General features: G+C 67.3%; 48 protein-coding genes and 3 pseudogenes. 10 read left to right on the top strand and 41 right to left on the bottom strand.

Annotated features, from left to right (window positions below; all coding sequences use genetic code 11):
* The 4 genes and pseudogenes from A5648_RS14595 to A5648_RS14580 form a co-directional block, all read right to left on the bottom strand.
* Window positions 1–877: pseudogene (locus A5648_RS14595) on the bottom strand (hypothetical protein); the annotation flags it as partial.
* Between the two features lie 314 nt (window positions 878–1,191).
* Window positions 1,192–2,760 carry a succinic semialdehyde dehydrogenase gene (locus A5648_RS14590; protein ID WP_065025241.1) on the bottom strand — a complete coding sequence of 523 codons (1,569 nt, stop codon included), beginning with the start codon at window positions 2,758–2,760 and terminating at the stop codon, window positions 1,192–1,194.
* Window positions 2,761–2,769: 9 nt separating this feature from the next.
* Window positions 2,770–4,032 (bottom strand): cytochrome P450, encoded by a 1,263-nt coding sequence (locus A5648_RS14585; protein WP_065025240.1) that lies wholly within the window; start codon window positions 4,030–4,032, stop codon window positions 2,770–2,772.
* Complete coding sequence (locus A5648_RS14580) at window positions 4,029–5,510, bottom strand: aldehyde dehydrogenase (RefSeq protein ID WP_065025239.1); 1,482 nt, start codon at window positions 5,508–5,510, stop codon at window positions 4,029–4,031. The genes A5648_RS14585 and A5648_RS14580 overlap by 4 nt, the downstream gene beginning before the upstream one ends.
* Window positions 5,511–5,603: 93 nt before the next feature.
* On the opposite strand from A5648_RS14580, the gene A5648_RS14575 reads away from it, so the two are divergent.
* On the top strand, window positions 5,604–6,155 hold the full coding sequence (locus tag A5648_RS14575; RefSeq protein ID WP_065025238.1) for a TetR/AcrR family transcriptional regulator: 552 nt from the start codon (window positions 5,604–5,606) through the stop codon (window positions 6,153–6,155).
* A gap of 83 nt (window positions 6,156–6,238) precedes the next feature.
* On the opposite strand, the gene A5648_RS14570 is transcribed toward A5648_RS14575, so the two are convergent.
* From A5648_RS14570 to A5648_RS14550, 5 genes are read right to left on the bottom strand one after another with little or no spacing between them, the layout of a single operon-like run.
* Window positions 6,239–6,859: a TetR/AcrR family transcriptional regulator gene (locus tag A5648_RS14570; protein ID WP_065025245.1), complete on the bottom strand. Its 621-nt coding sequence runs from the start codon at window positions 6,857–6,859 to the stop codon at window positions 6,239–6,241.
* 51 nt (window positions 6,860–6,910) lie between these two features.
* Complete coding sequence (locus A5648_RS14565) at window positions 6,911–7,366, bottom strand: SRPBCC family protein (protein WP_065025237.1); 456 nt, start codon at window positions 7,364–7,366, stop codon at window positions 6,911–6,913.
* The gene (locus tag A5648_RS14560) at window positions 7,363–7,905 is read right to left on the bottom strand and encodes an SDR family NAD(P)-dependent oxidoreductase (RefSeq protein ID WP_065025236.1); all 543 of its coding nucleotides are present in this window, start codon (window positions 7,903–7,905) and stop codon (window positions 7,363–7,365) included. The genes A5648_RS14565 and A5648_RS14560 overlap by 4 nt, the downstream gene beginning before the upstream one ends.
* Window positions 7,906–7,912: 7 nt before the next feature.
* Entirely contained in the window at window positions 7,913–8,299 is a 387-nt protein-coding gene (locus tag A5648_RS14555; RefSeq protein ID WP_165607350.1) for a Zn-ribbon domain-containing OB-fold protein, read from the bottom strand.
* 20 nt (window positions 8,300–8,319) lie between these two features.
* Complete coding sequence (locus tag A5648_RS14550; RefSeq protein ID WP_065025235.1) at window positions 8,320–9,483, bottom strand: thiolase family protein; 1,164 nt, start codon at window positions 9,481–9,483, stop codon at window positions 8,320–8,322.
* A 208-nt stretch (window positions 9,484–9,691) separates the two neighbouring features.
* Here A5648_RS14550 and A5648_RS14545 point away from each other — a divergent pair.
* A pseudogene (locus A5648_RS14545) lies at window positions 9,692–9,961 on the top strand (IS30 family transposase); the annotation flags it as partial.
* Window positions 9,962–10,030: 69 nt separating this feature from the next.
* Here the strand turns inward: A5648_RS14545 and A5648_RS14540 are convergent.
* Window positions 10,031–10,963 (bottom strand): alpha/beta hydrolase, encoded by a 933-nt coding sequence (locus tag A5648_RS14540; RefSeq protein ID WP_065025233.1) that lies wholly within the window; start codon window positions 10,961–10,963, stop codon window positions 10,031–10,033.
* A gap of 79 nt (window positions 10,964–11,042) precedes the next feature.
* On the opposite strand from A5648_RS14540, the gene A5648_RS14535 reads away from it, so the two are divergent.
* Window positions 11,043–11,423, top strand: a complete 381-nt coding sequence (locus A5648_RS14535) for a MerR family transcriptional regulator (RefSeq protein ID WP_065025232.1) — start codon at window positions 11,043–11,045, stop codon at window positions 11,421–11,423.
* A gap of 35 nt (window positions 11,424–11,458) precedes the next feature.
* Here the strand turns inward: A5648_RS14535 and A5648_RS14530 are convergent, their stop codons facing one another.
* From A5648_RS14530 to A5648_RS14515, 4 genes are all read right to left on the bottom strand, one after another.
* The gene (locus tag A5648_RS14530) at window positions 11,459–12,877 is read right to left on the bottom strand and encodes a TIGR00366 family protein (protein ID WP_065025231.1); all 1,419 of its coding nucleotides are present in this window, start codon (window positions 12,875–12,877) and stop codon (window positions 11,459–11,461) included.
* Between the two features lie 25 nt (window positions 12,878–12,902).
* A complete protein-coding gene (locus tag A5648_RS14525) occupies window positions 12,903–13,490 on the bottom strand; it encodes a TetR/AcrR family transcriptional regulator (protein WP_065025230.1) in 588 nt (195 codons plus the stop codon).
* A complete protein-coding gene (locus A5648_RS14520) occupies window positions 13,487–15,313 on the bottom strand; it encodes a flavin-containing monooxygenase (protein ID WP_065025229.1) in 1,827 nt (608 codons plus the stop codon). Before A5648_RS14520 ends, A5648_RS14525 begins: the two co-directional genes overlap by 4 nt.
* A gap of 116 nt (window positions 15,314–15,429) precedes the next feature.
* Window positions 15,430–16,347 (bottom strand): alpha/beta hydrolase, encoded by a 918-nt coding sequence (locus A5648_RS14515; RefSeq protein WP_065025228.1) that lies wholly within the window; start codon window positions 16,345–16,347, stop codon window positions 15,430–15,432.
* Window positions 16,348–16,426: 79 nt separating this feature from the next.
* Between A5648_RS14515 and A5648_RS14510 the strand changes: the two genes are divergently transcribed.
* Together A5648_RS14510 and A5648_RS14505 are read left to right on the top strand one after the other, a co-directional pair.
* On the top strand, window positions 16,427–16,810 hold the full coding sequence (locus A5648_RS14510; RefSeq protein ID WP_065025227.1) for a MerR family transcriptional regulator: 384 nt from the start codon (window positions 16,427–16,429) through the stop codon (window positions 16,808–16,810).
* Between the two features lie 48 nt (window positions 16,811–16,858).
* Complete coding sequence (locus A5648_RS14505; RefSeq protein ID WP_065025226.1) at window positions 16,859–17,365, top strand: STM3941 family protein; 507 nt, start codon at window positions 16,859–16,861, stop codon at window positions 17,363–17,365.
* On the opposite strand, the gene A5648_RS14500 is transcribed toward A5648_RS14505, so the two are convergent.
* Window positions 17,362–18,339 carry an NADPH:quinone oxidoreductase family protein gene (locus tag A5648_RS14500; RefSeq protein ID WP_065025225.1) on the bottom strand — a complete coding sequence of 326 codons (978 nt, stop codon included), beginning with the start codon at window positions 18,337–18,339 and terminating at the stop codon, window positions 17,362–17,364. The two genes, A5648_RS14505 and A5648_RS14500, sit on opposite strands and share 4 nt — an antisense overlap.
* A 103-nt stretch (window positions 18,340–18,442) precedes the next feature.
* On the opposite strand from A5648_RS14500, the gene A5648_RS14495 reads away from it, so the two are divergent.
* Together A5648_RS14495 and A5648_RS14490 are read left to right on the top strand one after the other, a co-directional pair.
* Window positions 18,443–19,429 carry an alpha/beta fold hydrolase gene (locus tag A5648_RS14495; protein ID WP_065025224.1) on the top strand — a complete coding sequence of 329 codons (987 nt, stop codon included), beginning with the start codon at window positions 18,443–18,445 and terminating at the stop codon, window positions 19,427–19,429.
* Between the two features lie 5 nt (window positions 19,430–19,434).
* The gene (locus A5648_RS14490) at window positions 19,435–20,433 is read left to right on the top strand and encodes a TIGR03617 family F420-dependent LLM class oxidoreductase (protein ID WP_065025223.1); all 999 of its coding nucleotides are present in this window, start codon (window positions 19,435–19,437) and stop codon (window positions 20,431–20,433) included.
* On the opposite strand, the gene A5648_RS14485 is transcribed toward A5648_RS14490, so the two are convergent.
* Complete coding sequence (locus tag A5648_RS14485) at window positions 20,430–21,545, bottom strand: hypothetical protein (RefSeq protein WP_064854773.1); 1,116 nt, start codon at window positions 21,543–21,545, stop codon at window positions 20,430–20,432. The two genes, A5648_RS14490 and A5648_RS14485, sit on opposite strands and share 4 nt — an antisense overlap.
* Window positions 21,545–22,702 carry a phosphotransferase family protein gene (locus tag A5648_RS14480; RefSeq protein ID WP_428844343.1) on the bottom strand — a complete coding sequence of 386 codons (1,158 nt, stop codon included), beginning with the start codon at window positions 22,700–22,702 and terminating at the stop codon, window positions 21,545–21,547. The genes A5648_RS14485 and A5648_RS14480 overlap by 1 nt, the downstream gene beginning before the upstream one ends.
* Window positions 22,703–22,729: 27 nt before the next feature.
* On the opposite strand from A5648_RS14480, the gene A5648_RS14475 reads away from it, so the two are divergent.
* Genes A5648_RS14475 through A5648_RS14465 form a run of 3 tightly spaced genes read left to right on the top strand, consistent with a single transcriptional unit; the run spans window position 22,730 to window position 25,015 of the window.
* A complete protein-coding gene (locus tag A5648_RS14475) occupies window positions 22,730–23,329 on the top strand; it encodes a TetR/AcrR family transcriptional regulator (RefSeq protein WP_065025221.1) in 600 nt (199 codons plus the stop codon).
* 4 nt (window positions 23,330–23,333) lie between these two features.
* On the top strand, window positions 23,334–24,020 hold the full coding sequence (locus A5648_RS14470; protein WP_065025220.1) for a PIG-L deacetylase family protein: 687 nt from the start codon (window positions 23,334–23,336) through the stop codon (window positions 24,018–24,020).
* Window positions 24,017–25,015 (top strand): Gfo/Idh/MocA family protein, encoded by a 999-nt coding sequence (locus tag A5648_RS14465; RefSeq protein WP_065025219.1) that lies wholly within the window; start codon window positions 24,017–24,019, stop codon window positions 25,013–25,015. Before A5648_RS14470 ends, A5648_RS14465 begins: the two co-directional genes overlap by 4 nt.
* Window positions 25,016–25,031: 16 nt before the next feature.
* Here A5648_RS14465 and A5648_RS14460 read toward each other — a convergent pair whose 3' ends face one another.
* The 24 genes and pseudogenes from A5648_RS14460 to A5648_RS23415 form a co-directional block, all read right to left on the bottom strand.
* On the bottom strand, window positions 25,032–25,487 hold the full coding sequence (locus A5648_RS14460; protein WP_207511718.1) for a flavin reductase family protein: 456 nt from the start codon (window positions 25,485–25,487) through the stop codon (window positions 25,032–25,034).
* Window positions 25,488–25,553: 66 nt separating this feature from the next.
* On the bottom strand, window positions 25,554–27,137 hold the full coding sequence (gene nuoN, locus A5648_RS14455; RefSeq protein ID WP_065025217.1) for an NADH-quinone oxidoreductase subunit NuoN: 1,584 nt from the start codon (window positions 27,135–27,137) through the stop codon (window positions 25,554–25,556).
* 1 nt (window position 27,138) lies between these two features.
* The gene (locus A5648_RS14450) at window positions 27,139–28,713 is read right to left on the bottom strand and encodes an NADH-quinone oxidoreductase subunit M (RefSeq protein WP_065025216.1); all 1,575 of its coding nucleotides are present in this window, start codon (window positions 28,711–28,713) and stop codon (window positions 27,139–27,141) included.
* Window positions 28,710–30,647, bottom strand: a complete 1,938-nt coding sequence (gene nuoL, locus A5648_RS14445; RefSeq protein WP_065025243.1) for an NADH-quinone oxidoreductase subunit L — start codon at window positions 30,645–30,647, stop codon at window positions 28,710–28,712. The genes A5648_RS14450 and nuoL overlap by 4 nt, the downstream gene beginning before the upstream one ends.
* Window positions 30,648–30,661: 14 nt before the next feature.
* Window positions 30,662–30,961, bottom strand: coding sequence for an NADH-quinone oxidoreductase subunit NuoK (nuoK, locus tag A5648_RS14440; protein WP_065025215.1), 300 nt, complete (start codon window positions 30,959–30,961; stop codon window positions 30,662–30,664).
* Window positions 30,958–31,764: an NADH-quinone oxidoreductase subunit J gene (locus tag A5648_RS14435; protein WP_065025214.1), complete on the bottom strand. Its 807-nt coding sequence runs from the start codon at window positions 31,762–31,764 to the stop codon at window positions 30,958–30,960. Before A5648_RS14435 ends, nuoK begins: the two co-directional genes overlap by 4 nt.
* A complete protein-coding gene (nuoI, locus tag A5648_RS14430; protein WP_065025213.1) occupies window positions 31,764–32,333 on the bottom strand; it encodes an NADH-quinone oxidoreductase subunit NuoI in 570 nt (189 codons plus the stop codon). The genes A5648_RS14435 and nuoI overlap by 1 nt, the downstream gene beginning before the upstream one ends.
* Window positions 32,326–33,561, bottom strand: a complete 1,236-nt coding sequence (nuoH, locus tag A5648_RS14425) for an NADH-quinone oxidoreductase subunit NuoH (protein WP_065025212.1) — start codon at window positions 33,559–33,561, stop codon at window positions 32,326–32,328. The genes nuoI and nuoH overlap by 8 nt, the downstream gene beginning before the upstream one ends.
* The gene (locus tag A5648_RS14420) at window positions 33,558–35,960 is read right to left on the bottom strand and encodes an NADH-quinone oxidoreductase subunit G (RefSeq protein WP_065025211.1); all 2,403 of its coding nucleotides are present in this window, start codon (window positions 35,958–35,960) and stop codon (window positions 33,558–33,560) included. The genes nuoH and A5648_RS14420 overlap by 4 nt, the downstream gene beginning before the upstream one ends.
* A complete protein-coding gene (gene nuoF, locus A5648_RS14415; protein WP_065025210.1) occupies window positions 35,957–37,294 on the bottom strand; it encodes an NADH-quinone oxidoreductase subunit NuoF in 1,338 nt (445 codons plus the stop codon). Before nuoF ends, A5648_RS14420 begins: the two co-directional genes overlap by 4 nt.
* A gap of 14 nt (window positions 37,295–37,308) precedes the next feature.
* The gene (gene nuoE, locus A5648_RS14410) at window positions 37,309–38,082 is read right to left on the bottom strand and encodes an NADH-quinone oxidoreductase subunit NuoE (RefSeq protein ID WP_065025242.1); all 774 of its coding nucleotides are present in this window, start codon (window positions 38,080–38,082) and stop codon (window positions 37,309–37,311) included.
* 44 nt (window positions 38,083–38,126) lie between these two features.
* Window positions 38,127–39,431: an NADH dehydrogenase (quinone) subunit D gene (gene nuoD, locus A5648_RS14405; RefSeq protein ID WP_065025209.1), complete on the bottom strand. Its 1,305-nt coding sequence runs from the start codon at window positions 39,429–39,431 to the stop codon at window positions 38,127–38,129.
* Window positions 39,431–40,132, bottom strand: coding sequence for an NADH-quinone oxidoreductase subunit C (locus A5648_RS14400; RefSeq protein WP_065025208.1), 702 nt, complete (start codon window positions 40,130–40,132; stop codon window positions 39,431–39,433). Before A5648_RS14400 ends, nuoD begins: the two co-directional genes overlap by 1 nt.
* A complete protein-coding gene (locus A5648_RS14395; RefSeq protein WP_065025207.1) occupies window positions 40,129–40,683 on the bottom strand; it encodes a NuoB/complex I 20 kDa subunit family protein in 555 nt (184 codons plus the stop codon). Before A5648_RS14395 ends, A5648_RS14400 begins: the two co-directional genes overlap by 4 nt.
* A gap of 22 nt (window positions 40,684–40,705) precedes the next feature.
* Window positions 40,706–41,083: an NADH-quinone oxidoreductase subunit A gene (locus tag A5648_RS14390; RefSeq protein ID WP_065025206.1), complete on the bottom strand. Its 378-nt coding sequence runs from the start codon at window positions 41,081–41,083 to the stop codon at window positions 40,706–40,708.
* 219 nt (window positions 41,084–41,302) lie between these two features.
* On the bottom strand, window positions 41,303–41,707 hold the full coding sequence (locus tag A5648_RS14385) for a response regulator transcription factor (RefSeq protein WP_109470797.1): 405 nt from the start codon (window positions 41,705–41,707) through the stop codon (window positions 41,303–41,305).
* Window positions 41,708–41,804: 97 nt separating this feature from the next.
* On the bottom strand, window positions 41,805–42,149 hold the full coding sequence (locus A5648_RS24680; RefSeq protein ID WP_065025204.1) for a DUF6285 domain-containing protein: 345 nt from the start codon (window positions 42,147–42,149) through the stop codon (window positions 41,805–41,807).
* Entirely contained in the window at window positions 42,146–43,129 is a 984-nt protein-coding gene (locus A5648_RS14375) for a phosphotransferase family protein (RefSeq protein WP_065025203.1), read from the bottom strand. Before A5648_RS14375 ends, A5648_RS24680 begins: the two co-directional genes overlap by 4 nt.
* Window positions 43,126–44,367: an acyl-CoA dehydrogenase family protein gene (locus A5648_RS14370; RefSeq protein ID WP_065025202.1), complete on the bottom strand. Its 1,242-nt coding sequence runs from the start codon at window positions 44,365–44,367 to the stop codon at window positions 43,126–43,128. Before A5648_RS14370 ends, A5648_RS14375 begins: the two co-directional genes overlap by 4 nt.
* Window positions 44,368–44,391: 24 nt before the next feature.
* On the bottom strand, window positions 44,392–45,006 hold the full coding sequence (locus A5648_RS14365; protein ID WP_082966504.1) for a TetR/AcrR family transcriptional regulator: 615 nt from the start codon (window positions 45,004–45,006) through the stop codon (window positions 44,392–44,394).
* Window positions 45,007–45,014: 8 nt separating this feature from the next.
* The gene (locus tag A5648_RS14360) at window positions 45,015–45,920 is read right to left on the bottom strand and encodes a hydroxymethylglutaryl-CoA lyase (protein ID WP_065025200.1); all 906 of its coding nucleotides are present in this window, start codon (window positions 45,918–45,920) and stop codon (window positions 45,015–45,017) included.
* Window positions 45,917–47,128 (bottom strand): CaiB/BaiF CoA transferase family protein, encoded by a 1,212-nt coding sequence (locus tag A5648_RS14355; RefSeq protein WP_065025199.1) that lies wholly within the window; start codon window positions 47,126–47,128, stop codon window positions 45,917–45,919. Before A5648_RS14355 ends, A5648_RS14360 begins: the two co-directional genes overlap by 4 nt.
* Window positions 47,125–48,309: an alpha/beta hydrolase family protein gene (locus A5648_RS14350; protein WP_065025198.1), complete on the bottom strand. Its 1,185-nt coding sequence runs from the start codon at window positions 48,307–48,309 to the stop codon at window positions 47,125–47,127. The genes A5648_RS14355 and A5648_RS14350 overlap by 4 nt, the downstream gene beginning before the upstream one ends.
* Window positions 48,306–48,470 (bottom strand): annotated as a pseudogene (locus tag A5648_RS23415) (homogentisate 1,2-dioxygenase); the annotation flags it as partial. The gene A5648_RS14350 and the pseudogene A5648_RS23415, both read right to left, overlap by 4 nt.

Raw genomic sequence — 48,470 nt, 5'->3', positions numbered from 1 at the left:
AAACACTCCTTCTGTCCGCCCCAACGGCGGTCCGATGATGGACCACCTCGGACTTACACAGATGGAATGACACGCCCACTTTGATGGCAATGAGATTGACCGCCATCCCGATGACCATGGCACCATCGATAATCACTGCAGCACTGGGAATCTCGCGAATTGTCGGGATGGCGGCATAGGTGTGTAGGAAAAGTGCCAGCAGCAGACCGAACGGTAGGCCGAGCAACCCGACTCTAATCATCAGCCGGATTTCCGGGCCCGCGAGCTTCTTCGCGACATTGTTGAGTATGTCGAGTCGGTCGGTGAGAGTGCGCACAGCCAGCAGGCGCAGATCCAGCAGGTAGTCGGCGTTGTCGCCGGCCTCATCGACCGCGCGCTTAGCGACCGACGGCAGCTGTGACTCGACACGGTCGAACAGAACCTCACGAATGCCCGGCGACATCTCCGCCCACAACTGGGGGTGCTCGCGTTGCATCACGAAGCTGACCAGCGGACGCAGGTCCGCCTTGACCTGTTCGACAACATGCGACACAACCGACTCTTCGGCGAACTCGGCAAGAAAGTCTTTCGACGTCCCGATTTTGGCGACAACATTGTGTACCACCATCGCCGCCATCTTCTCACCGCGCGCAGGGATGAACCCCTGATAGCCGATGATGCCGCCCGGAGCCCACAGCGGCAGCACCTGAATGCGCCGAGGCAAAAACGGGAACAGAGTCTTGAGGCCCGGCAGGTAGAAGCCGTGGAACTGCACCGGGCTGAACAGCATGAAGATGCCCGACCAGTTGACCAGCAATCCCGCCGCGGCGCTGAACAGCGGGATCGTGACTAGGTCCACCCAGAACCGCGAAATTCCTGCCGTGGATTCGAGATCCAACCATCCAGCTGCCACGCTAACCCGCATCGCGTCTTCCTAAGTTGGGCCGAAGCGTCATACTTTGATTGATCGAGGCCGGGCTTGATGAGAGCCGGGCTGGATATGGCGATCGATAGAAATGCGTCGGAGTCGTCGTCTGATCGGCTATTCGTGGCTGGAATCCCTCGCACAGGGGGGACACCGTGGCGCCGGATTGGTGCGAGAACTTGATCGCCGGGGACATGCGGGGCCTCCTTGAGCGTGTGGTCTCCCGTACCGATCAGGGGGTGGATCGGGCTTGACGTGTCCGCCAGTACAGGACGGACGCCTTCCTGTTATTTGATCCGGAGCGCCTTCATCAGTCGGTATGTGGTGGTGAGGATCCTGGCCTGTTGCTTGAGCGACACGCCGGGGGGCGGGTCGAAGCCGATAACGCGTTGGCTGGCCACGGTCTGCAATTCGGTGTACTCGAGGAGGCCGTGCTCGCCGTGGCGGCGGCCCTGACCGGAGGCCTTCATGCCGCCCATCGGCGCGTCGTTGGAAGCGTAGGCAGAGGCGTAGCCCTCGTTGATGTTCACTGTGCCGCAGCGAATCCGTTCCCCCAGCCGGTGTCCGCGCGCGACGTCGCGGGTCCAGATGCTGGCGTTGAGGCCAAATTCAGTGTCGTTGGCCAGCGCGACGGCTTCGTCGTCGGTGCGGAAGGGGTAGACGGAGACGACCGGTCCGAAGGTCTCGTTCGCGTAGAGCTCCATCTCTGGGGTGACTCCGGCGAGGATGGTCGGCTCGTAGTAGAACGGTCCCAAATCTGAGCGGGCCCTGCCTCCAAGGTGCACCTTCGCGCCCTTGGAGCGGGCGTCCTCGACGTGCGTGATCACGATATCCAGCTGGCGTCGCGAGGTCAGCGATCCGACGTCGTAGCCGAAGTCGAATCCGGAGCCGAGGCGAATCTTCTCGGCCTTCATGACGAGCTTCGCTAAGAACTCGTCATAGACCTTCTCGTGCACGTAGAGCCGCTCGATGGACAGACACAGTTGGCCGGCGGTGGAGAAGCAGGCGCGGGCGGCGCCGGCGGCGGCCTTGTCCAGGTTGGCGTCGTCGAGGACGATCATGGGGTTTTTGCCGCCGAGCTCGAGCGTGCAGCCGATCAACCGCCGCGCGGCGGCTTCGGCGATTCGGCGTCCGGCTGCCGTGGATCCGGTGAAGCAGATGTGGTCGGCGTGATCGATCAGCGGTTGGCCGACCACGTCGGGCTCCCCGACCACCACCTGCCACAGCTCGCAGGGCAGTCCCGCTTTGACCAGCAGATCGCGGGCTTTCAGCGTGGTGAGGGCGGTTTGGGTGTCTGGCTTGTGCACGATGGCGTTGCCTGCCAGCAGAGCGGGGATCGCGTCGCATACGCCCAACGAGAGTGGATAGTTGAACGGGGAGATGATGCCGACGACGCCTTTGGGCTGGCGAAGTTCGCGAGTCTTGGTGGCCAGGGGGATGGCGCCCGCGCGCTTGCGAGGCTTGAGGAATCGGGGCGCGTTGCGCCCGTAGTACAGCGCGAGGCCTGCGACATCGAGGGTCTCCTCGAAGGCGCTGTAGCGTGATTTGCCCGTTTCGGCTTGCACGGTGTCGATCAGTCCGGCGTTGGCCAGCACTAGGTCGTGGAAGGCCAGGAACACCTTCGCCCGATCATTGGGTGCACGCGCTGCCCACTCGCGTTGTGCCGCGCGGGCCGCGGCGAACGCGTCGGTTACGTCAGCCGGCGTTGATCGGGGTACTAGGGTCAGCGGCTCGTCGGTGAACGGGGCCCCGGTGGTGATCGCCGGTCCGCTCGCGCGAATTGCTGCGATCAGCCGGGTCATCTGGGGCACACCGAGGCGGTCAGCGGCGAAGGGACGCGGCGTGGTGTCTGCCATGCTCGGCTCCTAGCGTTTGGCGGTGAACTTGACCGGCATTCGTTTGATGCCGTGGATCAGGTTGCCGGCTAGGTACTCGGGCTGGCCGGCCTCGAAGTCGGGGGCATGGTGCAGCAGCGCGCGAAACAGGGCGCGCAACTGGGCCTTGGCGACCTGGGCGCCGAGGCAGTAGTGGGCGCCGCCGCCGCCGAAACCAAGGTGGTGGTTCGGGCTGCGGGACAGGTCGAATCGTTCGGGGTGATCGAACGCGGTTTCGTCCCAGTTACCGGACGGGTAGAACATGACGACCTTCTCGCCGGCTTTGATCTCCTGGCCACCGACGACGGTGTCGGTCACCGCCGTGCGGCGGAAGGTCATAACCGGGCTGGCCCAGCGGATGAACTCCTCTATCGCGGTACCGATCCGGCCGTCGAAGTCCTCCAACAGCCAGGCGCGTTGCTCGGGGAAGTCGGTGAGCGCTTTGACCACGTGGCTGGTGGTCTGCCGGGTGGTGTCGGTGCCGGCGATGCACAGCAGGGTGAAGAACGAGGAGATCTCCGAGTCGGGCAGCCGCTCGCCATTCACCTCGGCCTGCACCAGCGCAGTCATCAGGTCGTCGCGCGGGTCCTCGCGGCGCTGCGCGGCCAGCGTCCGCCCGATCTTGGTCAGGTACCGTCCTGCTTCGGGGAGAGCCTCCAGCAGGGGGCGGCCGTCGCGGGTGTCTGGGTCGTTCCAACCGGTGATGACCTCGGCGGCGCGCGCGACCGGGAGCCGATCCGCTTCGGGGACGCCGATCATGTCGCACACGGTGATCATCGGCAACAGGGCGGCGCATTCGGAGACGAACTCGACCTCACCTTTGCCCACGATACCGTCGACGATCTCGCGGGCGTTGGCCTCGATCTGCTCCTGGATCCGCCGCACCTGTCTGGGGGTGAACGCCGCCGAGACGAGTCGGCGGATCTGCGTATGGTCCGGCGGGTCCATGCCGAGGATCGACTGGGACGCGCGCACCATGTGTGGCGGCAAAGTCTCGAAGTTCACCCCGTACCGGGAGACGAACACGTCGTTGCGCCTGCTCACGTCGATGATGTCGTCGCGGCGCAGGATCGCCCAGTAACCCGGATCGTCCGGCTCGGGGTACCAGGCGTCCTCGACTGGCCGCTGCCAGGAGATTGGCCGCTTGGCCCGCAGTTCGGCGTACGCGTGCTCTCGGTCGGTGGCCGTGGTGGTCCAGAACGCCTTGGCGGACAGGTCGATCGTGTCGTGCTCACGCGTGGTCGTAGTGGTCATCGCGGACTCCGTTCTTGCGGGACGCCCGCACCCGAGCTGGGTAGGTAGACGGATTTCAACTGCTGGTAGGCGGCCAGACCCTCGGGGCCGAGTTCGCGGCCGAGTCCGCTGGCTTTGACGCCGCCGAAGGGGGACCCGGGGTCAAGGGTGAACCCGTTGACGCCGACGCTGCCCGTGTGGACTCGGCGCGCGATATCGAGGCCTCGCTCGGGATCGGCGGTCCATACGGTGCCGCCGAGACCGTAGGCGGAGTCATTGGCGATCCGCACTGCCTCGGCGTCGTCGGTGTAGGGGATGACAGTTAGGACTGGGCCGAAGATCTCCTCGCGTGCGATCGTGGTGTCGTTGTCAACGTCGGCGAACACGGTGGGCTCGATGAACCAGCCGCGGGTGAGATGCGGTGGTCGCCCTCCGCCTGCGGTGATTCGGCCGCCCTCGGCCTTGCCTTTGGCGATGTAGGCCTCCACGGTGTCCCGCTGCTGTGGAGTGGCGACCGGCCCGATAAGCGTCCGCTCCTCCAGCGCATTGCCAACGGGCAGCGCGGCGGCCATCGCGCTGAACGCGTCGACTACCTCGGGGTAGCGGGTGCGGGGCGCCAGGATCCGGGTGCTGATGAAGCAGGTCTGTCCGTTGTTCAGCAGGGTCGCGCCGAACATGGCCTTCATCGTGCAAGATAGATCGACATCGTCCAGAAGGATCCCCGCTGACTTCCCCCCGAGCTCGAGTGTGACCGGCTTGAGCAGTCGCCCGCACTGCTCGGCGATGGTGCGTCCGGCCTCGGTGGATCCAGTGAAGGCCACCTTGTCCACATCGGGGTGACTAACCAGGTGCGCACCGACGTCGCGGCCGGAGCCGGTCACGACGTTCACCAAGCCCGGCGGCAGGTCGGCTTCCTTGACGGCCTCGGCGAGCAGGAACGCGTCCAGCACTGTCTCCGACGACGGTTTCAGCACCACCGTGCAGCCCGCGGCCAGGGCGGGCGCGAGTTTGAACATGGTCAACGACTGCGGGAAGTTCCACGGCACGATTGCGGCGACCACACCGACCGGTTCTTTGCGTACCACGGTGCTGCCGGACACCAGCGACTGTCGCGTTTCCTCCGCGGGAAGATCGGCGCTCAGGTCGGCGTAGTAGCGCAGCAGCATCGCCGGCTGTGCGCCTTCTGTCTGCCGCCCGATGCGCACCGGCATCCCGTTCTGGCTGCTGACCCGATGTGTGAACTCCGCGGACCGTGCCTCGATTGCGTCGGCGAGCCGGAACATCGCGGCGGCACGCTGCTGCGCCGGCCAGTGCGCCCAACCGCTTGGGTCATCGAATGCAAGGCGTGCTGCCGCCACGGCGGCATCCGCGTCGGCTCGGATCCCCTTCGGTACGACGCCGATGCGTTCCTCGGTGCTGGCGCAGACCACATTGATCGTCTGAGGTGACGCGGGGGCGACCCATTCGCCGCCGATGAACAGCCGGTCGTATTCGTACATGCACCACACCATAGACAATGTTATGGTTTAGGGGAAGCTGCAATCGGAGAACGGACGATAATCTTCGTTACGGAATCCAGATGAAAGGCTGTCATGACCAGGATCGTCGGCAAGCAGGAGTACTTCGAGGAAGCGCTCGACGTGCTGGCCAAAGATGGCTTCAAGGGCCTGAGTATCGGGCGGCTGTGCACGACGCTTGGTGTGACCAGCGGTTCGTTCTATCACCATTTCGGTAGCTGGCAGGGTTTCGTTGACGCCGTGATGCAGTTCTGGGAGAACCGGCAGATATTGCAGCTCAAGGACCTCGCGCTGGGTACCGGCGGTCCACAGGCCGACCTGGAGGCGCTGCGCAAGGTCACCCTCGGCCTGCATCACGGAGCCGAAGCGGCGATTCGCGCCTGGGGTGGCAACGACGAGGGAGTGCGTGCGGTGCGGCACCGGGTCGATGACGCGCGTCACAAAACTGTCTTCAGGGCGATCAGAGGAGTCGTGGGCGACGGGAAAGTCGCAGGGGTGCTCACCACGCTGGGCATGGCGATGCTTGTCGGCTACCAACAGCTGTCCACAGATGGTGACCATGCGGAACTCGAGAGTCTGCTCGACGAATACTTTCGGCTGATCCGCTCGCACGCTGGCGGCGCGTAGCTACCTCGGGCCGGTCAGCGGCACAATTCTCAGCGATGCAGACACTTGCTCGAAGGCCGCTATGCCGCGGCCATCGCTGTCACCTACCGACTACGCCAGAACGCGCTCAGCCACAGCCGCTCGATGATCTCGACGGCGCGCGCCGGATCCTGCCCGCTTCCGATAAACGTGCTGTCGTTGTGAATCAAAGCCGTTATAGTGGCAGCCGCCATTATGCGCACCAGGGCGGGCACGTCGTCGGATATGGGGCGCGCGTCGGCATCGTGTTCTATAAGCGCGACGAGTTTGTCGATCACGGTGTCATAGAAACGGTCCATCATCGCCCGTATCCGCGAATCGGTGTTGCGGGCAACTGCGCATGCCATCAACACCGGATCGTCGTTGGCGAACACCGCTGCAACGTTGCCGACCATGCGCTTGGCGAATGAGTCCGGCGACTCGTGCAGCTCACGTGGGGCAAAATGATCGGTCTTCTCCCCGAGCAGCTCAGTCATCTCGGCGAGGATCACTGCGAGGACGGCGTACTTGGAGTCGAAATAGAAATAGAAGCCGGACCGTGCGATGCCGGCCCGCTCGCTGATCGTACTGACCGACAGATCGGCGAACGACCGCTCCTGCAGTAGTTCGCGGACCGCGACGACGATGGCTTCGCGATTCCGGTCGCCGCGGCCGCGGCGGATCTGCTGTGCTGCGGGCTGGGTCATGATGCCGGTAGATGAGGAATCCATGATGCTGGCCACCTGTGCCGGCGACTGTTACCGCTTCCGTGCCTGGAAGCGTGTTTCCAAGTTGTTCTTCAGATTTCGCTCGGTCGACGTGACGGCGATCGAGATGAACGGCTCAATGGCTTTGGCGAGGACGCGGCCGGCCATTCCGCCCGGCAATTCGTAATCGATCGTCATGTGGACTTCTGTCAGCTCCTTGGAGAGTTCGTGGAACAGCCACGACGTCTGATTGATGATGCCTGAGCGGGATTCGGTGGCGAGCAGTCGGTTAGGCTCATGGGCGATGATCTCAATTGAAGACTGTAGGGTCGCGCCGACTTTGATGGCACCTTCGTACCGGGACCCGACGCCAGAGGGGATGTTGTTGACGCATCGGATCGCTTGTATCCCGTATAGCCATTCAGGCATCAAGCTGAAATCGGCGACGTAGGCAAAGGCAAAGCTCGTCGGTACGGAAATAGTTGAGCAGCTTTGTATCTGAATCATGAATAGACCTCATGAATCGGGATGGCGGACTGGATGGGAATATTGACGGTCAGTAGACCGGGGCGACCGACAGTGACCGTTGGAATGATCGATTGACCCTTGATTGGGGGCGCCTCATCATCGAGACGACGGGCGGTGATGTTGAAGCAGGTGTGGTCGGTCTGATCGATCATCCCGCTTCGATCAGCAATTCGCGGGCGCGCAGCCCCGTGAGTGCGGTTTGAGTGCTTGAGGGGCATGTCGGCGATGGTGTCGGAGGTGCCGGCCCCGGCGCAGGGAGCGAGCACGTCGAGGCGGGCGAAACGGTGCGCGTGCTCGGTCCCCAGCCGATCCAGCGCGTGCTGGTCGGCGAGGTTGGCGACGACCCGGTGAACCTCGAAGCCGTGCTGAGAGCGCAGTGAGGCGGCTACCTTGAGCGCGCCGGGTTCGCTGCGGGCTGACTCCGACAGCGCATAGGTTTCGGGGGCAAGCCGGGACGCGATGGTGGCGCTGATGTCGCGGGACGCCTCGGTGACGAGCGCGGTTTGGGTTCCAGTCACCGCGTCCTTACCCTCGGTCAGGTGCGAATACGGGGAAGGCGTCGCCCTCGTCGGGATGGACGAATGCCACGCAGAGTGGCAGCCCAACGCGTAGCGCGCCCAAGTCCAACTCCGTCAGGCGCGCCTCTACCCAAGGGCCCTCGGCCAGTTCGATCTGGCCGACCGCGAATGGCACGAGCCCGGCGAACGAGGGGTGCGGTGGGTGGTGCACCACGGACCAGGACACCAGTTCGCCGGTTCCGATGGCGTCCAACCAGTTCAGCTCTGACCCGCCGCAGGAGGTACAGGTGCGCGCTTCCGGCTCGAGCCAGTGCCAGCAGTCGGCGCAACGCCGGATCGCCAGGGCGCTGCGGGCGGCGGCGTCGAAGAACTCCGCGCTGCGCTCGTCGCGCATGACGGGAGGGCCGCCGGCCATCACTGAGTGCCTCCGAGCACCAGGGTGGAATGGTGGTCGAGTACGCCGCCGTTGCCGCTGACCATGATCACGTCGCGCTCGACGACCTGGCGCTCGCCGGCTTGCCCGCGGGCCTGGATCACCGCTTCGGCTAGCGGCGTCATGCCCCACAGGTAATAAGAGGACAGCTGGCCACCGCCGGTGTTCACCGGTAGCTCACCGCCCGGACCGGTGCGGCCATCCTCGACGAAGCGGCCTCCGTCGCCCTTGGCGCAGAACCCGTAGTCCTCAAGCGTGATGAGGACTGTGTATGTGTAGCAGTCGTACAGCTCCAGCAAGTCCACATCGGACACGCTTGCGCCCGCCATCCTCAGCGCAATCGGCCCTGAGATCGTTGCACCGGTACGCAATCCGAAGTCCGCCCCGCGTTCCTGTGCTTGTCCCGGGTGCCCTTGCCCGTAGCCGAGCACCGGCACCGTCGGCTGCGCGAGGTCGCGGGCACGTTCGACCGTGGTGATGATGACAGCGGCGCCGCCATTGGACACCAGGCAGCAGTCCAGCAGGCGTAACGGGTCGGCGATCCACCGCGACTTCCGATGATCCTCGAGCGTGATCGGCTCGCGCAGTTGAGCGAGTGGGTTCATCGCGGCCCACGATCGCTGCGCGACCGCGATAGCGCCGAACTGTTCGGTGGTCGTGCCGTAGGTCTGCATGTGTCTGCGGGCCGCCAGCGCATATTTGGTGTTGGCGTTGGCGATGCCGCTGGCCATGCGGTAGCTGGCGAACCCGGTGAGTGTCTTGTGTGCGCGCCCGCTATAGGCCGCGCCCGCCGATTCCTTCGGTTTCAGCGGGGCGTCGGCGAACACGCATGCCACGGTCGTCGCCGCGCCGCTGCTCACCATCGCCGCGGCATAGGACACCATCGCCCCCGCCGACGCCCCGAACGCGTTCATCTCACTCAGTAGGCGAAGGTCCCGCAATCCCAGCACGCGCTGCAGGGCCACGGACACGTCCTTCTTCAATCCGCTGCTCACCAGCAGGCCGTCCACATCATGCAACAGCAGGCCAGCGTCGGCTGTCGCGCGGCGTACCGCGTCGGCGGCGAAGTCGGTCGCACTGCGCCCGTACACCTTGCCCACGTCGGTGATCCCGAGCCCGGCGATCGCCGCTCCGATTACGGCCATTCCACGCCTCCAGCGGTTACTACGAACTTCACGACCATACCATATACTGTGTTATGGTCATTCGGTCCCGCCGGTCGGAATGGGCCTCGCGGCAGCGATTGTGATCCGGACGGATAGACCAACTCGGATAGATCTGAATCTGACTGCCATACAGCGCAATTGAAAGCCTGCAATGAGCGATCCGCGGTGCGCATCGTCGCCGACGCGGCAACGCGCGGAGATGCTGCGGCACAAGCAGTTCAGCATGGCCACCGATATGCAGGTGTACTTCTGCGATCCGGCAAGCCCCTGGCAGCGCGGCAGCAACGAGAACGCCAACGGACTGCTGCGGCAGTACTTCCCCAAAGGCGCCGACTTGAGCAACTACGGGCCCGAAGACCTCGAACACGTCGCCCAAGAACTCAACGGCAGACCACGCAAAACGCTCGGCTGGGGTATCCCAGCCGAGCGTTTGCGTGATCTACTGCTGGCCAATTAACCAACAGCGTTGCGACTACCCCTTGAAACCGCCCCGGGGGCCACTTCTATTGCGACGGTGTTTGGCACGCTACGGAACTGTGTGTGCCCCACTCAGCGCGGCGGCGATGTCATCCAGCGCCCGGTCGGCATCGTCGAACGGCCAGCGGATGAACTCGTGGATCATGCCGTCGTAGCGAATGACGGTGGTGGGAACTCCCGCCGCCTGAAGCCGGGCGCCGTACTCCTCGCCTTCGTCGCGCAGCGCGTCGTACTCGGCGGTGACGATGAGCGCCGGTGGCAGCCCTTCGAGTTCCGGGACCAGTAGCGGCGAGACGTGTCCGTCCAGCTTCTCGTCGTCGGCGTTGAGGTAGTGGTTCATAAACCACTGCTGCGTCGGCCGGCTGATATTGCCGTACTTGCCCGCGAACTCCTGGATGGAGACGTTGCAGCGCCGAAAATCCAAGTCGGGATAGATCAGTACCTGGTGTGTGATGGCCGGCCCACCGGCATCGCGGGCCATGAGAGCGACCACGGCTGCGAGGTTGCCGCCTGCGCTGTCACCGGCGACCGCGATGTTCGCGCTGTCGCCACCGACTTCGGAGGCGTGCGAGGCCACCCACTGCGTCGCGGCGAACCCGGCGTTGATGGCGGCCGGATATGTGTGCTCAGGGGACAGCGGATAGTCCACGGAGACGACGACCCGACCGGTGCGGTTGGCCAGGGCCCGGGCCAGCCCGTCGTGGGTGTCCAGGTCGCCGAGGACGTAACCACCGCCGTGGAAGAAGACAAGCACCGGGCGCGGCTGGTCCGGCTGCGGGTGATAGATCCGGACCGCCACCTCGCCGGCGTCGGTGGTGATGACGCGATCCTGGACGGCAGCAACGGGTTCGCCGCGACCCAGGGCCTGCGTCATCAGGCGCATGCCCTGGCGGACCTGTTCCGGGGTGAAGTCGTGCAAGTCGGCGAAGTTGCTGCCGGCCAGTCGATCGAGATGCGCTTGGACCTGCGGATGTAGCGGCATGGCACTGGATTTCCTTTCGCTCGGGGTCGTTCGTCGCTAGTATCTGACTTGAACTGCGCTTCAAGTCAAGGAGTGGGAAATGCTGCTGGACATCGCCGAGGTGGCCAATCGATCCGGCCTGGCATCGTCGGCGCTGAGGTTCTATGAGCGACGCGGACTGATCACGTCAGGGGAGCGCAACGGCCTGCGCCGCACCTATGAGCCGGAGGTGCTTGACCGGCTCGCACTGATCGGTTGCGCCAAGTCGGCCGGGTTCACCCTGGCCCAGATCGAACGGTTCCTGACGGCCACACCCAGCGACACCGAACTTCGCGTCCGAATGGCCGAGAAGGCCAGCCAACTCGATGACGAGATCGCCCGCCTGACCCGGATGCGCGACAGCCTCACCCATGCCGTCACCTGCACCCACACGCCGCTGGTCGAGTGCCCGGAGTTCAAGGCGCGCATCGCCGACACCTGACGCCGTGAGCGGGGCGCCGTTGACGATCCCCGCGCTCAAATGATCAGTGGCGCAATCAGCGTCATCGTCCCCAACACCGCCAACCCGATACCGAACGCCACGATGGTAAATCCCATCACCTGACGGACGTTGAGCTTCGCGATCGCCAGCAGTGGCAGCAGCCAGAACGGCTGGATCATGTTCGCCACACCCTCACCGACGGCGACGGCCATGGAGATCAATCCGAGATAGGCGGGGGAGTGCTGGCCGATCGACAGCGCAGAGTCGACGGCGATCGGGCCCTGCACCGCCCAATGCCCGCCTCCGGAGGGCACGAACAGGCTGATGATCACCGAGCTGATGAACGTCAGGAACGGCAGCGTGTACTGGCTCGCACCGTTCACCAGCGTCTGGGCCAGCAGCGTCTGCAGTGGCTCGGAGTCGTCGGCTCCCTGATAGGCGAGCAGGCCGATCAGGCCGCCGTACAGCGGATATTGCAGCAGCAGGGGGCCGGACACCTTCGCGGCACCGGTGAACGCCCGGATGAACCGGATCGGGGTGCGGTGCAGCAGCGCACTGGTGATGGTGAACAGCATGATCATCGACGAGATGTTCAGCGCGAAACCACTCACCGCGAAATACGTGATGCCCGCGGCGAACAGCAGCACGTTGAGGATCCACTGGTTTTCCAGCCATTCGGCAAACGACTTGCTGCTCGGTGGCTCAACGGCTTCCTCAACGGCTGCTGTGTCGTCGTCGAACACCGCGGGATCGGGGGCCAGGCTGTCGGCGGGCTCCATCCGGCGCACTGCGAGGGCGAGCACCGCCAGCACAATCAGCACCGACAGCCAGCTGTAGGGCTGAAAGATGGTCTGGCTCAACGGCACGTTGATTCCGGCGATCTTGTGGATCACGTTGATGGGGCTGTTGGCATCGGTGTTGGCCAGCGCGATCGACGACGACAGCCCCTGCGTCCAGACGATGAAGCCCATGAACGCCGCGGCGATCAGGTAACCGAAATGCGACTCGGGGAAACGTCGCGCGACCTGGCGGGCGACCAGCGCGCCGGCCACCAGCCCGAGGCCCCAGTTCAGCAGGGATGCAGCGGCACTCACGGTGAAGCACAGCAACGCGCCCTGCACCTGGTTGCGCGGCGTTCCCGCGATGCGGAGGATGGCCCGCTTCAGCACGGGCGCCTCGGCCAGCGTGTAGCCCGTCACGAGGATCAGCGCCATCTGGAAGGCGAACGTGAAGATGTTCTGCGGGCCCCACACGCCGGCGTACCACGCCGACAGCATGCCGCGAGCCGATGCTCCGCGCACCAGCACGGCGACCAGTCCGGCGACGATGAGCGTCAGGATCACCGCGAACAGATACGGATCGGGCATCAGGCGTTCGACGTAGCGGACGCTCAGCCCGGTGAGCGACTGCATGATGCCCCGACGTTTGGTCTGCTGCGCCGAGCTCGTCGTCATGGGGTTGCCCTTTCCCTGGAACGTCTCAGCGCATGGTGGCGTGCAGGGCGTCGGTCATCGCCTCGATGGCGGCCTCGCGCTCCAGCGGCCAACCGTCGACCAGCCACAGATGCATGAAGGAGTCGACCATGGTGTACATCATCGCGATGGCCAGCCGCAGCTGCGCCTCGGTGGCACCGGGCATGGCGTCGGCCTCGATCCACTCGGTGACGTTGGCCTCCATGGTGGCGCGGTGCGCCGCGGCGAACTGCGGATCGGCCGCCCGCGCCTGGTGCAGGGCGGTGTAGAGCTGCGGTGCGGAGGTGTAGAAGTCGACCACTTTCTCGAAGAAGGCTCGGATCGACGGCCGTCCCGATCGGCCGCCGCGCGGGGCGTCCTGCTGGGCCCACACGGTCATCCGGGTGTTGCGCAGCTCGCGCAGCACCGCCGCCTTGGAGTCGAAATGCAGGTAGAACGTGGCCCGCCCGATCCCGGCCCGGCGCACGATGTCATCGACGGTCACCGCGACGTAGCCGCGTTCGGCGAAGGCCTCCAGCGCGGCGGCCATGATGTGATCGCGGGTCATGATGCGGTGCCGGTCGCGCATCGTGAGTTTCGGTGCGGCGGAGGTCATTCCAGAATCACCCCCTCCAGCCGGCCGGTGGAGCGCCAGGCGGTGAGCATGTCGAAGAACTCGACAGGCTTGCCGCCGAAGTTGGTCGACAGCATGCCGTGCGGATTCTCCCGATCCCCCTCGGAACTCAGGTAACTCGGCGTGCACTCGGCGTAGAAGGCGCGGGGCTTCTCCGACGCCGCATCCATTGCGGCCAGCCACTGCTCCTCGGCGGCCTTGGTGGCCTCGATGGTGCTCGCGCCGCGCTGGGAGAACGTGCTGACCAGGTAGGCGAAGTGGTGGGCCCGTTCCTCGGCGGTGTGGGTGTAGTTGGGGGAGACCCCGGACTGGGTGTAGCCGAGGAAGAAGCAGTTGGGGAAGCCGTGAGTCTGCAGGCCGTGCAGCGTGCGCATGCCCTTGGCCCACTTGTCACTCAGGCGCACGCCGTGGCGTCCGATGATCTCGAAACCGAGCCGGCGGGTGAACTCGGTGCCCACCTCGAAGCCGGTCGCGAAGACCAGTGCGTCGACGTCGTATTCGACGCCGTCGACGACGACGGCGGTCTCGGTGAACCGCTCGACGCCGCGCCCGTCGGTGTCGACCAACGTGACATTGGTTCGGTTGAAGGTGTCGAGGTACTGGTCGTGGTAGCCGGGGCGTTTGCAGTTCAGCCGGTACCACGGCTTGAGCGATTCGGCGGTCTTGCGATCGCGAACGGTTTCATCGATTCGTGCGCGCAGCCGTTCCATCGCCTCATAATCGGCGCGGAACAGGAAGTCGGCGATCTCGGTGGGCGTCATCTCGCGGCCGAGGCGCCGGGTCTCCCGGATCACCGCGGATTCGCTCAGTTGCAGGGCCTTCTGGGTCCAGCCGTCGTCGGTGAGATCGAGGTCCATCTCCACACCACAGGTGACGCGGGTGAAATTCTCCATCCGCTCGCGTTGCCAGCCGGGCTTCAGACTTGCCGCCCACGCCGGGTCGGTGGGGCGATTGCCGCGCACCGAGACGGTGCTCGGGGTCCGCTGGAATATGTAGAGCTGCTGGGCCCACTCACCGAGGTGCGGGACGCACTGCAGCCCAGTCGAACCGGTGCCGATGACGCCGACGCGCTTGTCGGCCAGCGCGGTCAGCCCGCCGGATTCGTCCCCGCCGGTGTAGCCGAAGTCCCAGCGGCTGGTGTGGAAGGTGTGCCCGCGGAACTCGTTGATGCCGGGGATGCCCGGAAGTTTCGGCCGGGTGAGCGATCCCGGCGAGACGGCGACCAGCGTCGCGGTGAACGCGTCGCCGCGATCGGTGCTGATCTGCCAGCGTTTGGCCGACTCGTCCCAGCGCAGGCCGGTGACCGTGGTGCCCAGCAACGCGTTGTCGTACAGGCGGTAGTGCTTGGCGACATTCTGCAGGTGCTCGCGGATCTCCGGGCCGTGCGCATAGCGCTCGGTGGGAACGTAATTCAGCTCTTCGAGCAGCGGCAGATAGATGTAGGACTCGACGTCGCACTGCACGCCGGGGTAGCGGTTCCAGTACCAGGTGCCGCCGAAGTCGCCGGCGGTGTCGATCACCCTGATGTCGTCGATACCGGATTCCTGCAGCCGTGCGGCAGCGATCAGGCTGCCCAGACCGGCGCCGATGATCGCCACCTGGACGTGGTCGTGTACCGGGTCGCGTTCGGTGCGCTCGGTCCACGGATCGTCGGCATAGTGCGAGAAGTCCGCGGTGACCTCGATGAACTGGCTCACCGCGTCGGGCCGCATCCGCTTGTCGCGTTCGAGTGCGTACTTCGCCCGTATCCACTCGGGGTCGTAGCCCGCCGGCTGAGGGTCCAGGGAAGCCGCCGTAGCTGGCATCGCGTCGTGCTCCTCGCGTCATCCAATCTCGCTGGACATAGCGTCCAGTGAACAGACTAGGCGATATTTTGCCAGACACAACGTCTTCGCCTCGGCGTCGGGGGCCTTGCCAAGCGTTACGGCGTCAGCGCGGCCGCGATGTCGTCGAGCGCTCGGTCGGCGGCGTCGAACGGCCAGCGGATGAATTCATGGATCATGCCGTCGTAGCGATTGATGTTGACGCGAACTCCCGCCTGGCGCAGTCGCGCACCGTACTGTTCGCCCTCATCGCGCAGTGCGTCGAACTCGGCGGTGACGATCAGCGCCGGCGGGAGCCGGTGCAGGCTGGGGGCCAGCAGCGGCGAGACGTATCCTTCGAGCTTCTGGTGTTCGCCGGTGAGGTAGTGGTCCATGAACCACTGCTGCGTCGCCCGGCTGATATTGCCGAACTTGCCCGCGAACTCGCGGATCGAGACGTTCGATCGCCGAAAATCCAGGTCGGGGTAGATCAGAACCTGGTGGGCGATAGCGGGCCCGCCGGCGTCGCGGGCCATCAGGGCGACGACGGCAGCCAGGTTCCCCCCGGCGCTGTCACCGGCGACGGCGATGTTGGTGCCGTCGCCGCCGAATTCGGCGGTGTGGTCGGCCGCCCACGTCGTGGCCGCGAAGCCGGCGTTGATCGCCGCCGGGTATTTGTGTTCGGGGGCCAGCGGATAGTCCACGGAGACGACGACCCGGCCGGTGCGGTTGGCCAGTGCTCGGGCCAGTCCGTCGTGGGTGTCGAGGTCGCCGAGCACGAAGCCGCCGCCGTGGAAGAACACGATTACCGGGCGTGACTCGTCCGGGTGCGGGTGATAGATCCGGACCGGCAGGTCGCCGGCTTGCGTCGCGATGATGCGGTCTCGAACGCTGGCGACGGCTTCGCCGGTGCCCAGGCTGTGGGTCAGCAGCCCCATGGCGTGTCGGACCTGTTGGGGGGCGAAGGTGTGCAGGTCGGCGAAGTTGGTGCCGGCCAGGCGGTCGAGGTGGTCTTGGGCCTGTGGGTGCAGTGGCATGACGCTTGGGTTCCTTTCCTTGCGGGCGGTTCCTCGCTAGTCTCTGACTTGAACCGCACTTCAAGTCAAGGAGAAGGCCATGCTGGACATCGCCGAAGTGGCCACCCGGTCCGGCCTGGCGTCATCGGCGCTGAGGTTCTATGAGCGGCGGGGGCTGATCAGCTCGGGCGAACGCAACGGCCTGCGCCGCACCTATGAACCCGCGGTGCTCGACCGGCTCGCGCTGATCAGCTGCGCCAAGGCGGCCGGGTTCACGCTCGCCCAGATCGAACGATTCCTGCGAGCCACGCCCAGCGACACCGAATTGCGGGGGCGAATGGCCGAGAAGGCCCACCAACTCGACGACGAGATCGCCCGGCTCACCCGGATGCGCGACAGCCTCACCCACGCCGTGACCTGCACCCACAGCCCGCTGGTCGAGTGCCCGGAGTTCAAGGCGCGCATTGCCGATGCCGACACGTAGCGGAACGGCGCACTAATGTCATCGGCGTCGACACAGCGGGAGGGGCACATGCCGTTCGAGGCTCATCTGGACCGGCGCAAAATCGCCTTGTTGGTCGCCATCGCCCTGGCATTCGTTCTGGGCGGGGTGTGGATGGCCGGGGGATTCGGGCCGGTAGGGCCGATCCGCGGCTGGTCGCCACAGGCCTTGCACGTCTTCGGCTGGACGGGGATCGTTGTCTTCGGCTTAGGTCTGGCGACCGTCGCCCCGCGCCTTTTCCAGTCCGGTGTCGAGGTTCGCGTCGACGCCGAAGGCGTCTACGGACGCCGCAACGGTAAGCGGGTGATTCCGTGGAGCGCCATCGAGCGCATCGCGACCGTGGACGCGGGCCGGGTGCAGCTGGCGTACCTCTACCTCAACGATTCGGCCGCCTTTGCCGGCCGGAAAAGGCTGGGCGCGAAGACCTTTGGTGATGTCGCGCTGTCGCTTCAGGGAACCGACGGCAACCTTGCCGACCTGCGGGCTGCGTTCGATTACTTCGCGCCCGGCAAGCGCGACGACGACCCCGCGGCCTAGTCGCGCATCCGCAGCACGACTTTGCCGGCCGCGGTGCGGTTCTCCAGTGCTGCGAGCGCATCGGCGGCCTGCTCCAGGGCGAACACCTCCGGTTGCGGCGCGGACACCGTCCGCGAGGCCAACAGCGGCTCCAGCGTGGACCACTGCCGCTCCAGCTCGCCCGGATGCGACATCACCCATGCGCCCCAGCCGACCCCGACCACGTCGATGTTGTTGAGCAGCAGCCGGTTCACCTTCACCGTCGGAATCTCACCGCCGGTGAACCCCACCACCAGCAGTTTGCCGCCGGGGGCCAGCGATCGCAGCGAGTCGGTGAACCGGTCACCGCCGACCGGGTCGAGCACCAGATCCACTCCCTTGCCGCCGGTCAGTTCGGCGACCGCCTCGCGGAACCCGTCGGCCGGCACCGTGTCGGTGGCACCGGCGGCCCGGGCCACCTCGGCTTTGGCGGGGGTGGAGACCACGGCGATCACCCGCGACGCCCCGAGCGGACCGGCCAGCCGCAGCGTCGAGGTGCCGATGCCGCCGGCGGCGCCGTGCACCAGCACGGTGGCGCCCTCCGCCAACCGGCCGCGCGTGGTCAGCGCGAACAGCACGGTGAGGTCGTTGAACAGCAGCCCCGCCCCGGCCTCGAACGACACCGTGTCGGGCAGCTTGAACACCTGGGCGGCGGGCAGCGCGATCACCTGCGCCATCGCGCCGTTGAGCATGGTCAGAGCCGCCACCCGGTCACCGGCGCGGACATGGGCGCCGGGCGGGGCGCTGCGCACCACCCCGGCGGCCTCCCCGCCCGGTATGAACGGCAGTTCGGGTTTGTGCTGGTAGAGGCCGCGGGACTGCAGCACGTCGGGAAACGCCACCCCGGCGGCGTGCACGTCGATGACGACGACCCCGTCGTGGCCGGTCGGCTCGTCGAGTTCGACCAGCCGAGCGGCGCCCGGTCCGTCGAGCTGAGATATCTGTACCGCGCGCATGGCGCCCCCTTCGTCAGGTGGAGAGCAGTGGCCTACCGAAAACCTAGACCACGACGCTAGACTCGCGGTGCGGCAGCGTTGCCGCATCTCCGATGGAGTGGCAATGAGTTCTCAAAGGTCCGATCGGCGGCGTAGGGGTGTCGACAGGCTTCCGGCGGCGTTGCCGTCCGGCCGCACCATGGCGGTCCGGGCAGCCGACGGAACCCGCCTGCACGCCGAGGTCTTCGGCCCACCCGATGGTTACCCGATCGTGCTGGCGCACGGCATCACCTGCTCCATCCGGGTATGGGGCCATCAGATCGCCGACCTGACCCGCGACTTTCGGGTGATCGCCTACGACCATCGCGGCCACGGGCGCAGCGAGGTGCCCAAGCGCGGCGGATACAGCCTGACGCATCTGGCCTCCGATCTCGACTCGGTGCTGGAAGCCGCTCTGGAGCCGGGGGAGCGCGCGGTGATCGCCGGGCACTCGATGGGCGGAATCGCGATCAGCGCCTGGTCGGACCGGTACCGGCACCGGGTCGCCCAGCGTGCCGACGCGGTCGCGCTGATCAACACCACCACCGGGGACCTGCTTGCGCACGTCGACCTGTTCCGGGTGCCGCCACCCCTGCACCGGACTCGGGTACAGGCGGCGCGCCGGGTGCTGCTGACCTTCGGCAGCGTGCCGATCGTGGGACCGGCGAACCTGGCGGTACGGCAGTTCGTGCACATGCTCGCCGTCGGTGGTGAGGCCGATGCCTCTGTCGCACCGCTGATCTGCGAGCTTTTCGCCAAGACCCCCGCGGCCAGCCGCGGTCACTGGGTGCGGGCGCTCGTCGACTCGCTCGGCCCCTCGCATATCAGTCTGGAGGGTCTGACGGTCCCCACCCTGGTCATCGGCAGCACCCGCGACCGGCTGCTGCCGATCGTCGCATCGCATCGGATCGCCTCGGCCACACCCAATCTCGTTCGGTTCGTCGAGATGAGCGGGGGGCACTGCTCGATCCTCGAGCACCCCGACGCGGTGAACCGTGAGCTGCGTGACCTCGTGGAGCTGGCCACCGGATCCGTCGACGGCCTCGCGGCCGATCGCGAAATCATCTCCTAGCGGCGGTGAAAGTCCTCACCGCGCTGAGCGGGCTTACCGGCGTCGCCGAGCAGGCGCGCGAACTGCGCGACGCCGGCGTACACGGGGTGTTCACGTTCGAGGGCCCCCATGACGTGTTCGCGCCGCTGACGCTGGCGGCCGGCGTGGGCGGGCTGGATCTGATGACCAACGTCGCGATCGCCTTCCCGCGCAACCCGATCCATCTGGCGCATCAGGCCAATGACCATCAGCTGCTCAGCGGTGGGCGGTTCGTCCTGGGGTTGGGCACCCAGGTGCGCGCCCAGATCGAGAAGCGGTTCGGCGCCGACTTCGACCACCCGGTGCAGCGCATGGTCGAACTGATCGCAGCGCTACGGGCGATCTTCGACTCCTGGGACAACGGCGCCCGCTTGGATTTTCGCGGTGACTACTACCGCCACACCCTGATGACCCCGACGTTCAGCCCCGGGCCGAACCCGCACGGCGCCCCGCCGATCTTCCTCGGCGCATTGGGGCCCCGCCTGACCCGGGCGGCCGCCGAGCACGCCGATGGGCTGTTGGTGATGCCGTTCTCCACCAAGCGATTTCTGCACCAGGTCACGATGGCCGCCGTGCGCGCCGGGCTGCAACGGGCCGGCCGGCGCGAAGAGGAGTTCGCCGTGGTGCCCGAAGTCATCGTGGCCACCGGAGCCACCGACGCCGAACAGGAGGCCGCCGAAGCCGCCACCCGGATGCTGCTCGGCTTCTACGCGTCGACTCCCGCGTATGCGCCGGTGCTGGCCGAACACGGCTGGCAGGAGCTGCAGCCCGAACTCAACGCGTTGTCCAAGCAGGGCCGCTGGTCCCAGATGGGTGCGCTGATCGACGATGAGGTGTTGCACACCATCGCCGCCTGCGGCACACCGGCGCAGGTGGCCGCGCACATCCGTGACCGGGTCGAGGGCATCTCCGACACCGTCTGCGTCTACCAGGCCGCGCCGGTCGCCCCGGCGCTGATCGGCGAGATCGTCACCAACCTCGCTTAAGGCGCCATGGTGACCCAGTCGGGGAACCCGGTCGGGTCGTGCCGGCCCAGTACACCGTGCTCGTAGAGGCCCCAGCCCTCCACCGGGGCGGCGTCGCCGTCGCGGCACACCGCCCGCCCCACGTGGTCGATCATCCCGAAGCTGGTGCGCCCGAGGACGCCCGGATCGGTCATGTCGTAGGTCAGCCGCTCGGTGAACTTCTCGCCCTTCCATTCCCCGTGCAGCCAGTCGCTGTCGCCGCCGTAGCCGCCGCCGACGTGAATCGGCACCGGCAGTTTGGATTCCACCTCGAAGACCACCGGGGTGCCGTCGGGCCGGGTCGCTTCGATGGTGGCCCCGGTGGCGATGCGGGTACCGGAGCGGTAGCGGGTGGAGACCCGCGGCCAGCCGAGCTGTTCGACGCGGCCGTCGCGCCAGATCCGGGTGCAGTCGTTGAGCGAACGGAATCCGTCGGGCTCCTCCTGGATGATCATCACCACCGCGAAGTCGTCGAACGCGATCGGCACGTACAGCCACCACATGCCGTCGAACGGCGGGTCGGCGGGCCGGCCGGCCGGTTCGCGTTCGCCGACCGGGCGAATACCCCAGGACCGGTCGCGCGATCCGATCCAGACCGATGGGTCGACGGCGATCTGCTCGCCGTCGATGACGATCTGCCCACTCCAGGAGCCCAGTTGGGCGAAGCGCTGCGCGTCCAGCGTCACCCGGGTACCGGTGCGCAGGATGTGCCTCTGCTCCTGCACCACGTCGAACAGGCCCTCCCAGCGCAGGTCCAGCGCGATGCCCTCGGTCTCGTCCATGACCACCCGCAGCGAACGCAACGGGTCGGTGACCTCCACCCGATAGCTGCCGACGTGCTGGTTGAGCCGGTCGGAGTCGATGGCGTCGGAGAGGTGCACCGCGGTCTGAGTGTCACCGCGGCGGACCAGCACGAAGGCGTCCTTCACGCCGAGGTTGGGGTAGTAGCCGCACCCGGTGATCAAGAAGATGTCCCCGGAGCGGTCGTGGGCGTTCAGGTAGCACCGGTCGTAGAAGTTGCGGTCCGAGGAGCCCGGCCAGGCGATCGGTTGCGGCAGTTGGTGAACCGGGTATTCGTCGAGAGGTCCCAGCATCAGTTCTGTTCTCCGATCAGCTTTTTCAGCAATCCTGCGTGGTAGAAGAGGGCTTCGGGATTGTCGGGCTTCTCCATCTCCCCGAAGTGCACCCGGCGGGCCCCGGTGCGCATGAACACGATCGCCCACATCAGGCCCGCGTAGACGTAGAACCAGTGCAGGTCGCCCAGTTCGACGCCGGTGAGTCGCTGGTAGCCGGTCCGGACGTCCTCTTCGCGCAGCACCTGCGGCAGGCCGGGCAATCCGGCCAGCCCGGCGAGTTCCTCGAACACCAGGTGCGCGAAGATCACCCAGGACACGTCCAGTTCGCGCGGCCCGAGCGCCACCATCTCCCAGTCCAGCACGGCGACCGGGCGGAAGTCGCGGTAGAGCACGTTGCCGATCCGGGAGTCGCCCCAGCACAGCACCGTCTCGCCGGCGGCCGCGTCGGCCGGCCAGTTCGCCTCCAGCCAGGCGATGGTGCGGTCCAGCAGGGGCGAGCGGCCGATGTCGGGTACCGCGAACTCATACCAGTCGCGGACGTGGGCGAAGTGCCGCTGCAGCGCGGACTCGCCGCTGCGTCGCTCGTCGAGGAAGTCGAACGTCGTTGCGGCATCCGGGATCTGGTGCAACTTGGCCAGTACCTCGATGGTGGCGTCCTGCAGGGTCCGTTGCTGTTCGTCGGCTGCGTCGGCGAACCAGTTGCTGCCGAAGGTATAGGGCATGACGTCGGGGGGCACCTGGCCGTCGATGCGGTCCATCAAGAAGAACGGCCGGCCCAGGACCTCTCCGGTGGGTTCGATCCAGCGGACCTTGGGCACCGGGACGTCGGTGAGTTCCCCGACGCGTCGCATCACCTCGAACTGATGGTCCAACCGGTAGGTCTCGAACACCGGGATGTCTTCGCCGGCCGGGGCCACCCGCATCACCCAGCGCTGCTCGACCGGGGTGCCGTCGGCGATCCAGCGGCCGGTGAGCATGATCGTCTCCGACGACATGCCGTTGGTGTCGACGCCGCTTTCCACGGTGATCTCCGGCGTGGCCCCGCCGGGCAGCTGCGTCGCAAGCCAGCGAGACATTACCGTGGGCAAGGTGGTGACATCACGGCTGGAACGCTGGATCCGGCCAACATCTCGTTCCACAGTCGGTTGGTCGACCACGGTTGCATCCTCCGTCACACTAATTACGATACGACAGGTAGCGTTATGAAAGCAGAACCTTCATCGGTTGACAAGGGACCCGGGGCCGGGCGGCCCCGTGATCCCCGTATCGACGCTGCCATATTGAAGGCCGCCACGGAACTGGTTGTCGAGGTCGGATATTCGAATTTGAGCCTGGCGGCCGTCGCCGAGCGGGCCGGCACGACCAAGACCGCGCTGTACCGCCGCTGGCCCAGCAAGGCCGAACTGGTGCACGAGGCCGCCTTCTCGGTGCCGCCGACGGCGGTGACCGCGCCGCCGGGGGATGTGGCCGGCGACCTGCGGGCGATGATGGCCGGTGCGCGCGATGCGTTCACCAGCCCGGTGGTGCGGGCCGCCTTGCCCGGCCTGATCGCCGACATGGCCGGCAATGCCGAGCTGACCGCCCGCATCCTCGAGCGATTCGCGGGCCTGTTCGAGGTGATGCGCGGATGGGTGGCCGATTCGGTGCGCCGCGGTGACGCGCGTGATGTCGATCCCGGCCGGTTGGTCGAATTGATCGGCGGCGCAACGCTGTTGGGCATGATGTTGCGCCCCGACGATGATCTCGGCGGGGATTGGGTGGAACGGACCGCCGACATCATCGCCCACGGTGTGATGGCATAACCCGATGTCCGCCTCGACCGAACCGCAGCCCTTCCCGGCCGACTGGGCATCGCTTCTGGTGCTGGTGCCGCATCCCGACGATCCCGAGTACGGCACCGCCGCCGCGGTCGTCAAGTGGACCGCCGCCGGCAAGACCGTCCGCTACGCGCTGGCCAGCCGCGGCGAGGCCGGAATCGCCGGGATGGATCCGCAGCAGGCCGGGCCGGTCCGGGAGGCCGAGCAACGGCGGGCGGCGGCCATCGTGGGCGTGCCGCACGTCGACTTCTGGGACTTCCCGGACAGCAATATCCGTAACACGCCGGAGCTGCGCGCCAAGATCGCCTCGGTGATCGCCGACGTCCGCCCCGACGTGGTGGTGGCGATCTACGGCGGCGCGCAGTTCGCGCCGGGTGCTCCCAACCAAGCCGACCACATCGAGTTCGCCGCCGCGGTCACCGACGTCTGGGACGCGCTGGACAGCCCGCCGCGCTGGCTGTTCCAGAACGGGCCGGCGCCCACCCACGTCGAGATCGTGGACGGCTACCTCGACACCGCGGTGGATTCGCTGGCCGCGCACGAGGTCTACCTGTCGGTGCTGGATCCGAAGACCCCGGTGCGTGAGCAGGCGCGGGCGGTGATCGACATGACCAGCGCGACGCTGGCGGGCCGGCGGGTGGCCGGTTTCATCCTGGAAAGGACCACCGACCGATGACCCCTTCGCGGCCCGGACTACGCATCGGTGTGCTCGGTGCGGCGCGGATCACCCCGATATCGCTGCTCAAACCCGCAGCCGATAACCCGGAGGTGGTGGTCAGCGCGGTCGCGGCCCGCGACGGCAAACGTGCCCGCGCCTTTGCGCGCAAGCACGGCATCGGCCGGGTGCACGATGGCTACGACGAGCTGATCGCCGATCCGGACATCGACGCGGTCTACAACCCGCTGCCCAATAACCTGCACGGGCGGTGGACCCGCGCGGCGCTGGCCGCCGGCAAACATGTGCTGTGCGAGAAGCCGTTCACTGCCAACGCCGCCGAAGCCCGCGAGATCGCCGAGGTGGCCGCAGCGACCGACCGGGTGGTGATGGAGGCGTTCCACTACCGGTATCACCCGATGACGTTGCGCATCGAGGAGATCATCGCCTCGGGGGAGCTGGGCACGCTGCGGCGGGTGGACGCTGCGCTGAGCTTCCCGCTGCCGCGGTTCTCCGATATCCGCTACGACTTCTCGCTTGCCGGCGGCGCATTGATGGACGCCGGCTGTTATGCGGTGCACATGGCCCGCACCTTCGGCGGGGCGACCCCGGAAGTCGTTTCGGCACAGGCGAAGTTGCGCGATCCGCAGATCGACCGGGCCATGACGGCACAGTTGCGGTTCCCGGCCGGACACACCGGGTCGGTCCGCTGCTCACTGTGGTCGACGAACCTGCTGCAGGTCAGTGCTCGGGTGATCGGCGATCGGGGGGAGCTGCGGGCGCTCAACCCGCTGATGCCCCAGTACCTGCACCGGCTGCGGGTGCACTCCCAGCACGGCAAGCGCGTCGAACGCTTCACCCACCGGGCCTCCTACGCCTTTCAGCTCGACGCGTTCGCCGACGCGGTGCTGCGCGGCGCGCCGGTGCGCACCACGCCGCAAGACGCGATCGAGAACATGACCGTCATCGACGCGATCTACCAAGCTGCCGACCTGCCGGTGCGCCGGCCGAGCTGACCGTCCACCGGCCGCCTCAGGCGCGGTGGCCGGGTTCGATGTCGCCGACATCGGAGAACGCCAGCAGGTCCCCGGCGTTCTGGTCGGCGTGCCCGGCGACGGGTTCCAACAGGTAACCCAGATGGTCGCCGAGCTCGATACGGCTCAGCGTCTTGCCGACGAACCAGGCCGGCACATCGTCGAGGATCGGCATTCCCGCCGGCCCGCGATGCCAGGAGCAGCGCGCGAACTTGTCGATGTCGTCGCCGGTTTCACCGCCGAAAAGCCGGGCCAGCTCGATGTCGCGCCGCGACAGGACATGCACGGCCAGATGCTCGGACTGCGCCGCCACTCCGAAGGTGTGGTTGCGTTCGGAGACCCCGACCAGAAACCGCGGCGGCTGCAGGCTGGTCTGGGTGGCGAACCCGACCAGACAGCCCGAGCGATGCCCGTTGGCCTCGGTGGTCACCACGAACATGGTGTAGTCCAGCATCGCGACCAGGCGCTCGAATTCGTCCACCCGTCCATGATGTACCCGCCGCGACGGGCCCGCCGGGGATCAGCGCGCGAACACGGTGGCGGCATCCACTAGGTCGAGCAACGGCTGCGGGAACACTCCCAGCCCGATGGTGACCGCGGCGCACAGCGCGATCGCCGCCTTGCTCCAGACGCTGGGCAGCACCAGCTGCGGCGGGTCGGCGGGGGAGTCGGTGAAGAACATCAGCACGATCACCCGGACGTAGAAGTAGGCGGCGACCCCGCTGGTGACCACGCCGATCACCACCAGCGGGACGGCGCCGCTCTCGGCGGCGGCCTTGAACACCGCGAACTTGCTGACGAAGCCGCTGGTCAACGGGATGCCCGCGAACGCCAGCAGGAACATTGAGAACAGCAGTCCCACAACGGGATAGCGCTGCCCCAGGCCGGCCCACCGGGACATGTCGAGCTCTTCCTCGCCGCCCGAGCCGCGGATCAGGTTCACGACCGCGAAGGCGCCCACCGTGGAGAAGCTGTAGGCCACCAGATAGAACAGCGTCGAGGAGACACCGGCCGGGATGGCGGCCAGCACGCCGGTCAGCACGAAGCCCACGTGGGCGATCGAGGAGTAAGCGAGCATCCGCTTGATCTCGGTCTGGGTGATCGCCGCGATGGTGGCGACCACCATGGTCAGCACCGAGATCAGCCACAGCAGCGGACGCCACTGGTCGTGCAGGGCCGGCAGTGCCACATAGACGATCCGCAGCATCGCCCCGAATGCGGCGACCTTGGTGGCGGCCGCCATGAAGCCGGTGATCGGTGTGGGCGCGCCGACGTAGACGTCGGGCACCCAGGAGTGAAACGGTACGGCGCCGACCTTGAAGAACAGTCCCACCAACAGCAGCCCGGCGCCGATCAGCGCCAGCGGGTCGCGGCTGTGGGCGAACAACTGCTCGCCGATTTCGGGCAGTGCCAGCGTTGCCGTCGCGCCATAGATCAGGGCCGCGCCGAACAGGAACAGCGCCGAGGAGAATGCGCCCAACAGAAAGTATTTCAGCGCCGCTTCCTGCGACAGCAGTCGCCGGTAGCGGGCCAGTCCGCACAGCAGATACAGCGGCAGCGAGAGCACTTCCAGGGCCACGAACATCGTGACCAGGTCGTTGGCGGCGGGGAACACCAGCATGCCGCCGACCGCCAGCACGGTCAGCGGGAATACCTCGGTCTGGGTGAAGCCGCTGCGGGCGGCGTCGAGTTCGGTGGCGCTGCCGGGGACCGTGGATGCCTGCGGGGTGAACGAATCCAGCCCCCGGGGCACGGCGGTCGCGGCGCCCGGTCCTTCGGCGGCGCCGACGTTGCGTTCGGCGATGAAGACGACGGCCATGATCCCGACCAGCAGTATCGTGCCCTGCAGCACCAGCACCGGCCGGTCGACCGCCACCGCGCCCAGCACCGCGATGTGGCCGACGGCCGGCAAATCCCGGCCCACGGCGACGACGGCGGCGAACGCGGCGGTCAATCCGCCGACGGCCAGCAGGACCTGCGCCAGGTAGCGTGCCCGCCGTGCCACGAACGCCTCGAAGAGCACGCCGGTGACCGCGGTGCCGAAGACGATCAGCAGCGGCAACAAAAGGTCGTATTCGATATGGGGTGTTGGCATGCCCGACATGTCAGTGCGCCCCCTCAGCGGTCAGCGGTGCCGGGTCGGTCTGACCGATCGTGGTCAAGGTGTGCTCGACGCCCGGGTTGATGATGTCCAGCACCGGTTTCGGGTAGAAGCCCAGAAACAACAGCAGCGCGAGCAGCGGTGCGACGACGACGAGTTCGCGCGGCACCAGATCGCGGATGCGTTCGTTGCCGGCGGTGACCGGGCCGGTCATCACCCGCTGGTAGAGCCACAGCATGTAGATCGATGACAGCACCAGTGCGGTGGTGCCGACCGTCGCCGCCAGCCAGTACCGGTTGAAAGTGCCCAGCAATACCAGGAATTCGCTGATGAACGGGGCGAGTCCGGGAAGTGACAGGGTGGCCATCGCCGCGACCATGAAGGTGCCCGCCATGACCGGGGCCACCTTCTGTACGCCGCCGTAGTCGGCGATCGACCGGGTGCCCCCGCGCCGGGAGATCAAGAACCCGGCGATCAGGAACAGTGCCGCGGTGGACAGTCCGTGGTTGAGCATGTACAGCGTCGAACCGCTCTGGCCCTGGCTGGTCATCACGAAGATCCCCAGGATGATGAAGCCGAAGTGCGAGATCGACGTGTAGGCGATCAGCCGCATGATGTCGCGCTGGCCAATCGCCACCATCGCGCCGTAGACCACCCCGATCACCGCCAGCACGATGATGGCCGGGCGGAAATACGTTGAGGCGTCCGGGAACAGCTGCAGGCAGTAGCGCAGCATGCCGAAGGTACCCACCTTGTCCATGACCGCCATCATCAGCACCGCGGTGGCGGGAGTGGATTCCACCGCCGCGTCGGGCAGCCACCGGTGCAGCGGCCACAGCGGAGCCTTGACCGCGAACGCGAACATGAAACCGGCGAACAGCAGCTTGAGCACACCCGGGTCCACGGTGGTGGTCGCCGAGGAGAACAGCGAGACCAGTTCGCGGAAGTCGAAGGTGCCGCCCGAGGAGCCCTCCCGGGCGCTCACCACGTACACGCCGATCACCGCGGCCAGCATGATCAGGCCGCCAAACAGGTTGTACAGCAGGAACTTCAATGCCGCTTGCGAACGTTTGGCGCCGTTGCCGAAGCCGCCGATCATGAAGTACATCGGGATCAGCATCGCCTCGAAGAACACGTAGAACAGCAGCACGTCCAGCGAGACCAGCGAGATCAGCACCATCGCCTCGACGGTCAGCGTCAGCGCGGCGAAGGCGTGCGGGCCACGGCGACGCTGGCCGTCGGCCGCATCCCCGTCGTTCCAGCCGGCCAGCATCAGTAGCGGCACCAGTCCGGCGGTCAGCAGCGCCAGCACCACCGCGATACCGTCCACGCCGAGGGTGTAACTCGCCCCGAACGCCGGTATCCAGGAATGGGTTTCGACGAACTGGTAGGGAGCGGCGACGGGCGTGGTGTCGAAGCCGGCGGTGACCACGATCGCCACCGCCAGCGTCACCAGGCTCACCAGCAGGCCGGTCCACTTCGCCAGCCGCGCGGCCCCGGCCGGCAATACGATGACCAGGCCGGCGCCGGCCAGCGGAAGCAGCCACAGCAGGCTCAGCCAGGGCAGGTTCGTGTTCACAGTTGCACCGCCAGGACTACCGCCACGACCAGCACCGTGCCGGCCAGCATCGTCAGCGCGTAGGAGCGCACGAAGCCGGTCTGCAGTCGGCGCATCAGGTACGACCCGATCGCCACGAGCCCGGCCAGGGCGTTGACCGAACCGTCCACCGCCCGGTCGTCGACGTCGACCAGACCTTGCGCCAGTCGGTTACCCGGACGCATGAACACCTCCTCGTTGAAGGCATCGCCGTAGAGATACTGGCGGGCCGCCACCGTCAGCGGCGACACATCGGTAGGTGCCGTGACCGGTATCGGTTTGCGGCCGTACATGCGGTAGGCGACCGCGGCGCCGAGCAGCACGATGCCCAGGGTGATGGCACCGGTGAGCCAGGCCGGAATGGCGTGCGCCGTCTCGTGGGCCGCACCGGTCACCGGGCTCACCACCGGTTCCAGCCAGTGCTCCAGGCGCCCGCCGATGGCCAGCGCGGCGCCGGAGACCACTGCGCCGACCGCCAGCACGATCATCGGCCAGGTCATCACCCGCGGAGACTCGTGCGGGTGCTGCAGTGCCCGCTCCGCGCTCACCTCGCTGTCTTCGGCCGCCCAGCGGCGTTCACCGCCGAACGTCATCAGCATCACCCGGGTCATGTAGAAGGCGGTGATGCCCGCACCCAGGATCGTCACCGCGCCCAGGATCCAGCCTCGGGTTCCGCCGGCGGCCAGCGCGGCCTCGATGATGGCGTCCTTGGAATAGAAGCCGGCGAACGGCGGCACCCCGATGATCGCCAGGTAGCAGATCCCGAACGTCACGAACGTCACCGGCATGAAGGCGCGCAACGCGCCGTAGCGGCGCATGTCCTGCTCGTCGTTCATCCCGTGCATCACCGAACCCGAACCCAGGAACAGCCCGGCTTTGAAGAAGCCGTGGGTGAGCAGGTGCAGGATCGCGACGGCATAGCCGGCCGGGCCGAGCCCCGCGGCCAGCACCATGTAACCGATCTGGCTGACGGTGGAGGCGGCCAGCGCCCGCTTGATGTCGTCTTTGGCGCAGCCGATGATCGCACCGAAGAGCAGCGTGACCGCACCCACCACCACCACCGCCAGCCGGGCGTCGGCCGACAGGTCGTACACCGGGCCGGAGCGCACGATCAGGTACACCCCGGCGGTCACCATGGTGGCGGCGTGGATCAGCGCCGACACCGGGGTGGGGCCCTCCATCGCGTCGAACAACCAGGCCTGCAGCGGGACCTGGGCGGACTTGGCGCACGCCCCCAGCAGCAGCAGCAAGCCGATCGCGGTGGTGAGCCCGCTGGGCCCGGCGTCGCCGACCGCGCTGAACAATCCATCGAAGGACAGCGTGCCGAAGCCGGCGAACATGGCGAACATCGCCAGCGACAGCCCGAAGTCGCCGACCCGGTTGGACACGAACGCCTTCTTGCCGGCCGCCGCGGCAACCGGCCGGGCGTACCAGAACCCGATCAGCAGGTAGGACGCCAGGCCGACGCCTTCCCAGCCCACGTAGAGGCCCAGGTAATTGTCGGCGACGACCAGCAGCAGCATCGACGCGACGAACAGGTTCAGGTAGGCGAAGAACCGCCGGCGATCGGGGTCTGCTGCCATGTAGCCGATCGAGTAGATGTGGATCAACGCGCCGACGCCACTGATCAACAGCACGAAGCAGATCGACAGCGGGTCGATCAACACCCCGAAGTCGACCTGCAGGGCGCCGACCGGAACCCAGCTGAACAGGTGGGTGTGGATCGCCCGGTTCTCGCCCGGCCGGCCCAGCATGTCGGCCAGCAGCGCGAGGCCGATCCCGAATGACCCGAGGACGGTGGCGGAGCCCAGCAGGTGCCCCCACCGGTCGGTCCGGCGCCCGCCGAGTAACAGGATCAGCGCGCCGGCTGCCGGCAGGGCTACCAGCAGCCAGCTCAGCTGGCTCAGATTCGTCATTGAGCTTCCCACTCCTAGCCGCGCAGTAGGTTCGCGTCGTCGACCGACACCGATCGCCGGGCCCGGAAGATCGTCATGATGATGGCCAGGCCGATGACCACCTCGCAGGCGGCGACGACCATCGTGAAGAACGCCACCATCTGGCCGTCGAGCTCCGAGTGCAGCCGGGCGAAGGTGACGAACGCCAGGTTGGCGGCATTGAGCATCAGCTCGACGCACATGAACATCACCAACGCGTTGCGCCGCAACATCACTCCGGTGGCGCCCAGGGTGAACAGCATCGCCGACAGGTAGAGATAGTTCTCCGGATTCACTGGCCCGACTCCTCCCCGGTTCCCGCGTGCGCCGCGTTGCCGGTGGCGCCGACCCAGCGGTGTTGCAAGGTGTCCGACACCGACAGTTCCGAGTAGGACCCGTCGGGCAGCCGTGCGGCGATGTCGACGGCGTTGTGGCGGGCGTAGACGCCCGGCGTGGGCAGCGGCGTCGGGCGGTGGCCGGCCTGGAATCGCCGGATGGACAGCTCCCGCTGCGTCATCCGGGGTTGCAGGCGCTCGCGATGCGTCAGCACCATGGCCGCGACCACCGCGGTGATCAGCAATGCACTGGTGAGTTCGAACGCCCAGAGGTAGCGGGTGAAGATCAGCACCGCGAGTCCCTCGACGTTGCTCTGGCCGACCTCGGCCGAGCTGCCGGTCGCCGCGGCGGGAGCGCCGATCCGGCGCAGGTGTACGGTGGCGCCGCCGATTCCGGCGATCAGCAGCACCCCGAATCCGATACCGGCGAGCGTCGAGGCGATCCGCTGGCCACGCAGGGTCTCCACCAGAGACTCGGCGGAGTCGACGCCGATCAGCATCATCACGAACAGGAACAGCATCATCACCGCGCCGGTGTAGACGACGATCTGCACCACGCCGAGGAACATCGCGTCCTGGACGAAATAGAACACGGCCAGAGCGAGCATCGTCATCGCCAGGAACAACGCCGAATACACGGCCTTGGCGGCGGTGACGACTCCGACCGCACCGATCAGCGCCACGGCGCCCAGGACCCAGAACGTCACCGCCTCTCCGGTGGAGGTGCGGACGACGATGTCGGCGGCAAGCAGCGTGGCGTCCATCAGGCCTTGCCCTGTTTCTTGCGGTCGAGCATGACGAACAGATCCGGGTCCTCATCGAGTCCCTCGGGGCCGACCCGGCCCAGGTAGTAGTCCTTGTCGGTCGCGCCGGGCGGCATCGGGTGCGGCGGCGCGGTCATGCCGGGCTCCAGCGGTGCCAGCAACTGGTGGCGTTCCAGGATCAGGTCGGCGCGATTGTCGGCGGCCATCTCGTAGTTGTTGGTCATGGTCAGCGCGCGGGTGGGGCAGGCCTCGATGCACAGGCCGCAGCCGATACAGCGCAGGTAGTTGATCTGGTAGACGCGGCCGTAACGTTCACCGGGGGAGAAGCGTTCGTCGTCGGTGTTGTCGGCGGCCTCGACATAGATGGCGTCGGCCGGACAGGCCCAGGCGCACAGTTCGCAGCCGATGCACTTCTCCAGTCCGTCCGGGTGCCGGTTGAGCTGATGGCGCCCGTGGTAGCGCGGCGCCGTCGGCTTCTTGTGCTCGGGGTAGCCGTCGTTGATCGGCCGTTTGAACATCGTCTTCCAGGTGACGCCGAACCCGGCCAGAGCGTCTCTGAGCTTAGCCATTGACATCCTCCTTGACCCGCGGTGAATGACGCTGCGGCAGCGGTGGCGTCGGGAACGATCCCTCGGACGGGGTCAGTGCGGTGACGGGCGGTGGCGCGGGTTCGGCCCGCCGGGTGTTCACCGCGCTGAAGCGCCGATGCAGACCCATCAGCACCACCAGCGTGGTGAGCGTGCTGATGGCTATCAGCACGATTTGCCAGTGCTGGTAGCCGTCATTGCGCAGGCTGCGCATCACCGCGGCGACCAGCACCCAGACCAGCGCCAGCGGGATCAGGATCTTCCAGCCCAGCGCCATGAACTGGTCGTAGCGCAGCCGGGGCAGGGTGGCCCGCAGCCAGATGTAGATGAAGATGAAACCCCATACCTTGGCGGTGAACCACAGCAGCGGCCACCATCCGGAGTTGGCGCCGGCCCACAGGTTGATCGGGAACGGTGCGTGCCAGCCGCCGAAGAACAAGGTGACGGCGAGCGCCGAAACCGTTGTGACGTTGATGTATTCGGCGAGGAAGAACAGCGCGAACTTCAACGACGAGTACTCGGTGTGGAAGCCGCCGACGAGCTCGCCCTCGGCCTCGGGCAAGTCGAACGGCGCCCGGTTGGTCTCGCCGACCATCGCGGTCACGTAGACCACGAACGACGGCATCAACAGGAAGGTGAACCACATCCGGTCCTGGGCGGCCACGATGCCCGAGGTGGACATCGTGCCGGCGTAGAGGAACACCGCGGCGAACGACAGCCCCATCGCGACCTCATAGGAGATCACCTGGGCGGTGGAGCGGATACCGCCCAGCAGCGGGTAGGCCGACCCCGACGACCAGCCGGCCAGGATGATGCCGTACACCCCGATCGACGACATCGCCAGGATGAACAGCACCGCGATCGGCAGGTCGGCCAGTTGCAATGCGGTGCGATGGCCGAAGATGCTGACTTCCGGCCCGAGTGGCATCACCGCGAACGCGGTGATCGCCGGCACCGTCGAGATGACCGGAGCCAGCACGTAGATCGCGCGGTCGACGCCGACGGGCGTGATGTCCTCCTTGAGGGCCAGCTTGATGCCGTCGGCGAGGCTCTGCAGCCAGCCCTTCGGACCCACCCGGTTGGGGCCGGGCCGCATCTGCATGCGCCCCAGCACCTTTCGCTCGATGACGATCGCGAACAGCACCGTCAGCACCAGGAATCCGAAGATGCCCAGCACCTTGACCAGCATCAGCCACCAGGGATCGCTCATGGTCTGCGTCCAATCCGTACCACCGCACCCGGGCCGACCCCGAGATTGCGGTGCACCGCTGAGTCAGAAGAATTCATCGGCAACCACACCACCCGGTCCGGCATCTCGGTGATGACCAGCGGCAAGGTGATGTCGCCCTGCTCGGTGCTGACCGTGACCGGATCGCCTGGCGCGGCACCGATCTCGGTAGCCGTCGGCGCCGACAGTCGGGCCACCGGCTTGCGGGCGGTGGCGGCCAGGTTCGGTTCACCGGCCTGCATCAGGCCGTTGTCCAGCAGCATCCGCCAGCTGGCCAGCACGGCTTCGCCCGCCTCGGGCTGCCCCGGAGCGCCCGGCGGCACGTCGGGGGCGGCTGCCCGCTCGCCGTCCCAGGCGCCCAGCCGGGCCAGCTCGTCGCGCGCTGCCTCCACAGTGGAAAGCCCCAGCGCGACGCCCATCTCCTCGGCGAGCGCATCGAGCACCCGCAGATCCGACAGGGTGCCGCGCTCACCCAGCGCGACACCGAACCGGCGGGGGCGACCCTCCCAGTTCAGGTAGGTGCCGGACTTCTCCACCGCCGCCGCGCTCGGCAGCACCACGTCGGCGCGCTCGGTCACCTCGCTGTGCCGCAACTCGATGCTGACCAGGAATTCGACCGCGTCCAGGGCGGCCAGCGCCGCAGCCGGGTCGGCCAGGTCAGCCGGTTCGACCCCGCCGACCACCAGCGCGCCCAGTGTCCCGTCGGCGGCGGCCGCCAGGATGGCGTCGGTGTCGCGCCCGGGCTCCGACGGCAAGTCGTCGAGACTCTGGAGGCCCCATGCCTGTGCGACCTCGGCCCGCGCCGCGGCCTCGCCCAGCGGACGCCCGCCGGGCAACAGCCCGGCCAGGGCACCGGCGTCCAGGGCGCCGCGCTCTCCGGCACGACGCGGCACCCAGGCCAGTCGTGCCCCGGTCGCCTCGGCCAGTCGGACCGCCGCGGACAGTGCGCCGGGCGAGCCCGCCAACCGCTCGCCGACCAGCACCACCGCACCGGGCTGGCGCAGCAACTGCCCGAGGTCCTGGTCGTCGTGCAGACTGTCCAGCACCGCCGCCTCGCCGCCTGGCACCGCGGGCAGCAAGGTGCCGAACATCTTGGTCAATGCGCGGTCGGCGAACGGCGCGACGGAGAACACCCGGGTGTGCTTCTTGCGGGCGGCTTTGCGCAGCCGCAGGAAGATGATCGGCGACTCTTCCTCGGGTTCCAGGCCGACCAGCAGCACCGTGGGAGCGGCTTCCAGGTCGGCGTAGGTGATCCCGATGCCGCGCCCGGCCACCCGGGCGGCCAGGAACGCCGCCTCCTCCGCGGACTGGGTACGCGCCCGGAAGTCGATGTCATCTCCATGCAACGCCACCCGGGCGAATTTGGCGTAACCGTAAGCATCTTCAGCGGTCGTCCGGCCGCCGACCAGCACGCCGGTGCGTCCGCGTGCGGCGGCCAATCCGCGCGCCGCCACCGCCAGCGCGTGTGGCCACGAGGTGGGGACCAGGTTCCCGTCGTCATCGCGCACCAGCGGGGTGCCGACCCGGTCCGGTTGGACGGCGTAGGTGAACGCCCAGCGCCCCTTGTCGCAGTTCCACTCTTCGTTGACGTTCGGGTCGTCGCCGGCCATCCGGCGCATCACCTTGCCGCGACGGTGGTCGGTGCGCTGGGCGCAGCCGGCCGCGCAGTGCTCGCAGACACTGGGTGTGGACACCAGGTCGAACGGGCGGGCCCGGAACCGGTAGGAGGCGCCGGTGAGCGCGCCGACCGGGCAGATCTGCACAGTGTTGCCGGAGAAGTACGAGTCGAACGGCGTCTCGGTGTAGATCGCGACCTGCTGCAGGGCGCCGCGGTCCATCATCTCGATGAACTTGTCCCCGGCGATTTCGTCGGAGAACCGGGTGCAGCGTGCGCACAGGATGCAGCGGTCCCGGTCGAGCAGGACCTGGGAGGAGATGTTGATCGGCTTGGGATAGGTGCGCTTGGCCTCTTCGAAGCGGGTCTCGGTGCGGCCGTGGGTCATCGCCTGGTTCTGCAGCGGGCATTCGCCGCCCTTGTCGCAGGTCGGGCAGTCCAGCGGGTGGTTGATCAGCAGCAGTTCCATCACCAGGTGCTGAGCCCGGTCGGCTTCGGCGGAGGTGTGCTGGGTGCGTACCACCATGCCGTCGGCGGCGGCGACCGCGCAGGACGGCTGCGGTTTGCGCTGGCCCTCCACCTCGACCATGCACTGCCGGCACCAGGCGACCGGATCCAGCAGCGGGTGATCGCAGAACCGCGGGATCTCGATACCCAGCTGCTCGGCGGCCCGAATGATCAAGGTGCCCTTGGGAACCGTGATCTGCCGGTCGTCGATGGTGAACGTCACCGACTCCTGGCCGTCGGCCTGAGGGGGTTGAGTCACGCCACACCGCCGTGAGATCCGTTAGGCACGAACATGCTCGCTTTCGGGTCGAACGGGCAACCCCCGTCAAGGTGGGCGATGTATTCGTCACGGAAGTACTCGATCGACGACTTCACCGGCATCGCCGCACCATCGCCCAAGGCGCAGAAGGACTTTCCGAACAGCACGTCGGCGATGTCGAGCAAGGTGTCGAGGTCTTCGCGGGTGCCGCGGCCGGTCTCGAGGCGTTCGTAGATCGGGACCAGCCAATAGGTGCCCTCACGGCACGGGGTGCACTTGCCGCAGGACTCATGCTTGTAGAACTCCGACCAGCGCATGGCCGCGCGCACCACGCAGGTGGTCTCGTCGAAGATCTGCAGGGCCTTGGTGCCCAGCATCGATCCGGCCGACGCCATGCCCTCGTAGTCCAGTGGGATGTCGAGGTGTTCTTCGGTCAGCAGCGGTGTCGAGGATCCGCCCGGCGTCCAGAACTTCAGCCGATGCCCGTCGCGGATCCCGCCGGCGTACTCCAGCAGCTCACGCAGCGTGATGCCCAGCGGCGCCTCGTACTGGCCGGGCCGGTTCACATGCCCGGACAGCGAATACAGCGTGTAGCCGCGGGACTTCTCGGTGCCCATCGAGCGGAACCACTCCGCCCCGTTACGCAGGATCGACGGCACACTGGCGATCGATTCGACGTTGTTGACCACCGTCGGTGAGGCGTACAGGCCCGCGACCGCGGGGAACGGCGGCCGCAGCCGCGGCTGGCCCCGGTAGCCCTCCAGCGACTCGATCAGCGCGGTCTCCTCGCCGCAGATGTAGGCGCCGGCCCCGGCGTGCACCGTGATGTCCAGGTCGAATCCACTGCCGTCGATGTCGGTGCCCAACAGCCCTGCTGCGTACGCCTCGGCCACCGCGTTCTGCAGCCGACGCACGATCGGCAGCACCTCGCCGCGCACGTAGATGAAAGCGTGCCGGGCGCGGATCGCGTGGCAACAGATGATCATGCCCTCGATGAGCACGTGCGGCGTCGCCAGCAACAGCGGCATGTCCTTGCAGGTGCCGGGTTCGGACTCGTCGGCGTTGACCAGCAGGTAATGAGGTTTGGCTGCGGCGCCTTGATCACCTTGCGGCACGAACGACCACTTGGTCCCAGTGGAGAACCCGGCGCCACCCCGGCCGCGCAGCCCGGATTCCTTGACCAGCTCGATGACGTCGTCGGGTTTCATGGCCAGCGCCTTGCGCATGCCGACGTAGCCGCCGTGCCGGCGGTAGGTCTCCAGCGTCCAGGACTCCGGATCGTCCCAGTAGCTGCTCAGAACCGGGGTCAGGGCGGTCGCCGCGGTGGGCGGCATCGGTGGGGGAGACGTCACTGTTGGCCCCCGTCCGCGTCGGACTCCGGCGCGGCCATGCCGTGCTCCTGGGCGAAGCGCAGCCCCGCCAGCGTCGGCCCGGCCGGTCCGCCCTGACCGTCGTCCGGACGCCCATCGGCGAATCCGGCGAGTACCCGGGCGGTTTCGCGGAAGTTGGTCAGCGGCAGCCCGCGGCTGGGACGCACCTCGGCACCGGAACGCAGCGCATCGGTGAGGTCGCGCGCCGACTCCGGTGTCTGCTGGTCGAAGAACTCCCAGTTGACCATCACCACCGGCGCGCAGTCACAGGCGGCGTTGCACTCGATGCGCTCCAGGGTGACCTTGCCGTCGGCGGTGGTCTGCTCGTCATTGACGTCCAGATGCTCCTTGAGGGCGTCGTAGATGGCGTCGCCGCCCATCACCGCACACAGCGTGTTGGTGCACACGCCCACCAGGTAGTCGCCGGTCGGTTTGCGCCGGTACATCGAGTAGAACGAGGCGACCCCGGCGACGTCGGCGCGGGTCAGCCCGAGCACGTCGGCGACGAACGACATGCCGGCCGGGGTGATGTAGGAGTCTTCGGCCTGCACCAGATGCAGCAGCGGCAGAATCGCCGAACGCGGCTGCGGGTAGCGGGCGATGATCTCCTTTGCGTCGGCCTCCAACCGGGCCCGGACCTCCTCGGAGTAGGCGCGCGGCGCATCGGGGTGGTTGAACTGGTTGGGTTCCTCCGGTGGGCGGCCCAGCTGCAGGAAGACCCGCTTGCCGTCGGTGCCCGCGGTTGTTGGCATCAAGCGGCCCCGCCCGGTCTTCTCGGGCTGACCGTTCGTCTGGCTCACCGGTCCACCCCGCCCATCACCGGGTCGATGCTGGCGACCGCGGCGATCACGTCGGCGATCAGTCCGCCCTCGCTCATGGCGGCGACGGCCTGCAAATTGGTGAACGACGGATCCCGGTAGTGCACCCGGTAGGGCCGGGTGCCGCCGTCGCTGACCATGTGCACCCCGAGCTCGCCGCGGGGCGACTCGACCGAGACGAACACCTGACCCGGCGGCACCCACAGGTCCTCGGTGACTCGCTTGAAGTGGTGGATCAGCCCCTCCATCGAGTGGCCCATGATCCAGCCGATGTGCTCCTTGGAGTTGCCCTGGCCGTCCGGCCCCACCGTCAGGTCGCCCGGCCAGGCGATCTTGCGGTCTTCGATCATGACCGGTCCGGGCCGCAACTTGTCTAGACATTGCTCGACGATTTTCAGTGACTCCTTGATCTCCGCGATGCGGATCAGGTAGCGGCCGTAGGCATCACAGCCGTCATCGGTGATCACCTCGAACTCGTAGTCCTGATAGCCGCAATACGGCTCTTCCCGGCGGACGTCATAGGGCAGGCCGGTGGACCGCAGCACGGGGCCGGTGATGCCCAGCGCCATGCACCCGGTCAGGTCCAGGTAGCCCACGCCCTTGGTGCGGGCCTTCCAGATGTAGTTGTCGGTGAGCAGGTCCTCGATGTCCTTGAGCCGCTTGGGCATCAGCTCGAGGAAGTCGCGGATCTGTGGGATCACCTCGTCGGGCAGGTCCACCGAGACCCCGCCGGGCCGAATGTATTGGTGGTTCATCCGCAGGCCGGTGATCGTCTCGAAGATGTCGAGCACCAGCTCGCGTTCCCGGAACCCGAACAGCATCACCGACAGCGCACCGAGTTCCATGCCGCCGGTGGCCAGCGCGACCAAGTGCGAGGAGATCCGGTTGAGCTCCATCATCAGCACCCGGATCACGTTGACCCGCTGCGGAATTTCGTCGGTGATGCCGAGCAGTTTCTCCACTCCGAGGCAGTAGGCGACCTCGTTGAAGAACGGCGACAGGTAGTCCATCCGGGTGACGAAGGTGACGCCCTGCGTCCAATAACGGGCTTCCAGGTTCTTCTCGATACCGGTGTGCAGATAGCCGATGCCGCAACGGGCTTCGGTCACCGTCTCACCGTCGAGTTCGAGGATCAGCCGCAGCACGCCGTGCGTCGAGGGGTGCTGGGGCCCCATGTTGACGACGATGCGTTCGCCGGGGTCGGCGGCCTTGGCCGCTTCGACCACCTGCTCCCATTCCTGCCCGCCGACGTTGAGGACGGTGCGGGGCGTCTCGGTGCTCATTACTTGTAGGCCCTCCGCTGGTCCGGCGGCGGTATCTGTGCGCCCTTGTACTCGACCGGGATACCGCCCAACGGGTAGTCCTTGCGCTGCGGGTGGCCGTGCCAGTCATCGGGCATCTGGATCCGGGTCAGGGACGGGTGGCCGTCGAAGATGATCCCGAAGAAGTCGTAGGTCTCCCGTTCGTGCCAGTCGGTGGTGGGATAGATCCCGTACAGCGAGGGAATGTGCGGGTCGGCGTCCGGGGCAGCGACTTCCAGCCGGACGCGGCGGCTGTGGGTGATGGACCGCAGCGGGTAGACCGCGTGCAGCTCGCGGTCGGTGTCGGCGGGGTAGTGCACGCCGGAGACCCCGAGGCTCAACTCGAAGCGTAGCGCCGGTTCGTCGCGCAGCAGCTGAGCGACCGCCGGCAGCTGTGCCCGGTGCACATACAGGGTCAGCTCGTCGCGGTAGACGACTACTTTCTCGACGGCGTCGGCGAATTCGACGCCTTCGCGCTGCAGCGCCGCGGCGAGGGTGTCCACGAGTTCGTCGAAGTACCCGCCGTAGGGCCGTGGCGTTTCACCGGGTAGCGCGGCCTCGGCCACCAGCCGCCCGTAACCGGACGTGTCGCCGGAGCCCGTCGCACCGAACAGGCCGCGGCGGACCCTGATCACGTCTTCGCTGTCGCCGCGGTCGTCACCGTCGACAGTGCCCTGGCTCACCGCAGCAACCCCCTCATCTGCCACGTGGACGGGGCCGACAGGGCCGCCTCCTCGGTCGCGGTGATCACCTGCTCCCGGTTGGCGCCCAACGGCATCTCGCGAATCTTCTCGTGCAGCTTGAGAATTGCGTACATCAGCATCTCCGGCCGGGGCGGGCAGCCGGGCAGATAGATGTCGACCGGGACGACATGGTCCACCCCCTGCACGATGGCGTAGTTGTTGAACATCCCGCCCGAGGAGGCACATACGCCCATCGACAGCACCCACTTGGGTTCCACCATCTGGTCGTAGATCTGCCGCAGCACCGGCGCCATCTTCTGGCTGACCCGGCCGGCCACGATCATCAGGTCGGCCTGGCGCGGCGAGGCCCGGAACACTTCCATGCCGAACCGGGAGATGTCGTAATCCGGCGCCATCGACGACATCATCTCGATCGCGCAACAGGCCAGACCGAAGGTCGCCGGCCACAGCGAGCCTTTGCGGAAATAGCCGGCCAGGTCCTCCACGGTGGACAACAGGAGACCGCTCGGCAGCTGCTCTTCTAGTCCCATATGTAAGCCCGCCTACTCCCACTCAATCCCAATTCAGGCCGCCGCGCCGCCAGACGTAGGCGTATGCGACGAAGACGACGGCGGCGAACAGCACCATTTCGATGAGGGCGAACACCCCGAGCTTGTCGAAGGCGACCGCCCAGGGGTAGAGGAAAACGATTTCGATGTCGAAGACGATGAACAGCATCGCGGTCAGGTAGTACTTCACCGGGAAACGCTGACCGGGCGGAGCGTGCGGCCCGCTCACCGGCTGGTCGGTAGGTTCGATCCCGCACTCGTAGGCTTCCAGCTTCGCCCGGTTGTAGCGCCTCGGGCCGACCAGTGGCGCTATGACCACAGAAAATACGGCGAAACCGGCGGCCAGCGCGGCGAGCACCAAGATCGGCATGTACAGGTTCATACGCGGTGACGTAGTTCCCTTCCGGGCGTCGATGTGAGTTCAGGCACAGCCTAGCTCGCAGCAACCGGGCGGTCGGGAAGAATCCGAAATTGGCGGCAACTGTGACCGGCGTCACCTACTGCAGCGGTCAACGGCCACAGTGCAATTCGCTTCTGAGGGCGCCCTAACCCCGGCGGTTAGCGAGGCTCGACGGAGGAGAGCCGAAGCTGGACCGCCGCATCAACTCGCCGTCGGCGTGCGCAGCAGACCCAGCACCGCGCGGCTCAGCGCCATCGGGTCGACCGGATGTGCCAGCGCAGCGTCGGCGTGCGACCATCGCGCCAGCCAGACGTCGTCGGCGCGGCCGGTCAGAACCACGATCGGCGGGCAGAGCGCGATCTCATCCTTGAGCTGTTTGCAGATGCCCATTCCGCCGGCCGGGGTGGCCTCCCCGTCCAGGATGGCGAGGTCGATGCCCCCGGCGTCCATCTGCCGGATCACCACCGGTTCCGTCGCGACTTCGACATAACTCAACTTCGGCAGATCCGGGTGCAGTTGCTTACCCAATGCGGTCATGACCCGGTCGCGGGTCGCGGCGTCGTCACTGTAGACCAGGATCCGCAGCGTGGCGGTGGAGGCAGACACGCAGCAGATGCTACTGCTCACCGGACGCCCATAGGCGGGTTTGACCGATGGCCGTCGAACCGACTGCCGCGCAGTGACTCTAAGCGTCTAGCGGTCGCTAAAGGTCATAGCCGGGATGGTCGATTGACAACCGGTGCCGGACCAGGGCGTAGAGGCAGGCGGTGAGCGCCTCGGCCCGGTCGTCGAGTTCACCGGCCCGGATGGCGGTTGCCAGCGCGGCCTCATCGGCGAAACCCAGTCCGGCCAGCGCCTGCGCCGGCGCATCTGCAAACCCGTCGCTCAGTTCCCGTTCGACGATGCGTAGCGCGTTGGCGGCCACCCGGGCGTGGAATCTGACCTGGCTCTCCGTGGCGGCGTCGCCGTCGCGGTTCGCAAATGCCGTGCCGAGGAATTCGGCGACCGCGGTCACGAGTTCGGCGGCGGTGGGGCGGCGGCCGGTCACGCGTGCACCCCGTCGAGCAGTCGCAGCAGGTCCCACTCGGTTTCGGAGACCCGCCGCCCGATCGTGGCCAGCTCCACCGAGCGGGCCTGCCCGCTCAGATGGCGTTCGGCCTGGTAGCGGCAGATGATTCCCCACCGCAGCGTGCCCAGCGTCAGCCACCAGTCGAACCGCCGACGGTCGACCTCCGTGCCGGCGGCCAGCTCATAGGCAGCCAGAAACGCCTCGATCGCCCCCAGCCCGCCGGCGCCGCGGTCGATCGGCGCACCGAACCGCCAGGCCCGCAGGCAGAACCAGGCCAGGTCCTCGCAGGCGTCGCCGAGGTGCACCAGCTCCCAGTCCAGCACTGCCGCCAGCTCGGCGCCGTCGACGATCAGGTTGCCCATCCGGAAGTCACCGTGCACCAGCTGTGGCTGGGCGACCGGCGGCCGGTGGGCCTCCAGCCAGCGAAACGCCCACTCGAAGGGGGCGGTGGTGTCGTGCATCGCGTCGAGCTGGTTGCGGCAGGCAACGAGCTGGTCTTCGGCGCTCAGCGCGATCCCGGCGGGGTCGGCGCGGTGGATGGCGGCCAGCGCCTGCGCGCACTGCGGCAGCAGGGCTTCGCGTCCGGTGTCGCCGAGCTGGCGGTCGATGCGCCGAACCACCGTCTCGCCGGCGACCGCATCGCAGATCAGAAACGGATTGCCCAGTGCGGCAGCAGAATTGTCTGCCAACAGGACGGTCGGCACCGGGGCACCGGCTTGCCGTGCGGCGCGTTGGGCGTGTGCTTCCAGCTCCATGCTGGCATTGCTCTCATCGGGCGGTCCGGTGCGCAGGATCAACGCTCGTCGCCCGGAGGCTTCCACCGTCTTCATGACCGCGTCGAACGCCCAGGTGGTTCGACTGGCACCGCCGGTCAGGGCGCGCAGGCCCTCGATGGTGACCGGACCCAACACCGGCGCCAGCACCTGCGAAAGCCGGTCGGCCAGCTGCTCGGCGGTCATCGCCGGCGGTCGAATCCGAACAGTCGCTGCGCGACCCGGCGGATCTGGATCTCCTCGGCGCCCTCGGTGATCCGGTAGCGGCGGTGATGCCGGTAGATGTGCTCGAACGGTTCGTGGCGGGTGTAGCCGATCCCGCCGAAGGTCTGGATGGCCCGGTCGGCGGCGTCGCACACCAGCCGGTTGGCGCGATAGTTGGCCATCGACACCTTGTCGGAGACCTCCAGGTGGTGGTCGCGGTCTAGATGCCAGGCCGCGTAGTACACCAGCAGCCGCACCATCTGGGCTTCGGTGGCCAGCTCGGCCAACGGCCACTGCACGGCCTGGTTGACCGACAGCGGCTTGCCGAACACCACCCGTTGGGTGGCGTACTCGGCGGCCCGGTCGATGCAGTACTGGGCAGCACCCAGGCTGGAGGCGGCCTGGCGGATCCGGTTCTCGTGCAGGAACGTCTGGGCTACTTCCAGCCCGCGATCCACCTCGCCAAGCACCGCCTCGGCCGGAACCTCGACGTCGGTGAGCTCGACCTCGCCGTGGTCGGTGGGCATGTTGAACGTCCACCAGTAGAACGGCACGCGGAAGCCCGGTGTGTCGGTGGGCACCAGGAACGCGGTGATGCCGCGCGCCGAGCCGGGGTCACCGGACGTGCGGGCGAAGACCAGGTCGTGGGTGGCTCGGTGCACTCCGGTGTTGAATCGCTTGGCGCCGTTGATCACCCAGCCGTCGTTGGCGGGCTCGGCGCGGGTTTCCATCCAGGTGGCGTCCGACCCGTGGGCCGGTTCGGTCAGCCCGAACGCCATCGACCGTTCACCGGTGATGAGGGCTTGCGACCATGCCCGGCGCTGCTCGTCGGTGCCGAACCGCTCCATCATGATCACCTGCGGGAAATTCCCGACGATCGACGACTCGTCCTGCAGGTCGTTGTGCAGGCCGAGGCCCTTGTGGGCCAGGTGTTCCCGGATCACCGCCATGTCGACGTTGGTTCCGTCTCGGCCACCTAGGGAGGCCGGCAACCCGTACCGCAGCCAGCCGGCCGCGTCGGCGCGGCGGCGCATCTCATCGAGCAGCTCTTCCCACTCGCGTCGCGGGACTCCGCCACGTTCCACGTCGGTGCGGGCGAACTCGCGCCGGTGGTCGAAATACTGCATGTGCTCGGCCTGCAGCGGTGCGATCTCGCGCTCGATGAAGTCGTCCATCTCGGCGAGCACACCGGGAAGATGTTCGGGCAGTGTGAAATCCATGGCGATTCCTTCAGTTGTCAGCGATCAACGGCCGTACAGGGTCTTTCTCCAGATCGTCGACAGCGTCTCGACGGCGTCGCTGTCACTGATCCGCCATCCCGGCCCAGACGGGCCGACGAACACGACGGTGAAGTTCTCGAACAACAGCGCGATGGCCGCCGCGATGTGGTCGGGGTCGAGCTCGACGCCGTAACCCTGCTGCTGTGCACGCCGCACCGAGGCGGCGACGATCTCCATACCGAACCGCCGGAACTCGTTCTGCAGCGCGGCGAATCGCTCGCTGGTCGCCGCCAGCTGCGCGACTGCGATCATGACGCCGATGTTCGGCTTGAACATAGCCCAGTAGGCGCTGACCACCGACGAGAAGAACTCGGTGTCCTCCGGGGATTCCGGCAGTCGCATCTTGAACCCGGACGGCTCGACCACCTGGGTGAGAAAGGACTCGGCCAACGCGGCCAGCAGATCTTCCTTGTCGCGGAAGTACCGGTAGAGCACCGCCGTGGACTTTCCGGCGGCCGACGTGATGTCGGCCAGTGTTGTGCCGTGAAAGCCGCGTTCGGCAAACAGTTCTCGGGCTGCCTGTTCGATCGCACCGCGCGTCAGGCGTCCCTTCGAACTGAGCTCACGCTGGGTGGACATCGAGGCGCTCAGACCCGCTTCCGGTCTCCGGCGGCCAGCAGAGCGCTGGGCAGCTCGTGGCCGACCACCCTGCTGGCCACGCCGGCCGCGGCGATCGCGGCATCCAGATCGATACCGGTGTCGATGCCGCTGTCGCCGAGCAGGTAGGCCAGGTCCTCGGTGGCGATATTGCCGGTGGCGCCAGGGGCGAACGGGCAGCCGCCCAGGCCGCCGGCCGAGGCGTCGAGCCGGGTGATTCCCGCCTGAACCGCCGCGTAGGCGCAGGCCAGCCCGGAGCCGCGAGTGTTGTGGAAGTGCGCTCCCAGCGGGATGTCGCCGATGATCGGCTGCACCGCTGCGATCAGGTCGGTGACCCGCCGGGGAGTGGCCGTGCCGATGGTGTCGGCGATGGCCAACCGGTCGATCCCGAAAGCGCTTGCCGAGGCGACGATGTCGGTGACGCGGCCGGGCTCGGTCGGACCTTCGAATGGGCAGTCCCAGGCGGTGGCGATAATGACCTCGACCGAGGCTCCGGCGTCATGGGCGATACCGGCGATGTCGGCGATCGCTGCGACGGCCTGGGCCGTGGGACGCCCGACGTTGGCGGTGCTGAAGGCATCCGAGGCGCACACCACGTACTCGAGGGACTTCAGCCCGGCGGCTATCGCCCGGACTGCGCCACCGGGGCTGGCGACCAGCGCGGAGAACTCCAGCGCGGGGTAGCGCCACAGCTCGGCGGCCAGCTCGGCCGCATCGGCGAGGGCCGGGACCTTGGTCGGGGAGACGAAGGAGGTCACCTCGACCTCGCGCACGCCGGTGGCCGCGATCGCGGCCAATAGTTCGAGCTTGGCGCTCAACGGGATCGGCGCTTCGATCTGCAGACCGTCGCGCAGCGCGACCTCACGGATCGCGACCTGGCTGGGCAGTGTGCTCACAAAACCCCCTCGGTGCGTAGGGCGTCGATCTCTGCGCTGCTCTTGCCGAGCAGACCGGCGTAGACCTCGTCGTTGTGCTGGCCGGGTCGAGCTGATCCGGCGTTGCGGATGGTGCCCGGGCTCTCCGAGAGCACGGGCATGACGCCGGGTCCCAGCACGGTGCGCTCGGCGCCCTCGTCCCAGTGCTCGGCGAGCATGCCGCGTGCCCACAGTTGCGGGTCTTTGACGACCTCGGCGACGGTGTTGATGGGCCCGGAGATCACGCCGGCATCGCTGAGCGTCGCGATGATGGCGTCGGGCGCCCGCTGCGCCGCCCAGTCGCCGATGATCGCGTCCAACTCATCCTGATTGCGGCCGCGCGCACCGTGGTCGGCGAAGCGCGGATCGGTGATCAGCTCGGGCCGTCCCATGGCCTGGCAGAGCCGGGCGAACACGGTGTCCTGGTTGGCGGCGATCACCACCCAGCTGCCGTCGGCCGACTGGTAGATGTTCGACGGGGCGATGCCTTCCAGCCGGGTGCCTGACGGTCCGCGCACCACGCCGCCGACGTCGTAGTCGGGGATGGTGGATTCCTGGATGGCCAAACAGGATTCGGTGAGGGCGACATCGACCACCTGGCCTTCGCCGGTGACCGTGCGACGGTAGAGGGCGGCGAGGGCACCTTGGGCGGCGAACATGCCCGCGAGGCTGTCGCCGAGGGACAGGGCCAGCCGTGGCGGCGGACCGCCGGGAAACCCGTTCATGTGCCGCAGCCCGCTCGCTGCCTCGGCGACCGAGGCATAGCCGGCCTTGTGGGCATCCGGTCCGGTCTGTCCGTAGCCGGAGACCCGCACCAGGATGATTCCCCGATTGCGCTGACGCAGGGCGTCAAAGCCCAGGCCCCAGCGCTCCAACGTGCCGGGGCGGAAGTTCTCCACGATGATGTCGGACTTGTCGACGAGCTCGAGGAACAGTTCGCGGCCGCGTCCGGTCCGCAGGTCGAGGGTGGCGGCCTTCTTGTTGCGGGCGTGCACGGTCCAGAAGAAGTGGTGCCCGTCGAGCTCGGCCTGTCCCCAGGTGCGCAGCGGATCGGGTTTGCCGGGCAACTCGATCTTGATGACCTCGGCGCCCATGTCGCCGAGGAGTCGCCCGGCGAACGGCCCGGAGATGAGCGTGCCGAGCTCCAGAACCCGGATTCCGTCGAGCGCACCCGCGGGAGTTGGCGTCATACCGTCGAGCCTACGAAATCATGCTCGGCCAGCCAATCACTGACGATCGTCACGGCCTGCCGCAGCGCGTCACGCTGATCCGGCCCGGCGTAATAGTGGTTGGCCCCGGGGATTTCGTGCATTGCCTTGTCGCTGGTGCCGATCGCCTCGAAGAGCCGGCGGGTGTGGCTGGGCGTGCAGGCGTCGTCGGCCATGTTGCCGATCACCAGGGTGGGCACCGCGATGTCGCGGCCGCAGTCCACTCCGTCGCCGTTGGCGTCGTCGTAGCTCCACTGCGACAGCCAGCTGCGCAGCGTGCAGAACCGCGCCAGACCGACCGGGCTCATGTTCACCACCTGCGGATCGCCCAGATAGCAGCTGCCGGGGGTGCGGTCGTTGGGGTCCACCGCCGGATCCAGCCAGCGCGGGTCGGCCATGGTGCCGTGCACCACGAACGCGAACTCGTCATCGGGGCGGCCGCTGCTTTGAAGTTTGGCCAGCTTCGCCTTGACCCAGGCGGTGATCCGGCGGTTCCGCTCGATCTGGGCCTGGCGGTAGCGGTCCAGGAATTCTTCGGTGTACGGCGGCTGGTTGGGGTTGTCGGGGTTGTAGAGATCCAGCTCCGGGTCCCGCCTGGTCGGATCGGATTCGTCGAGGATCGAGGCGTCCAGCCATTCGGTCATGGTGCCGTGCCGACTGATGTGCGCGGCCAACAGCATGATGCCGTCGGCGGGGATCAGCCCGAGCTTGGTCAGGTCGGGGCCATCGCCGGACGGGCTGGCCGTCACCGTCGGATGCTGCGCCTGCTGCTGGTAAAACAGCGACAGCGAGCCGCCGCCGCTCCAGCCGGCCAACACCACCTTGGAATAGCCGAGCCGATTCTTGGCGTCTTTGAGGCATTCCCCGAGGTCTTCGACCACCTTCTCCATCAGCAGTGCGGAGTCCGTGCCGCGGAATCGACTGTTGCAGTAGATGACATGGTGGCCGGCGCGGGCCAGCGCGTTGACCATCGGCAGGTAGGCGCCACCGCCGATCGGGTGCATGAACACCAGCACGGTGTCGCTCGAGTTGTTCTTCGGCCGCAGCAGGTAGCTTTCCAGCACCACCAGTTCGGCGACGCCGCCGTAGACGTCTCGGACACCGGAATTGTTCTGGTAGGCAACCAGATACGGGATGCGTTCGTAGTCGTGCTTGGTGCTCATGCGTGCTGTCCTAGGTCGTGGGCGAGAACTTCCGGTGACGGGGTGAGCCGACGGCGGGTGTCGATGGCGATCACCTGCCAGTCGACGCGCTGGTAGTCGTCGAACTTGCGGCGGGCGCGTTCGCGGGCCTTCTCCGGCGCGCCGTGATGCACGCCTTGCGG

This window comes from Mycolicibacter sinensis, from assembly GCF_001673565.1.
In the GTDB taxonomy this organism is placed as follows: Bacteria; Actinomycetota; Actinomycetes; order Mycobacteriales; family Mycobacteriaceae; genus Mycobacterium; species Mycobacterium sinense_C.
Note: the sequence above shows the minus strand (reverse complement) of the source record. Positions and strands in the feature narration are given on the sequence as shown.

Excerpts from the sequence above, each read along its gene's own strand:
- A5648_RS14525 (WP_065025230.1), bottom strand. The coding sequence starts at position 13,490 with ATGACCTCCGCCGCACCGAAACTCACGATGCGCGACCGGCACCGCATC.
- A5648_RS14350 (WP_065025198.1), bottom strand. The coding sequence starts at position 48,309 with ATGAGCACCAAGCACGACTACGAACGCATCCCGTATCTGGTTGCCTAC.
- A5648_RS14570 (WP_065025245.1), bottom strand. The coding sequence starts at position 6,859 with ATGACCCAGCCCGCAGCACAGCAGATCCGCCGCGGCCGCGGCGACCGG.
- A5648_RS14520 (WP_065025229.1), bottom strand. The coding sequence starts at position 15,313 with ATGCCAGCTACGGCGGCTTCCCTGGACCCTCAGCCGGCGGGCTACGAC.
- A5648_RS14355 (WP_065025199.1), bottom strand. The coding sequence starts at position 47,128 with ATGACGCCAACTCCCGCGGGTGCGCTCGACGGAATCCGGGTTCTGGAG.
- A5648_RS14375 (WP_065025203.1), bottom strand. The coding sequence starts at position 43,129 with ATGACCGCCGAGCAGCTGGCCGACCGGCTTTCGCAGGTGCTGGCGCCG.
- A5648_RS14505 (WP_065025226.1), top strand. The coding sequence starts at position 16,859 with ATGCCGTTCGAGGCTCATCTGGACCGGCGCAAAATCGCCTTGTTGGTC.
- A5648_RS14555 (WP_165607350.1), bottom strand. The coding sequence starts at position 8,299 with ATGCGCGACGAGCGCAGCGCGGAGTTCTTCGACGCCGCCGCCCGCAGC.
- A5648_RS14590 (WP_065025241.1), bottom strand. The coding sequence starts at position 2,760 with ATGGCAGACACCACGCCGCGTCCCTTCGCCGCTGACCGCCTCGGTGTG.
- A5648_RS14510 (WP_065025227.1), top strand. The coding sequence starts at position 16,427 with ATGCTGGACATCGCCGAAGTGGCCACCCGGTCCGGCCTGGCGTCATCG.
- A5648_RS14475 (WP_065025221.1), top strand. The coding sequence starts at position 22,730 with ATGAAAGCAGAACCTTCATCGGTTGACAAGGGACCCGGGGCCGGGCGG.
- A5648_RS14470 (WP_065025220.1), top strand. The coding sequence starts at position 23,334 with ATGTCCGCCTCGACCGAACCGCAGCCCTTCCCGGCCGACTGGGCATCG.
- A5648_RS14585 (WP_065025240.1), bottom strand. The coding sequence starts at position 4,032 with ATGACCACTACGACCACGCGTGAGCACGACACGATCGACCTGTCCGCC.
- A5648_RS14500 (WP_065025225.1), bottom strand. The coding sequence starts at position 18,339 with ATGCGCGCGGTACAGATATCTCAGCTCGACGGACCGGGCGCCGCTCGG.
- A5648_RS14530 (WP_065025231.1), bottom strand. The coding sequence starts at position 12,877 with ATGACGACGAGCTCGGCGCAGCAGACCAAACGTCGGGGCATCATGCAG.
- A5648_RS14515 (WP_065025228.1), bottom strand. The coding sequence starts at position 16,347 with ATGCCACTGCACCCACAGGCCCAAGACCACCTCGACCGCCTGGCCGGC.
- A5648_RS14395 (WP_065025207.1), bottom strand. The coding sequence starts at position 40,683 with ATGGGACTAGAAGAGCAGCTGCCGAGCGGTCTCCTGTTGTCCACCGTG.
- A5648_RS14565 (WP_065025237.1), bottom strand. The coding sequence starts at position 7,366 with ATGATTCAGATACAAAGCTGCTCAACTATTTCCGTACCGACGAGCTTT.
- A5648_RS14495 (WP_065025224.1), top strand. The coding sequence starts at position 18,443 with ATGAGTTCTCAAAGGTCCGATCGGCGGCGTAGGGGTGTCGACAGGCTT.
- nuoE (WP_065025242.1), bottom strand. The coding sequence starts at position 38,082 with ATGCCAACAACCGCGGGCACCGACGGCAAGCGGGTCTTCCTGCAGCTG.
- nuoF (WP_065025210.1), bottom strand. The coding sequence starts at position 37,294 with ATGCCGCCCACCGCGGCGACCGCCCTGACCCCGGTTCTGAGCAGCTAC.
- A5648_RS14540 (WP_065025233.1), bottom strand. The coding sequence starts at position 10,963 with ATGCCGCTACATCCGCAGGTCCAAGCGCATCTCGATCGACTGGCCGGC.
- A5648_RS14390 (WP_065025206.1), bottom strand. The coding sequence starts at position 41,083 with ATGAACCTGTACATGCCGATCTTGGTGCTCGCCGCGCTGGCCGCCGGT.
- A5648_RS14365 (WP_082966504.1), bottom strand. The coding sequence starts at position 45,006 with ATGTCCACCCAGCGTGAGCTCAGTTCGAAGGGACGCCTGACGCGCGGT.
- A5648_RS14485 (WP_064854773.1), bottom strand. The coding sequence starts at position 21,545 with ATGCTGGGACCTCTCGACGAATACCCGGTTCACCAACTGCCGCAACCG.
- A5648_RS14370 (WP_065025202.1), bottom strand. The coding sequence starts at position 44,367 with ATGGATTTCACACTGCCCGAACATCTTCCCGGTGTGCTCGCCGAGATG.
- A5648_RS14460 (WP_207511718.1), bottom strand. The coding sequence starts at position 25,487 with ATGCTGGACTACACCATGTTCGTGGTGACCACCGAGGCCAACGGGCAT.
- A5648_RS14535 (WP_065025232.1), top strand. The coding sequence starts at position 11,043 with ATGCTGCTGGACATCGCCGAGGTGGCCAATCGATCCGGCCTGGCATCG.
- A5648_RS14435 (WP_065025214.1), bottom strand. The coding sequence starts at position 31,764 with ATGGACGCCACGCTGCTTGCCGCCGACATCGTCGTCCGCACCTCCACC.
- nuoH (WP_065025212.1), bottom strand. The coding sequence starts at position 33,561 with ATGAGCGATCCCTGGTGGCTGATGCTGGTCAAGGTGCTGGGCATCTTC.
- A5648_RS14465 (WP_065025219.1), top strand. The coding sequence starts at position 24,017 with ATGACCCCTTCGCGGCCCGGACTACGCATCGGTGTGCTCGGTGCGGCG.
- A5648_RS14550 (WP_065025235.1), bottom strand. The coding sequence starts at position 9,483 with ATGGCCGTAATCGGAGCGGCGATCGCCGGGCTCGGGATCACCGACGTG.
- A5648_RS14575 (WP_065025238.1), top strand. The coding sequence starts at position 5,604 with ATGACCAGGATCGTCGGCAAGCAGGAGTACTTCGAGGAAGCGCTCGAC.
- nuoI (WP_065025213.1), bottom strand. The coding sequence starts at position 32,333 with ATGGCTAAGCTCAGAGACGCTCTGGCCGGGTTCGGCGTCACCTGGAAG.
- A5648_RS14580 (WP_065025239.1), bottom strand. The coding sequence starts at position 5,510 with ATGTACGAATACGACCGGCTGTTCATCGGCGGCGAATGGGTCGCCCCC.
- nuoN (WP_065025217.1), bottom strand. The coding sequence starts at position 27,137 with ATGTCGGGCATGCCAACACCCCATATCGAATACGACCTTTTGTTGCCG.
- nuoD (WP_065025209.1), bottom strand. The coding sequence starts at position 39,431 with ATGAGCACCGAGACGCCCCGCACCGTCCTCAACGTCGGCGGGCAGGAA.
- nuoL (WP_065025243.1), bottom strand. The coding sequence starts at position 30,647 with ATGACGAATCTGAGCCAGCTGAGCTGGCTGCTGGTAGCCCTGCCGGCA.